This is a genomic window from Schaalia hyovaginalis (assembly GCF_014208035.1).
Lineage (GTDB): Bacteria > Actinomycetota > Actinomycetes > Actinomycetales > Actinomycetaceae > Pauljensenia > Pauljensenia hyovaginalis.
The window spans coordinates 2,347,261-2,403,376 of record NZ_JACHMK010000001.1 but is presented as its reverse complement, the minus strand read 5'-3'; the positions used below and the strand labels follow the sequence as shown (position 1 = coordinate 2,403,376).

Here is a 56,116-nt window from a genome sequence, read left to right as displayed (position 1 = left end):
CACTCGGTCGCGCGCCTCGTCGGCGCCCCTCCCGGGTACGTCGGATACGAGCAGGGCGGACAGCTCACCGAGGCCGTTCGTCGCCGCCCCTATTCGGTGATCCTCCTCGACGAGATCGAGAAGGCGGATCCCGAGGTCTTCGACATCCTCCTCCAGGTGCTCGATGACGGGCGGCTCACCGATGGGCAGGGGAGGACCGTGGACTTCCGCAACACGATCCTCATCCTCACCTCGAACCTCGGCTCGCAGTTCCTCGCCGACCAGAGCCTGTCCGAGCAGGAGCGCTCCGAGGCGGTGATGGAGGTGGTCCGCCGCAGCTTCAAGCCGGAGTTCCTCAACCGACTCGATGAGACGGTCATGTTCGAGCCCCTCGGCGCCGACGAACTCGCCGGGATCGTCGACCTCATGGTCGCCGAGTTCGGCCGCAGGCTCGCCGACCGCAGGATCACCCTTGAAGTGTCCGAGCCCGCCCGCGGCTGGCTCACCCGCGTGGGCTACGACCCGGCGTACGGCGCGCGTCCGCTGCGCCGCGTCATCCAGAAGGAGATCGGCGACAGGCTCGCGAAGATGCTCCTCGCGGGTGAGGTCGCCGAGGGCGCCCGGGTGAAGGTCGACATCGACGAGGCCCTCGACGGTCTCGTCATGACGAGCGGCGCCGGCTCCAGCGACGACTCCTGCGAGGAGGTCGAGGGGCTCCTCGGCTGAGCGGTCCCGAGGCCGCCACTCCGGCTCGGGCGGTGGCCGGGGAGCGCTCTAAGTGGCTGGTTTGGCGGTGATTGCCGGACGTGGTTGGTTTGGCGGTGATTGCCGGAGTTGGCTGGTTTGGCGGTGATTGCCGGAGTTGGCTGGTTTGGCGGTGATTGCCGGAGTTGGTTGGCTTGGCGGTGATTGCCGGAGGTGGTTGTTTCTGCGGTGATCGCTGTACGGCCGGGGCGGGCGGATCGGCGGACTCCGCCCGCCCCCGTCGAGAGCATCACCTTCGTCCGCCGAGAGCATCACCTTCGTCCGTCGAAAGCATCACGTTTGCTCGTCGAGAGCATCACCTTCGTCCGTCGAAAGCACTCCCGCACTCGCGATCCCCAGGGCCCTGAGCGGTCCGGACGGCTAGGGTGGGCGCCAGGCACCCCAACGGAAGGACCACCCGTGACGCCCATCTTCGACTCCCCGGTCGATATCCCCTTCGCGCACGCCTACGCCCTCGTCGCCCGCGGCGATCGCCTCGTCGAGGTCGGTCAGGCGCGCGAGGTCCGCCCTCTGGCCTCGGTGACGAAACTCTGCACAGCCTGGTCCGTCCTCATCGCAGTCGAGCGCGGCCTCCTCGCCCTCGACGATCCGGCCGGCCCCGAGGGCGCCACCGTCCGCCACCTCCTGGCCCACGCCTCCGGACTCCCCTTCGAATCGCGCGAAGCGCAGTTCTCACCCGGCAAGCGCCGCGTCTATTCGAACGCCGGGTACGAGGTCCTCGGCGACCTCGTCGAAGAGGCGACGGGCACTCCCATCGGGCGTTGGATCGAGGAGAGCCTCTTCGAACCCCTCGGCATGTCGAGTGCGGAGGTCCCCGGAAGCCCCGCCGCCTCCGGACTCGGATCCGTCGAGGACCTCCTCGCCCTCGGGGAGGAACTGCTCCATCCGAGTCTCATCTCCGTCGAGTTGGCGCACGAGGCCCGCACGGCCCAGTACCCCGAGCTCGCCGGCGTCGTGCCCGGGTACGGCCGGCACGCGCCGTGCCCGTGGGGGCTCGGCCCCGAGATCCGAGGGCTGAAGTCCCCCCATTGGACCGCGCCCGACGCCCCGCACTCGACCTTCGGGCACTTCGGCGTGTCCGGGTCCTTCCTCTGGGTCGACCCGGTGAACGAGGCGGTGGGAGTATTCCTGGGCGAGCAAGATTTCGGGCCCTGGCACAAGGAGAACTGGAGCGCCCTCAATGGCGCGCTCCTCGAGCTCGCGTCCCGCTGAGAGCGGTGCCGGCCTCGCCCCGATGGGCGGGCTCGGGGATCAATCGGCGAGCTCGACGATCAGCGGCACATGGTCCGAGGCGCCCTTCCCCTTGCGCTCATCGCGGTCGATCCCGACCCCGGAGACGGCCCCGGCGAGCGCGGGCGAGGCGTACACGAAGTCGATCCGCATCCCTTCATTCCTCGGGAAGCGCAGCTTCTGGTAGTCCCAATACGTGTAGTTCGTGACGCGCTCGCGGCTCACCTCCTCCCATCCGTCCTCGGCGAAGGCGAAGAAAGCGCGGCGCTCGGGCTCGGACACGTGCGTCTTCCCCTCGAAGGCCGCCATGTCCCACACATCCTCGTCGAAGGGGGCGACGTTCCAATCGCCGACCAGTGCGATGCGCGCACTCGGATCGGCCGCGAGCCACCGGGCGCCCTCTGCCCTCAGGGCCGAAAGCCAGGCGAGCTTGTAGGCGTAGTGCGGGTGATCGAGTTCGCGCCCGTTGGGCACGTAGAGGCTCCAGATCGTCGTCTCCGCGCCATCGGCCTGGCGGAAGGTGACGCCGAGTGCGCGGGCCTCGAGGGTCTCAGGATCTCCGAAAGTCGGCTGACCTGCGAAATGATCCTCGACGCGAAGGATCGGCAGGCGCGAGGCCACGGCGACGCCGTTCCACTGATCGAGCCCGTGGACCGCGAGATGGTACCCGGCCGCTTCGAAGGGCTCGGTCGGGAATTGCTCGGGCTTGCACTTGATCTCCTGCATGGCGAGCACGTCGACACCGGAGCGGTCGAGGAAGGCGATGACGCGGTCGACGCGGGTGCGGATCGAATTGACGTTCCAGGTCGCGAATCTCATGGGCTCAGCTTAGGGAAGGATCTCGGGGAGGGCCCGGCGGAGGAGCGGCAGGGCGCTCGGGTGCCGAGGGCGGAGCGCCGAGGCCCTGAGAGGGGGACTGGAGCTCCGGAGCAGGCAGGGGCTGCGGACTCGGCATGGGCTGCGGTGTCCGCCGGGGGCGGGCCCTCTCCTCGTCGAAGGCCGTGAAGAGCCGCGTGTATGCGAGGGAGAGGAGGAAGCAGATGAGGCCGGCCAGGAAGAGCGCTCCGATCCGCGTCAGGGAGTTCTGCGCCGCCAGGTCGACCAGGGCGATCTTCAGGACGCCGACGAGCACGGTGACCAGTCCGAGGAATCGGAGTCTTCTGGCACGCAGGGCGAGCCCGATGAGGATGCACAGCGCGGCGGCGAGGACGAGGGCGATGTTCGAGATCCACGAGCGCGCGCCCTCCGGGGCGAGCATCGTCAGGGTCGTGACCGTCGAGATGATGATGACCGCGCCGAGGGCTGATCCTCCGGCATCGAGGGCGGCGACGGGGTAGAGCATCCAGGCGGAGATCGAAGCGAGGATCACCGTGAGTGCGGCGAGGACCCCCGTGTGAACATCGAGGGAGCCGGATCGGGACGAGAAGGCGTCGATGACGGCGGAGACGACGATGAGGAGGCACACGGCCCCGGTGATGAGGATCGGGGCGACAGGCGCGCGCAGTCGCGCTGCGGGGCCGGGGTGAGCTGCGGGGAGTGCAAGGCCCGGCTGGGCTGCGATGCCCGCGGGAGCTCCGGGAGCCGGCTGCGTCATCGGCCTCGGAGCGCCCGGCCCGGCACCCGCTGCAACGGCCGGCGAGGGCACGACTGCGGGAAGCGCTCGGGGGGAGACGCGGGCGTCGAATCCCTCGCCGCTGAACAGTTCGGCGGGGCCGAGAGCGTTGCTCGGCAAGCCCGAGAGGATGAGGAGGCCCAAAGCGCTGAAGAGGCAGATCCACATCGCGGTCGTCCTCCACGCCCCGGCGATCTCGAGGAGGAAGAGCGCGCCCTGAACGGCTGCCGTCATGTGGACGAGGAGGATGATCCCCTGAGCCCAAGCCGCCGCGCGGGGCAGGGAGCCTGGGGGTGATGCGAGGGTCTGCGCAGCCCTGCGCGTTCTTCGCGCGAAGACGTCGACGAGAAGCGAGGCCGTCATGATGACGACGAGGAGGACGATTCCGACCCCTTCACTCACCCAATCCCTGCCGAAGAGGGGAAGGAGGAACGGAAGGGACATGAGGGGGAGCGTGAGCGCGTGCCCTCCCCGCCCTGCGATGACCGCCGGAATGGCGGTCGCTGCGAGAACGAGGACCATGGCGGCGATTTCGAGGAGGCTGCGTTCGCCGAGCGATGCGCGGGCGATGAGGATGAGGAGAACGGTTGCGCTGAGGCCGTGCGCGGCGGCGGCCCGGGGAAGGGGGTGCATCGGGAAGGCGGCGGACAGGAACGAGCAGAGGAGGATCCCGATGAGAAGGAGGAGCACCGCCGCGAAGGCGATCAGCGGCGCGGAGTCGATGGTCGCGGGGAAAGGCGCGGGTCTCACTTCCCAAGCGGAGATCCTGAGGGCAGTGCCTCCGAGGAGGAGGGGTATCGCGATCCAGATCAGCGACCATTCCCTTCGGTGCTGACCCTCCTCGGCGGCCCGGGTGAGGAGCAGGGTCTGCATGAGGAGGAGAACCCCGAACAGGGAGTAGACGGCAAGGGTGAGCGGCGCCTTCGACTGAGGGACCGTGTCGATCGGGAGGCGCAGGAGAGCCCAGAGCGCGAGTGCGAGAACCGGGAGGAAGGAGGCCGGCCTCGACGCAGCGGAAGTGCGGATCGGCGAGGAGCGGAAGGTGATCCCTGTCAGGATGAGGAGGTGGATGAGAAGGGCGATCGCCGCGAGATGCGCGGAGGCCGGCTCGCGGTCCGCGTAGAAGACGACGAGCTCGATCGTCGAGATCCCGCCGAGGGCGGCGATGATCCAGGTGAAGGGGTTCCGCGTCAGCGCGCCCAGGGCGTACATGATGATTCCCCAGGCGATGAGGAGGAGCAGTCCGCTCATCGCATTCACGAGAACACCGAGGATCGCAGCTCCGATGATCGCGACGAAGCCGAGCCCTCCGCCCATGCCCAGGAGCGTCGCGGCGGGAACCGAGCGCCGCCAATCGCCCGATTCCTCGCCGGGCATCCGCGAGAGCACGGTTCCTGTGACCGTGAGGACGAGGGCGAGGAGTCCGACGAATCCGACTTTCGCGGCATCGGGGATCGAGTTCCAGAACAGGGCGATGAGACTGGCGCCTGCGAAGAAGATGAGGAGTGCGGAGGCGATCGAGAGCGCGTAGGCGCCCAGGCGGGACTCGCTGGCTTTTCCCGTCGGCGGTGAGGAGGGGGGTGAAGCCCTTCGAGTGGAATCCGTCGGCGCGCTCGCAGGAAGGGGAGCGCGCGGGGAGGCCTGCGGCCCCGTTGCTCCGGGAAACACCGGCTCCGGGGGCTGCATCCACGGGTGCGCCTGCTGCTGCGGGGCCGGGTGCGCCTGCTGCGGCGACAGCTGCGCCTGCTGCGGGGCGGGGCCCGGTGGGGTTCGCGGAGCACGGGGCGCCGGGACTGATGACGCGGGGGCAAGGGGCGCAGGGGAGGGGCTTTGCGCTGCGCGGGAGTCGAGGAGGGCGGACAGGCGGGCGAGCTCGAGACCGAGTCGTTCAACCTCCCGTGCGAGTTCCTCCAGATCCGGGCGCTGCGCAGCCCCCTCATCGGCTCTCGATGATTCTCCGGGTGAGGCCTGGGGCGCGGAGCCGTCGAGCGGGTCGTGCACGTTTGTCCTCCTGCATCGCGAGTAGTGGCGATCATATCGTCCGCCCCCTTCATCAGGGGGGGAAAGAGGCGGAGTCTGTGAATATCCCCGGGCGGCGCTCACTCCGGGACCCGTAGGATTGAGGCCATGGGAACAGCATTGATCACGGGTGCGACCTCGGGGCTCGGCGAGGAATTCGCCTGGCAGCTGGCGGCGGCGGGGCACGATCTCGTTCTTGCGGCCAGACGCGAAGACGTGCTGCGCGCTCTTGCGGAGCGCCTGCAGTCCGTTGCGGGCGTTCGAGCCGAGGTGATCGTTGCGGATCTGTCGACACCGGAGGGCTGCGCCGCGGTCGCGCGTCGGATCGATGCGCCCTCCGATGCGCAGACGCCGCCGATCGGCCTCCTGGTGAACAATGCGGGCTTCGGACTCGGCAAGCCCTTCCCGGACAACGACCTCGAGGCGGAGATCAACGGCCTCGACGTGATGGTGCGAGCCGTCATGGTGCTCTCGCATCACGCGGTGCGGGCGATGCGCGCTCGCGGTCGGGGCGCGATCCTCAACGTCGCCTCGGTCGCCTCCAGGACCGGTGCGGGCACCTACTCCGCTCATAAGGCGTGGGTCGTCGCTTTCACGGAGGGATTGTCCGAGGAGCTGCGCGGCACCGGCGTCACGGCGACTGCCGTGTGCCCGGGGCCCGTGCGGACGGCGTTCTTCGAGAAGGCGGGGGTCGATATGACGCGGACCCCCGGAGCCTTCATGGCCGAACCCGAGGAGGTCGTGTCCGAAGCGCTGGACGCAGTTCGCGTCGGCCGGGTCCTCGTGACTCCGACGCCCGTCTACAAGGCGGCGATGGCGGCGATGAAGCTCATGCCGCGCTCCGCGGTCCGCGCGGCGATGCGCGGCGTCCCCCATATGTGACGGGATCGGCGCCCCTGCGCGCCTTGGGCGGTGTTATCGACGTCAGACCGACGGCGCCGACCGTGAGGCGCGCAGCGGGAGCCGAAGGCGATTCAGGCGAGGCCGAGGTCCTCAAGACCGAGGGCGTAGAAGTACGGGAAGCCCTCAGCCTCGATGCGCTCCTTCGCACCGGTCGCACGATCCACGATCACCGCGACGGCGACGACCTCGGCACCGGCTTCCTTGAGGGCGGCGGCGGCTTCAAGCGGAGACCCGCCCGTGGTCGAAGTGTCTTCGAGGACGACGACGCGCTTGCCCGTCACATCAGGCCCTTCGATGCGGCGCTTCATGCCGTGGTCCTTCGCCGCCTTGCGGACGACGAACGCATCGAGGTCGAGCCCGCGCGAAGCGGCGGCGTGAAGCATCGCGGCCGCAACAGGATCGGCGCCCATGGTGAGGCCCCCGACGGCGACGTACTCCTCCCCGGGGGTGAATCCGGCTTCTTCGAGGAGGTCGAGCATGACGTGGCCGATGAGGGGAGCGGCCTCGTGATGGAGCGTCGCGCGGCGCATATCGACGTAGAAATCGGATTCACGGCCCGAAGCGAGCGTGACCTTCTCGTGGATGACCGCCAGCTCCTTGACCAGTTCGGAGAGGCGGGCCTTGTGCGAGTCGTTCGTCATGGCTCCAGCGTACAAGAGCGCACAAGGGCGAAGGTCCGAGGAGACAAGGGGCGCGCACCGACAGGTGCGCGCCCCCTGCTGGTCGAAACCCTCACTCGCTCACGGCTTCGACGAGTTCGATGAGCTCTCCGATCCCCTCGTGGATGCCGAAGGGGCGGTACGGGTACTGCTCGACTTGCTCGAGCGAGGTCGATCCCGAGAGGACGAGGTGCGTGCGAAGCCCCGCTTCGACGCCCGCCTGGATGTCGGTGTCCATGCGGTCGCCGACCATGGCTGCGCGCTCGGAGTGCGCGCCGATCTTGTTGAGGCCCGCGCGGATCATGACGGGGTTCGGTTTGCCGACGAAGTAGGGGCGTTTGCCGGTGGCGGCGGTGATCATCGCGGCGATCGAGCCGGTGGCGGGCAGGGTCCCGTCATCGGAGGGGCCGGTCACGTCGGGGTTGGTCGCGATGAACTTGGCGCCGGACTCGATGAGCCTGATCGCACTGGTGATCGCGTTGAAGTCGTAGTTGCGGGTTTCGCCGAGGACGACGTACTCGGGGTCCTGGTCGGTCATGATGTAGCCCGCGCCGTGCAGGGCGGTCGTGAGCCCGGCTTCGCCGATGACGAAGGCCGTGGAGTCCGGGGACTGCTGCGAGAGGAATGCGGCGGTCGCGTTCGCCGAGGTCCAGATGTTGTCCTCGGGGACGTCGAGCCCCGAACGGGCGAGCCGTGCTGACAGGTCGCGGTTGGTGAAGATCGAGTTGTTCGTCAGGACGAGGAAGGGGTAGCCCTTGCGGCGCAGCGCGTCGAGGAATTGTTCGGCGCCGGGCAGGGCGCGGTTCTCCTTGACGAGGACGCCGTCCATGTCGGAGAGCCACGCGGAGACCGGCGGCATCTCGGTGAGGGGCTTCGGCGCAATAGTCGTTGTCGTCATGTCTTCATCGTAGGCGTCCGGGCCCGCGGGGTCTCGCGGGCGAAAACACGGGCGTCCCGTGCAGTTCTTAGGGGACGAGGGCGGGGCAGTGAAGCTCTTGGCTGTCAAGAGACGCGCTTCAGTCTCGTCGCTGCGAGCGACTATCCGGGGTTCTTGCAGAAGTCGAGGACGCGGATGAGTCCTGCTTCTGTAGCGAGTTCTGCGCGGTGGTCGGGGTGACTGGAGTAGTAGTCGAGGATGTCCCTCAGTTCCGTCGGCAGCAGTGGCATGAGAGTTCGGGGTACCAGTTCAGGGAGGGTGTTGGCCCTTCGAATGTGGAGATTCCTCACGTCGAGGTGGGTAAGTCGCGGCGTCTCGGTCCAAAGGAAGACGTGCTCGCGTCCGTCCACGGTTCGGAACTGCACCCGTTCCGGTGTCAGGATCAGCTCGAAGCCTGTGCATCGGGTGAGGATGCCGCGGTTCAGGTACAGCTCGTAGAAAGACGCGCCGGTGAGGAAGAGACCGCCGAGGGCGTAGCTGATTCGGTGACCGAAGTAGGCGATGTAGAAGAAATCAAGGGCGATGAGGAGTCCTAGGGGCACGATTCCGAGGAATGCGAGGACGTAGCCGAAGGACGTTCGTGTCCAGACCCGTCCGGGATCAAGCCGCCACAGGAGGCTGCGCCGGATGTTCCCAACTATCAGCACGAGAATGAGCGCCGGTACGGTGAGTATCTCGATGCCGATAAGGAGTGGCGGCACCCGCCGTCCAAAGATCGTGAAGAAGCTGACGATAAGTAGCAGAGCGTAGATGACGAATCGCAATGTTCGCTTCTGCGAGCTTTCCGCTTTTTCGGGAGTCCAGATGGGGTGCTTTCGGTGTCTCTTGCCCATTGATACTCAAGTCTTACGGATCATCCGGGATTCTTGCAGAAGTCGAGGACGCGGGCGAGTCCTGCTTCTGTAGCGAGTTCTGCGCGGTGGTCGGGATGACTGGAGTAGTAGTCGAGGATGTCGCGCAATTCGGTGGCGCGTAGAGGAATGAGAGTACGGCGGATGAAATGCAGGGCGGATCCGCTTGTGCGAATATGAAGGTTCTGAACATCGAGACCCGTGAGCTGGGGATGTTTTTCCCAGTCGAAGTCGTACAGGCGACCGTCGATTGAACGGAGTCGGACTTGCTTGGGTGTGAGCGTCACTTCGAATCGAGCGCCGTTGGCGTGCAGGCCGCGCATCTCGTATAGCTGAAGGAGTATGGCGCAGATGATGGCTACTCCTCCGACGGCATAGGAGTAGTGGCGGTAGGCGACTGCGACATGAAAGAAAACAATAGCGAGCCCGCACGAGACGGTGATGAGTCCGAGTTGGGAGGCGACGAACGGTAGCCCTGTGCGTGTTGAGATTCCGTCGGGTCCGAGCGACCACCGGAGGCCGTAGCGGGGAAGCTGAGTCACGAGGCCGAGTCCCATGCCGATGGTCACAAGGATGAGGCCGCTGAGTAGTGGGTTTCCCAGCCAGGTCCGGAATAGAGCCGCGCAAAATCCGAGAATACAGGTGAATATGAGGATGAAAGTGACCGAATTCACCGTCGTGCGGTCAGCCTCTTCAGGTGTCCACCGGCGTGGTGTTTGCTTTAGCCTCATAGTGTTCCTCCTGGATTGTGAAGGAATGAATGCGGGGCGTCGGGTGGCCGGTATTCGGTGTTAGGGATTTGCGCTCTTCGATTCTCTAGGCGCAGAAGATCAACGAGGTCATTGGTCGGCTCGTCAATCAACTTCCTCCTAGTACGTAGGGGAATCAGGGATTCATATCCTTCTCTCGCGGCTACTGCTCCGCCGACAGTCAATGCCACCGTAGCGACCAGCGGCAGTGCGGCTCCTGAACCGAACATGCCTGCAGATTCGAGTGTACCCGCGATGAAGCCTCCGGCTTCGGCGCCGAGAAGACCGGAACCCACCGACCCGGGCGATTCCCCGGAAGCAATCTCTGTTCCCGCCATGATGAAAGAGCTGACGGTTCCGACGCGACTCGCCCATTCGGCATAACTGATGAGTTTCTGAGACTGAGATGCCAGCGTGGTCGCCGTTCGTGAGTTTCTTCCGGCGGTGATGGCTGCAGGAGGAGTCAGGCCAAGTTGAACCCATTGGTCTGCATTCTGCACGGCGGCAGCGCTCGCGCGTGAAAGGGCGATCTGGGCCCGTGCCTCGAATGCCGAACGGACGACTTCCTCGGTAAAAGAGAAACCCAAATCGGTCAAAAGGCTCTCCACATCGGGAAGCTGGACTATCTCAGATAGGTCTTGAGTCAGAGTGTCGATGAAGTTCGAAAGCAATGACCGTGCTCGCTCAGCATCTTTTACAAGGTGCGACCATTCCTTCCACTGGTCTCTAAGAAGTGCGTTCCGTGAGACTGTTGTGGAATAGGCGTCCTTCTCCTCGGAAGAGAAAGACGTGGAGAAAGCGGGGAGCTCTTCGATTGGGTCGGGTGGGTAGATGGTGTAGTCGACGACGTGCAAACCGTGTTCTCGTGCACGGAAGCGAATGTCGCTCATGTCCCTTTGACGGTCGAAAAGCTCCTCAGCGTACGCCAAGACCCTGTCGCCGAGACCCTTCGTTGCTTGTGCCCAGTTGTAGGAATGTTCCTTCATGGGCCACGCGCTTGTCTCGTACGCCTGTGCGGCGCGGCCTTGCCAATCAGCTGCGAGTTCACGACAAGTGGCGATGTAGAGGGCCTCCTGTTCGAACACGCGCCCTGCGGCATTGAGCCAATCTGCGAGTACGAGCAGTGACGAGTGGCTCCCCTCAATGTAGGTGTCCAGCGCAGAAGTCTCAGACATTTTTGCCCACCTTCATGAGGCTCTCGACGATCTGCGCCTCATCCTCGATGGTCGCATCCCTTGCAGATTCAAGCGCTGTTGACATTGCCCGGGACCATGAGGAAATGGCTCCGACATTGCGTGAGATCTTTGCGAGAGAAGTCAGGACGAGGGCGGTGAGAGGGCCGCCATCAACGTCTTCGGGCATTGTGGACGCCTGTGCGTCGATGTTTTGTGCGGCCTCGTGATGGCGTTTCGCCATCATCGTCAGCACATCAGAATCTTGGAAGACGAGCTCGCCCACCTCACTGCACCTCCGCAGGCCGACGAGCCTCTTCAGGAATGCTGGTGTCCACGAGAATGATGTCGAAAGGCTCCTCTCGTCCGATCTCGTCGAGCCTCTCCGTTGGAATCAGCGCCCACGGCTGGTACGGTCCGCAGCAGTCGGCGAGTCTGTCGAGTGCCGTATACGCAAGCAGTGCTGTGCGTCCGTCAGCCAGTCTGCGCAGCTCGACTTCAGAACCGAAGTCGCTTCTTTGGCCGGTCGTTGGGACGTAAAGCACCGGTGGGATGGGACGCCTGGATTCGCCGTTCGCTTCGCTCATTCCAGTCGGCCTATTCCGGGTCGGCGTCCACGGCGCCCTGGACGTCGTGGAAGAGGAGGTTGGTGAGCTCCAGCTGGACCATGTCGACGCGCGGGACGTCGATGAGGACGAGGGGGTCGTCCGCGCTGGTCTGTAGGGTGAGCGTGCCCGCGCCGAAGAGGCGGTCCACGAAGTCGCGGTCCGAGGCGATGTCGGAGATGCGGCTGAGCGGCAGGTCGTGCCCCTTGCGGTTGAGGATCCCGTGGCGGGTGATCATGCGTTTGGAGGTGAGCGTGTAGGTCGTGGTCGATCAGCGCATGAAGGGGATGAGCAGCAGCGGGATGCTCGCGACCAGGACGATCGCCCAGACGAAGGCGTGCGAGAAGGGCGCCCATTCGGCGGGGAGGAAGTGCGAAGCCAGGGCGCCGAGGGCGATGAGGAGGACCTCTGCGAGGATGCGGGGGGAGGATCGCTTTGATGTGCGAGCGCATCTTCCGGACGATGACTTCGTCGGCGGCGAGCCGCAGGTTGCGTGTGGACATGCCTCTATCGTGCCAGGCGATCGCCCGTGCGGCTATCGTCGGGGGCGTGGATGCGGTGATGGACGAGGGCGGTGCGGTGAGAATGAGCGCGGCGGAGGGAGGGGCTCCCGGTGAGCCCGGGCCCCGCGTGCGGGGCGTCGGTCCATGGCGGGGCCCGCTTCCCGATGACCCCCGTTTCGATCCGGAGCTTCTCGCCCTCGGCGATCACCGGAACGTCGAGGACCGGTACCGGTATTGGACGATGGAGGCGATTCGGGGGGACCTGGCGGCCAGGAGTCTGCCCTTCGAGGTCGCGGTGGAGAATCTCGGGCACGATTTCAACATCGGGTCGATCGTGAGGACGGCGAACGCCCTGGGCGCGCGCCGCGTGCACATCGTCGGGCGCAGGCGTTGGAATCGGCGCGGGGCGATGGTGACGGATCGTTATCTGCCGGTCGATCATGTGAAGACGGCGTCGGAGCTCGCGGATTCGTGCCGCGTGCGGGGGCTGGTCCTCGTGGGCGTGGACAACGTCGAGGGGGCCGTGCCTCTGGAGTCGGTGAGGCTGCCCGAGCGCGCCTGCCTGGTCTTCGGCGAGGAGTCGGGGGGTTTGAGCGAGGAGATGATCGCGCAGTGCGGGCTCGTCGTCGCGATCACGCAGCGCGGTTCGACGCGCTCGATGAATGTCGGGCATGCGGCGGCGATCGTCATGTGGGCGCATTCGGCGGCTCTGGCTGCTGCTCGGCCGCCGCAGGGCGAGGGCGGGCCGGAGGGCGGCGGCGCTCCGGGGATTCGCGGTGTGGTCTAGGTAACGAGGGCGGGAATCCTGCCAATCGCGATTGACGAATGTGCAGCGATTCGGGACCTCCATCCTCATTGAGGTTCCTCCGGTGTGGGAGAATCGTCAGTGACAATTGTGTCGCTCGATTAGGAGGCTCCTGTGCCTATCGCAACCCCTGAGGTCTACGCCGAGATGCTGAATCGCGCGAAGGAAGGCAAGTTCGCCTACCCCGCGATCAACATCACCTCTTCCCAGACCGTCACCGCCGCAATCCAGGGCTTCGCCGAGGCTGAGTCCGACGGCATCATCCAGGTGTCCGTCGGCGGCGCCGAGTACGCCTCGGGTTCGACCATCAAGAACCGCGTGACCGGTTCGCTCGCCCTCGCCGCTTACGCGACCGAGGTTGCGAAGAACTACGGTGTGACGATCGCCCTGCACACCGACCACTGCGCGAAGCAGAACATCGACTCCTGGATCCGCCCGCTCATGGAGATCGAGGCCACCCAGGACCTCCCGACCTTCCAGTCGCACATGTGGGACGGCTCGGCCGTGCCGCTCGAGGAGAACCTCGAGATCGCCAAGGAACTCCTCGAGCTCTCCGTCAAGGCCAAGACCATCCTTGAGATCGAGATCGGCGTGGTCGGCGGCGAAGAGGACGGCGTGGTCGGCGAGATCAACGAGAAGCTCTACACCACCACCGAGGACGCCCTCAAGACCGTTGAGGCTCTCGGCCTGGGCGAGAACGGCCGTTACCTCACCGCTCTCACCTTCGGCAACGTGCACGGCGTCTACAAGCCCGGTCACGTTAAGCTCCGCCCGGAGATCCTCGGCACCATCCAGGAAGAGGTCGCCGCGAAGGTCGGATGGAAGAACAACCGCCCCTTCGACCTCGTCATGCACGGCGGCTCCGGCTCCTCGGCCGAGGAGATCGCCCTCGCGGTCGCCAACGGCGTCATCAAGATGAACGTCGACACCGACACCCAGTACGCCTTCACCCGCCCGGTCGTCGAGCACATGTTCCGCAACTACGACGGCGTGCTCAAGATCGACGGCGAGGTCGGCAACAAGAAGATGTACGACCCGCGTTCGTGGGGCAAGTCCGCTGAGGCGGGCATGGCCGCGCGCGTCGTCGAGGCCTGCCAGCGCCTCGGCTCGGTCGGCACGAAGATGGCCTGAGCCTCTTCGAGTCTCGCTTCGGGCGGGGTCCGCGGTTCGTTCCGCGGGCCCCGCTGTCGTTTTATGGTCTTTCCTTCCAAAACGTGCACAGTTTCGATCCCGCACGTCGTCCCTTGGACACGCGCATTCCTGTATGTACGGGTAAACGGGTTAGTGCTGAGTGGGAATGGCGGGGATCCGGGAAATTGCGTGCGTTTTGACGGGAGCGGAGAGCGTTCAACCCCTGTGCGAATCCGTGCCGATCGTCCGTGTGACTGCGGAGTTCATACGTATTGGTCGCCGCGCCTGCAGGTCGATGACTATTCGCTGGTGACTTTCGCCAGCGATCAGTACGCCGTGACCGCCCGCTATTCGTTCACGGATGCTGCGGGCACGCAGGTCGCGCCGGATGTGTTCGTGGTGTTTTCGAAGGCGGACGCGTCGACAGTGGTGGCGCCGCAGAGCTTCGGCATGCCTCCGGCGTCGTTCGAGTCAAGGAGCTGAATGTGTGCCAGCGCTGCTCGAGGAGCTGGCTGGAGTGTCCATGATGAGCGCCTTCATTCGCATGGTCGGGGATGAGGTCCAGGGTGTCACCTGCACCACGGACTCAGTCGTCTGGTCGCTGAGCGTCTGATTCGTTCAGGAAGCTGGCGTTGCGGGATCGGGGCCGGTTGCGGTGAGCTGGGTACTGCTGAAGATGCTCCGACTCTTGATCTGGTCGCGGGGAGCCTTTTCTCTGCGCGCGTCAAGCGCTGGAGAGCGAAAATCATGCCGCCTTTTCGCGGAGATCTGCGCAGGAAGAGTCGGCGCCAGGGGGAGGTGATCGACATGGCCGAACAAGAGCCGACGCTCCTTGCGGCAGCCTACAGGCCCGGAGTGACGGCATCTTCGATTTCGCAGCTCTACTCTCCTGGCTGGTCGTCGGGAGGAACGCGGCTGTCGCGGCATGCTGCGTCGGCTTTTGATGGAGATCGAACTGGTCAAGCAAGTCGAGGTCAACATCGACTACATCATCCGCATGGTCGAAGAACGCGCCGGGCAAAGCGGAGCGCAGGACGTCATGATCCTCGCTGGCGTGGAGTGGCTCATCGGTGCCAGCATCCTCTGTATTCCAGGCGTGACCTCATCGAGTAGTTGCTTGCGACTTACACCGTCGGCTCCAACGGCGGGGAATTGTCGGCCCGAATCCTTGAAGCGGCCAAGAGGTAGGAGAATGACCAGCTCATCGTCGCCGAGCGCCTCAAGCCGGAAGCTACTCGAGCACTCGCCTAAAAGGTACTCAAGGCTGGTCATGTGTCTGAGGAAGGCACCGAGATTCTGTCGATCCTGCCCGCCGTCCTGCTTTGCGAAGAATGCCGATGGGGTTAATGAAGCCTCGCGTCATTGACGCGCTCAAGGCATATGTCGAGGGTTCTTTGGGGCATAGGCAGGCGGGCGCTAAAGAACTGAGACAAGAAGGAGCTGGCTCGGCTGAGACGGGCGCCCGCACTCCGGAAGAACTCCGGTCCGGCATCGTCCTCGTTATGAGCGAGCCCGCATCTACGAAAGACGTCCTTTGTGAGATCGGCGGATCCTTCGGTGCTGGGAGGCCAGTCCGCGTCGTCCATTGGCGTCGTCTAGGAGGGGAATCTTCATGTTTACCAGGTGGTTCATGAGCTCCTTCTGTTCGGATCGCAGGGAGCTGGCGGCGTTCTGGGCAAAGTAATGGAAGTCAGATCGTGGCTTGAGGAAGCGCGGAAACAGGAGCATGCCGCTTCGAAGCAGGGCCAGTAGCGTTCCGGTCAGCGTGCCGACGATCCCGACCCCGATTGCCGACTCATCAGCCGCGCTCACCAGTAAGAGCATGATGAGTAGAAGTTCCATGCAGATAGCTATGAGCACCAGGAGGAATGCAAGGAAAGCTGAGGCTCGAGTTGGTTGATGGCAAAGCCGCGCATGCAAGTAGGTCTTTGAGTTGTAAATCAAGGCGACAAACAAGAGTGAAAGAACAACGAGCACTGGAATGGTGGATTTCACAGGCTCAAAGGAGCGCGACGTCTGTAGGACGGAGAGTACTCCGCTCGCAAACGTCACAATGATCGGAAGCGCGTACCAAGCGAACTGCGAGATTGGTGTTCGAGGTTTCCCCTCCTGCTCGTCCTGAGGGGCATCCGGCGTCTGAGCTCTGCGCGCTCGCTCCGTGCGAATCGCGGTGAGGATCTTGTCCCCGGCGTCGTCGCGATCACGCCCCCTCCTTGTCTGCCGGCGAAAGCTCGAAACGCCGACGTCTTCGTGGGAGTCCGAATGCCGTTCAGTGAGTCTGGAAAGGTCCTCGATTGCGAACTCAACATCGGCAAGTCGAACAATTCGATCTGGATTGGTGCGTTCCTCACGGTCCGCATCGAAAACGAAGACACTTGCATAGACGAAGACGTAGATTGCCCAGTGCAGGGACATGGCAAAGAATCCAGATTGTGCTCCAACGTAGTTTGTTTCGAGAACTCTCCGAATAAAGTTCAGGGTTGAGATAGAAGCAATTTCGCTGGAGATGAAGACTGCTATAATGGCAGCCATGCTGTCGCCGAAGAAAAATATGCTTCGAGTGCGCTGAGCTTCAAACCACTGGGATGCTGAATCCGTCGACATTGTGATCTCTTGTTGCTGCTTACGCAGTCTTTCCGCAAAGGATGCGCCGAGAAAGATTGCAAGAGCTCCAATGTTGGTGGAAAAGAGAGTCTCGTTGGAGATCGATAAGTCGTGGAGTCCACGCAGGCCGAGTTCGAGGGGATTGTCCTGAGGGGCCAGACTTCCGTTGAATACTTCAATCAGGAGTCTCACGAAGACTAGCGCGGCTGGGAAGAGAGCCGGTGGGATGAAAAAGAACAGGAGTACCTGCGTTCCCCGCGTGGTGCCCACAGCCCGTGAGCCAGCCTTCGTGGAGTCTATGATCTGAGACATTGGACCGTCCTGAAACGTCGGATCGTGTCGGATGGTGAGGAACTGCGACCAGTCTAAAAGGTGGGCCGCGCTGGCCGTCGATTGTCCGCGATCCTTGGCTCAGATGCCCGTACAAGTCTGTTCTCATCAGCACCTGCGGCCAGGGATTCCGTGACAGGCGTCCACGAACGTGGTGTGATTAGAACACCTCGACGTGGAAGGTTGAATCGACATGGCACAGGAGCAGATGCGAGTCGAAGGCATGATGATCGGGCGCGGCTTCGACCCTGCCGCAGTCGCCGCTGAATGGTGCGAATGTGGGAATTTTCCCCAGCTCGAATGGTTCCCCCCATCCTCGCAACTCCTCGGAGCTAACTTCGCCCTCGTCGATAGCGCGGTCGCACTCTACAGGGACGAAGCCGGAGTCGGTATCGGCCTGCTCGACTCGTGCGTGCGCGCTGCGAGCAAGTGACATGAGTCGTCGGAAACGTCTGATCATGATGAGCGTCGGAGCATTCTGCATCGCAGCGTTTGCAGCCTGCTCGGTCTTGCCGTGGTCGGGGGGTGGCAAGACCGCAGATCGCCGATTTGAGGAATTCACCGAATCCATTTCCCAGAAGCCGGAGATTCAGACATCGGTCGATCTGTTGGTCGATCGAATGCCGGGACTTGGTGCGGTCGAGGTCCATTACGCCGCCGCATATCGCGAATCCGGACGGGAGCTTCCGGACCCGGATCCTCAGTATTGGCTCGACGCGGTGATCAAAGTCGACGAAGTGACAGCACCGGCGTTTTCAAGACTCGCGACCGGTGAGCCGAAACTTCTTCCAGGCATCTATCCTCCTCTGCGTGAATTCGTGCCTGAGGACTGCTCGTGGACCCTCGTTGACGAGGAACTGGTGGATGGAGAATTGAAGACCGCGAAGGCAGCTGATCGCTTCGACATCACTGGGGCGGTCTACTCGGCGAACTGTCGGATCCTCATCATTCGGGGAACAGGGTGGTAACACCTGCTCGGAAGACGCGCTGACCGTTCTGAATTCTCTTTATATTGCCCGCTGTGTGATGTGGAATGCTATTCCGGATAGGTGTCCGAAGAATTGCGCAGGAGGATGAGCGATGGACCTTCATGTGGACGATGGGGCTCTTCGGAGCGCGGCCGGGAGGATCCGGGAGGGAAGCATTCGTCTCAGCTCCGAACTCTATATCCCGGCCCTCGAATCGTACGGGTCTTTGGCATTCCCATCCGCGCTATCCTCACAACTGCATGATCTGCAGACGCAGATGAACGCCCTCGTGCAGGATGTGGCATCGACTGCTGATGCGACGCTGGCGACCGCCGAGTCGATGGTCGGATTGGAGGAGTCGCTGGAAGAGGCCTTCAAGGGGGCGAGGAGCAGATGACGTTGTCGCGATCCGAGGCGCGAGTTTTCGACGCGTCCGCCTACTCGTTCCTCGCGGTAAGTACCCAGAAACGGGCACAGGAGATTGCCGATACGGCCATGGGACTCTCCACGTCGGCGAAGACCGCCTTGCTTGGCTGGAGCGGTCGTGCGGCGAGCGCATTTGCTTCGAAGCTCGGGAGCGAGATCTCTCGAGCGGAGTCCCTTGGCGACGAATATGTGACGGTGGCATCGGTTATCGACTGGTACGGTACAGCTCTCTCCACGGCGTGCGCCAACGCCGTCGCCGCTGCGATCGAAAGTGCCGGATTCGATGTCGATGACCAGTAGCAGGTCACTTTGTCCGCGCAGCAAAAGCAGAGTGCGGGCGTTGGGTTCCTCTTCGTCGAGAAGATCGCGTTGCAGACGATTCTGACGGCGAAGGTCAATACGATCGCGAATGTTGACGCGAACGCCGTCGCATTCGTCAGAGGCTCTCAGGCTCCTTCCACCGGTGCGGGACAAGGAACTCAGGGAGATGGATCCGATACGACATCCAATGGCTTCACCATCGGCGGGGAGCCGGATCGCACCGTTGAATTCGACGACCACTATCCTTTCGAATCGAAGAAGGGCGAGGAGACTGAAGCGGACAAAGAGTCGTGGGACGAGTGGGGGCGGAAGGCGTGGCTTGCTCAGCTGGCCCCGTGGCTCCAGAACGCTGCCGACATGTATTCGCATTACCGGGATGGAACCGGAACCCCGGTGGAGATCGACCTCGCAGAGGCGTCCAGGGAGGATCCCTCGATCCGTGCGAATACGGATGAGCAGATTTCCTCCGCTCTCAAGGCCGCGAACGATGCGGTTTCGCAGGGATACACCGACACAATCATCCACTCGCCGATGACCTCGGCGACGAACTATCCGGAAACCGAGAACTGGCAGAAAGCGATCGGCGGATACACGACCTACTCTGACTCCAGAGTAACCGTCGAGGGGGATACCGTCACCGTTGAGGTGACGGTGACGGCGCGGGATAGATATAACTTCGATGCCGCGAAGTCGGACATTGCCTCGGGAACACCTGATGCGGTGAATGGTCGATTCGAGGAGCTTGGGTGGGCACGGAGCTTTGAAACGACGGGAACCGTGACGGAAACGTACACGTGGAAGGTTGGGGATTCACCGCCGTCGGTGGGTACGGGCACGGGCGGACATCGTGAAAGAGGCTGAGAGGAGTTCAAACGTGGTGGACGGAGATCTTCGGGGAACGGTTGTGCGATCTGATGTTGAAGTGCTCGTTGAGCGTATCCCCGTACTCACGGGTGACGAGGAGGGGCGCTGGTGTTTTCATGAGTCGGCGGTGGATATTCTGGGCCCGGCAGTCCTGTGGATCGACGCGGCGATCCGCGTTGATCCACAGCTGTACGACGAACTCGAGAGTTACTGCGAGGAACCGGTAGAGCTTCCCCGTGACGTACCGCGGGCACTCGGCCTCGAGTCGCGGGCGCCCTGGTTCGGCGGAGGCCGATTGATTCCGGGTTTGGGCGTCGTCGACCGACGGTCGACGACGGCGGCGCTCGCCCGCGGGTGGCTCTATGTCAGGATTCACGTCTGAGCTCTTCTTCATGACGTGCCGCGGGCGCTCGGCCTCGCTCAGACCGTCGACGTCCGGGTGAAACGCCGCGCAGCCGAGTTCGGTAGTGCCCCCCTTGCCCCACGTCCGGACTGGGCTGATGTTCCCGGGCGAATAGGCGCGCCAAGGGGAGCTGGGTCCACGCTCGCACGGTGCCTGGAGGGGAGGACGGAAGGGGTGGGATTCGCTGTACTGGAACAACCACGATCAGCCCCGGATTGTGAGCAGATGTGGGGACGATTCGGGATGAAGAGGCTTCACGACCGCCGTTCCGTGGTTGCCGGTGGACCCGAACCATGTCCTCGTGAACATGGCTTTGATGAGGAACGACGAGAATCCGATCTTCTATCACTACAGCTCCACATCGATCTGCGGCACATCAATCCGGCTCTTCCCGATCAAGGGTGTAGTTGGGGTCTGAATCCGCTGGTTTCGTGGAGGCTTCGGGCGGTGTAGCGGGTGAGGTTCCGGAAGCTGAGTGCGCTGACGTGGAGATGTTCGAGTCGGTTGTTGATCGCTTTATTCGGCCCGTTCGATCTGCCGGGTCGATTGAAATAGGCCAGCACGTCAGGACTGCATCTTCAGGGTCCATCCCAGCGTCTTGACCTCGACCAGGTCGTCAGGGACCCCGGCGCTGACGTTTGCGATCAATTTTCCATCAGCGTCTTACAGACGGCGAGGCCGGCGACAAGATGTACGACCCGCGTTCGTGGGGCAAGTCCGCTGAGGCGGGCATGGCCGCGCGCGTCGTCGAGGCCTGCCAGCGCCTCGGCTTGGTCGGCACGAAGATGAAGTGAGCGCCCGCCTGTGGTTGAGCTGATTCACTGAATCGGACTCGGTGGCCCCGCCGCGATTCTTCGCGGCGGGGCCGCTGTCGTTGTGCTGGCAAAGGGGATTGCGCGGCGACTGGTGCGGAATTCCTGAAAGTCGAGTGATGCCGGGGTGCGGGTCTCTTGATCCCCCGTGGGGGGCGTTTTGACGGGCTGTCGAAGCCCCTATTCCTTCTTCGACAGGGTCTTCTCGATTTCTCGTCCCAGGGAGAGCAGGTTCTTGACTTCGAAGGGGGTGCTTGTTCCGAAGGGGTTGGGGGAGGAGAGGCTGATCGCGCTGCGGTATTCTCTGGGCCTGGCGATGAAGGAGATCCGCCCGTCGGCAGTCCGAAGGTCGAGGCGCACGCTTCCTGCTGCTCTGTCGCTTCCGTCCCTCAGCCTGCAATGGGTGACCTCGGTGTTCATGAGGGCGTCGCCGTCTTCTCGGATTTCGATGCGCGTCCCATCGATCCGGACGATGTAGTTCTTCGTCAGTTTCTTCCGGATCCGCTTGACGATGAGCCAGCTGATGGCGACCGCCGAGAATATCAGTGCGAGTGAGACGAGGGCGTGGGTGCGTGAAGCGAGGGCGGGGCGTGAGTAGAACGCTCCCGTGTGTGCGGCCAGCACGAGGGATCCGAACACTGCGGGATAGCTCAAGCCCATGATGGCGTCGGATTTCGCCGTGACCGCCTTGAATTCGTACTGTTTCACAGGTGCTCTCCGGGGATCGATGTGCGGCGCTGGGGGCATCGGAATGGGGCGGGTGCGAGCCGGTCGTGCGCATTCAGCGGGAGGCGCGGGGCTCATCCATGAGCACACACTAGCCGCTCGGTGCCGCTTCGGGCCGAGGATCGTCTGGCGCCCTGGGAATCGCGGGTGCTTGCGCTCGGGCCTCCTCCTTCGGCCTGAGATCCCCGTCCGCCGCGGCGCGTCGGCCGTCCGGGTGGGTGAGCTCCTTCGGGAGGGGCGGAGCTCCCCTTCGGAAGCGGCTCTGAATCCCCCGCGCCGCTTCCGCTCGAGGGAGGCGGGCAGGGTTCGCGGGGTCCATCCCGTGACTCGGGCACCGAAACGTGATGAGATAAGAGCACCTCAATGTGGAAGGGTGGATCGCCATGGATCAGGAGTGGATTCGGGTCGAGGGGATGATCATCGGGCGCGACCTCGATCCCGCCGACGTCGCCGCACAGCTTCGGGAACGGGCGGTGCTCGCTCAGCTCGAATGGTTCCCGTCCTCGCCCCAGCTTCTCGGAGTCAACGTCGCCGTATCCGAGGACCGGGTCGTGCTCGTCGTCGACGGCGAGGTGGCCGAGGGGCCGACGACCGGTGAACTCGCCGCGGAACTCGCCGAACTCTTCGAGGCGGAGGTGCGCATCGGCTCCTCCAGCGTCGATCGTCTCCCGGAGGGGGAGTCGCCATTGGCCGATTCCCTCGACGAGGAGGACCTGGACTTCGTCGAGGGCGCGAGCCGAGTCGTCGAGATCGGACGGACCTCCGCCTCCTCGGTGCCGCTCCTCGCCGCCTTGGAGGGCATCGATCTTGCGGACATCGAACTCGGCGACGGGCATCGCGCCCTGCTCGCGGAGCTGGAGGCGGATAAGGCCGGGTGGAATTTCGGTGAGCTCCCGCTCGTCACCCTCACCTGGTCGGACGGGGAACTCCAGGCCTTCCTCGTCACCGATGACCACCTCGAGCACGTCGTGACGCACAACTGGGGGATGGACGCCCTCATCGTCCCGGGGGCGCACGAGAGCGTCGATGAACTCCCGGGGGAGATCCTCGATCTCGTGGGCGATCGTCCGGAGCTCGAGGCGATCGCGGCCGGTGTGCCCGGCGCCGATGTCGAGGCGCTTGTCGCATCTGCGGAGTTGTCGGGCGAAGAGGCGGCTGCGGCGGTCGTGGCTGCGCTCGGGCTTCCCGCTCGGACCGTCGACTTCCTCCTCGGCAGGATCGGCGCGGGGGATGTCGAGGGCGCGAAGCTGCACCTGGCGAAGGGCATTTCGAATGCGATCGGGCGCAGCGTCGACATCATGCTCTCGGAGCCGGATTCTCCTGCTCAGCCGCTGTGGAGCACCTACCAGTCGGTCGCGGTCGAGAAGCCGTGGCTGGTGCGCACCCTCGCCTCCGTTGAGGCTGTGGCGGGGACGGCCCTGCTCACTCTCGCGGTGAGGGCGGATTCCCCGCGCTCCGGGTGGGTGAAGGCCGGCGGTGTGCTCGGCGCCTTCCTGCTGGTGGATTCCATCGCCGAGATCTCGCTTTCGAGTTATCTGCGCAAGCGTCATCTGCGTTCGGAAGGCGACTGAGGCTCTCAGGACGCGTTTCGAAGGGGGCGCCCGGACTCATCGGAGTCCGGGCGCCCCCTTTCGCCCTCGTTCAAGGGGCGCGGTGTTCGTCGGGGGCTCGCTTCAGTGCTCTGCGAGCGGGGGCGAGGGGAGGGGATGCGGAAGAAGGTTACGTCTTGGCGTAGTTTGAAGCGCTGAGTTATCGTATCTACTAAATATGGTGCTTCGAACACTGAGAGTCCACAAGATCTCGTGGTCGAAGGCTCCCGCCTCCCGTTGAAAGGACCTGCGTGCCAGCACGATTCTCCGAACTGCTCCCCTCGCTCCCCGTCCGCGAACTCTCCTTCGAGGAATCCCCCGACCTCGTCTACTTCTCCTCCGCCTCCGAGAACACCAGGCGCTTCGTCGAAAGGCTCAAGAGGCCCGCGGTCCGCATCCCCCTGCGGCCCCGTGTCGAGGGGCTCCTGCGGGTCGGCCGCCCCTACGTCCTCATCGTCCCGTCCTACGGGGGAGGGGACAAGACCCAAGCCGTGCCCAAGCAAGTCGGCCTCTTCCTCAACGACCCGCGCAACCGCTCCCTCCTGCGCGGCGTCATCACGGGGGGCAACACCAACTTCGGCGAGCACTACTGCATCTCCGGCCCGATCATCGCCGCCAAGTGCAAAGTCCCCGAGCTCTACCGATTCGAGCTCCTCGGCACCGATCGCGATGTCGCGCGGGTCGACGCGGGCCTCGACCGCTTCTGGGCCGAGATCGAAGGGCGATGACGCGAAGACCGCGCCAGCGCGGAGGCATGGACGAACCCCTCGGATGGACGAGGGCGAAGAACCGAAGGAACCGACGAAAGGCATCATGAACAGATCAAGCACCCCGACTCCCATCACCGAGCGATCCGTCACGCCCCCGCGCTTCCGACACGATCCCGAAGCCAGACTGCGCCCCATCAACTGGAACCGCGTGGATGATCCGAAGGACCATGAGGTCTGGAACCGCCTCACCTCCAACTTCTGGCTGCCCGAGAAGGTCCCCCTGTCCAACGACCTGCCCTCGTGGAACGCGATGACGCAGGAGGAGCGCACTCTCACGATGCGCGTCTTCACGGGCCTCACCATGCTCGACACGGTTCAGGCCACCGTCGGGGAGATCAGCCAGATCCAGGACGCGCGCACAGAGCACGAAGAGGCCGTGTACACGAACATCGCCTTCATGCAGGCCGTTCATGCGCGCTCCTACTCCTCGATCTTCTCCACGCTGTGCGGCACCGAGGAGATCGACGCGGCCTACGAATGGGCCGTCGGCAACGACCTGCTTCAACTGAGGGCGAAGACCGTCCTGCGCCACTACTACGGGGACGACCCCCTCAAGCGCAAGGTCTCGGCGACCCTCCTGTCCTCCCTGCTCCTCTATGCGGGCTTCTACCTCCCCCTCCACTTCTCCGTGCGGGCCAAGCTCATGAACACGGCCGACATGATCCGCCTCATCCTCAGGGACAAGGCCGTTCACGGCTACTACTCGGGGTACAAGTACCAGCGGGGACTCGAAGCGCACGATCCCGAGGAGCGCGAGAGGATGCGCGACTTCACCTACTCGCTCCTCGAGGATCTCTACGAGCTCGAAATGCGCTATTCGGGCGCCCTCTACGAGCCCCTGGGGCTCATGGACGACGTCGCCGTCTTCGTGCGCTACAACGCGAACAAGGCGCTGATGAACCTCGGATACCCCGCGCGCTTCTCCCCCGAGGAGACCGAGGTGAAGGCCGAGATCCTCGCCGCCCTCGCCCCCGGCGCCGATGAGAACCACGACTTCTTCTCCGGCTCGGGCTCCTCCTACGTCATCGGCACCGCCGAGGAGACGAGCGACGAGGACTGGGAGTTCTGAGGGCCCGACCCGTCCGAGGCGGGGAGCGCCGTGGGAAGGCGCCCGCGCCCCGGTCGGGGCAGGGGCCCTTGATAGCCTGTGAACATGGTCTTCTCTCAGGTGTCGGCGAGCAATCAGAACTACCTCAAGGCGGTGTGGACCCTGGGGGAGTGGTCGGACGAAGCGGTCACCGCGACGACCGTCGCGGCCAAAGTCGGGGTGCGCCTGTCCACGGCCTCCGACGCGATCCGCAGACTCGCCGAGCAGGGCTACCTCGCCCACGCCCCCTACGGGGCGGTTGCCCTGACGGACAAGGGGCTGGCGGTGGCCCTCGCGATGGTGCGCCGCCATCGCCTCATCGAGGCCTTCCTCGTCGAGACCCTGGGCTACCGCGCGGACCAGGTGCATGAGGAGGCCGAGGTCCTCGAGCACGCGGTCTCCGATTTCATGATCGAACGGATCGACGCTCAACTGGGCCGGCCCGAGCGGGATCCTCACGGCGATCCGATCCCGCGTGCCGACGGCTCCGTTCCCGCGTTCGGGGCGCTCCTGCTCGCCGAGGCGGCCCGTTCCGCTTCGAACAGGGGTGCGCTGCGCGTCGAGCGCATCGCCGATGACGATCCCGAGCTCGTCCGCTTCCTCGCCGAACGCGGGATCGTGTACGGGGCCGAGGTGGTCCTCCGCGAGCCCCCGCCCTATTCGGAGGCCGTGGCGCTGAGCCTGCGGGGAGCGCGGGAGGAGGTCTCCTTCGGGATGCAGGCCGCGCGGGCCGTCTGGGTCGCGGCGCTCGACGAGGGGGCCCCGAAGCGCTGAGGCCCGTCATCGGGTGATGAAGGGCGTCCGGCCGCCCTTCTGGCCGCCTCTCAGGCCGCTCTTGCCCGCCGCCCCTCCGGCCCCTCTCTCCTCGTCGCCTCTCCCGATGAAACCGGGCCGGCGGGGGCTCGTCCGTGTGCAGCCGCCCGCCGACCCGGGGGCCGCGCGCTCAGTTCGTCATCATCCGCGGATCGTCATCATCCGCAGTTCGTCATCGATGCGCGCGTGGACCTCGCGGATCGCCTCGGGGAGATTCTCGAATCCTCCGAGGTGCTCGGCGCGGAAGCCCATCTCCTGCTTCCAGCGCTCGACATCGATGCTGAGGAGCCGGGCGAGGTCCTCGTCCGCCACCCCGAGGCCCGTGCGATCGAGCTCCGCGGCCGTCGGGATCGTGCCCACCGGCGTGCGCGTCCCCGATGCGGTGCCGTCTTGGAAATCCATGAGCCACAGGAGGGCGCGCAGGTTCTCGCGGTATCCGGGCCAGAGGAAGCGCCCGTCGTCGGGATCGCGCTGGAACCAGTTGACGTGGGCGAAGACCGGGGGCTCGCTGAGCCCCCCGAGGATCTTGAGCCAGTGGGCGGCGTAGTCGCCCTCGGAATAGGACATGAAGGGGCGCATCGACATCGGGTCGTAGCGCAGCTGGCCCTCGACGCCCTCGGCCGCGAAGGTCGCCTCGGCGCCGAGGGTGAGCCCGTCGTAGACGCCCTCGGCGATGTCCCTCATGGCGCGGATGAGGGGCTCGCGGTCCCGTGTGCGTCCGCCGAAGATGACGGCGTCGATCGGCACGCCCGTCGGAAGGGAGGCGTCCGGGGCGACGGTCGTGACATTGCCGAGGGCGGTCGCGAAACGGCTGTTCGGGTGCGCCCAGGGCAGGTCTTTCTCCTCTTCGCCCCGTTCGCTGATCGGCGCTCCCGTCCAATCGAGCCATCCGTCGAGGTCGCTCGGCGGTTCGGGCGTGCGCCCCTCCCACCAGACCTCCTGGGTGCGCTCGTTGTAGGCGACATTCGTGAAGAGGACGCCGCTCCCCTCGCGGATCGCCGACAGGGCCGCGGGGTTCGTCTCCTCGTTCGTGTCCTTCGCGACGCCGAAGACGCCGTTCTCGGAGTTCATCCCGTAGAGCCGCCCGTCCTGGCCGGCCCACAGCCAGGTGATGTCGTCGCCGTAGAACTCGACGCGATAGCGTTCGCCGAGGGCGTCGGGCGGCAGGGTCATCGCGAGGTTCGTCTTCCCCGAGGCGGAGGGGAATCCGCCGCAGACGTGGTAGGTGCGCCCCGTCTGCGTGTCGACGATTCCGAGGAGCATGAACTGCTCGGCGAGGAACTTCCCGGACTTCCACCCGTCGTAGGCGGATTGGCGCAGGGAGTGGGCGATCTTCCCCAGGAGGGCGTTGCCGCCGTAGGAGGAGCCGTAGTGGATGATGAGGCGCTGATCGGCGATGGTGGCGAAGAGGCGGCGATCCTCTTGCGTGCCCTGGCCGAGGGCGTCGAGGTCGCCGGTCACGTGGACGGCGCGGACGAAGAAGGACGGGTCGTCGAGTTCGTCGAAGAGGCGGAGGCCGACTCGCGCCATGCGGATCATCTGGAGGACGACGACGCGGTTGTCGGTGATCTGGACGCCCGCGGCGTAGGGGGCCAGGGGCGAGCCGGGGACCGCCATGAGGTAGGGGATGACGTACATCGTCTTGCCCGCGAGGGCCCCTGCGACTCGTTCGCGCTGTGCGGCGAGGACCTCCGATGCGGGGCGCCAGTTGTTGTAGAGGCCCTTGTCCGCGGGGTCCGATGTGGCGACCACGGTGCGCCCTTCGGAGCGGGCCGTGTCCTTGGGGTGGGAGCGCGTGTAGTAGCGTCCGGGGCCCGCCGGGAGGATCTCCCGGGCGTCGAGGGCCTCGGCGAGGAGGCGGGCGTCGTCCTCGGCGCTGATGATCTCGATGCGCTCCGGCGCGGTGAGCAGGGCCCACTCCTCGACGAATGAGCGGATGGCGGGGTTGTCGACCCCGCCTTGGTCGAGGCTGTGTCGGATGGTCGTCAGGTCCATTGAGTCTCCTCCTGTCGGGCGGCACGTCGATCGTGCTCTCCTGGCCCCACAGCTTAACTACGTCATGCCGAAGAATAAAATGCGTCTTGACGAAGTTTTGGGGAGGTGCGGCTTCGATCCCCCTCTCGGAGGAAACGGGGAAGACGCGCAAGGACCGAAGGTCATGAAGGCGCGGCGAGAAACGCCGTGAGGGGCCGCCTCCTCAGGCGGCCCCTCACGGGCGGTGCGATGCGTTTCACCGAGCGGAGCGCGGCCCCCGAGCGGGAAGACCGCCTCAGAGCGGGCGCCTCAACGGGCGAGCGCCTCGGCGGGGAAGTCCTGCGGCCGATCGGTGAAGATGCCGGCGACCCCCCAATCGGCGAGCTCGCGCGCACGATCGAGATCGTTCACGGTCCAGACGTTGACCTCGAATCCCGCATCGCGCATCTTGGCCACCTCCTCGCGCGTGAGCCCCGTATCGTCGGGGTGGATCGCACGGCAGCCGAGAGCGGCGGCGCCCTCCTGCCAGGTGGGGCCGGGCTGATTCTCGCGCTCGAAGAGCCACCCCAGGGCGACCCGGGGGCGCGCCTCGTGGAAGTCCTTGAGGATCGCATGATCGAAGGACGACACGATGAGGCGCGAAGGATCGGCGACCGCGTCGACGGCGACCGACAGGTTCTCGACGAGGGTCCTGCGCAACTCGGGCCCGCCGTAACAGGGCTTGATCTCGAGGTTCATGCCCATGCACTGCCCATTGGCGAAGGAGATGACATCCGCGGCCTCGGGAATGCGCTCGAGGCGGTACGTGTCCGAGAACCACCGGCCCGCGTCGAGCCTGCGGATATCCGAATACGTGAGGCCGTAATACCCGCCCTCGCCGCTGGTCGTCCGATCGAGGGTGTCATCGTGGATGACGATGAGGGTCCCGTCGCTGATGACATCGACGTCGAACTCGAACCAGGTCGCCCCGACCTCCCAAGCCTTGGAGAAGGAGGCGATGGTGTTCTCGGGAGCGAGGGAGGAGGCTCCCCGATGGGCGTAAATGCGGGGGAATCCGGTCATGATCGTCCTTATCGTCCGGGGTGGGTGAAGATCGGCGCGAGGCCGGGCGGGCGGCGACGGGGAGTCACCACAGGTCCGGATGGCTCGCGGGAGTGGGGGCATCGCCCTCCTGGGCGATGAAGATCGCCTCGTCGCGCTTCGTCGGCAGAACCTTCTCGACGTAGGAGGCGATGACCTCGTCCAAGGGAAGATCATGCCCGGCCTGCTGAGCCAGGTACCAGCGGTGCTCGAGGAATTCGTGGAACACTTGGGCGGGCTCGAGCTTGCGACCGAGTTCGGGCGGGATCGCGGCGATGACGGGCTCGAAGACCGTGGCGAGCCATTCGTGCGCCGCGAGTTCGAGCGGCATGGCGGGGTTGGCGCTCGTGGCCCGGTAGGTTTCGATGTCGTTGAGCAGGCGCCGGGCCTGATTCTCCCCCACGTCCATGCCGGTCAAACGCATGAGCTTGCGGTGATGGTGCCCCGCGTCGACGACCTTCGGCTGGATGCGCAGCTGCGCAGTTCCGGCGACCGAGGACATCTTGAGCTCGGCGACGTCGAAACCGAGATCGTTGAGGCGCTCGATGCGCCGCGAGACCTTCCACTTCTGATCGGCCTCGATGGTCTCGGTGCCCGTGAGCTCGGTCCACAGGTCCTCATAGCGGGTGCGAATGCGATCGCCGATCTCGATGGGGTCGGCGTCCTCGGGGAAGAAAGTGCCGGCCTGGAGGTCCATGAGCTCGCCGATGATGTTCGTGCGGGCGAGGTCGACATCGTATTCGCGCTGGCCCCGGGTGAGCGCCGGGTGGAGCTCACCGGTCTCGGCGTCGACGAGGTAGGCGGAGAAAGCGCCGGCGTCCCTGCGGAAGAGGGTGTTCGACAAGGAGACGTCGCCCCAGTAGAAGCCGAGGAGATGGAGGCGCACGAGGAGCACCGCCAGCGCGTCGATGAGCCGCGTCGCAGTGTCCGGGGTCATGTGGCGGCTGAAGAGCGCGCGGTAGGGGAGCGAGAACTGGAGGTGCTCGGTGACGAGGACGGCGTTGAGCTCCTCGCCCGAGGGCGTGCGCCGTCCGGTGATGACGGCCGTGGGCAGGACCGAGGGCGCATCGAGCCTCGACAGGTCGCGGAGCATCTCGTACTCGTGATGGGCGACGCTCGGCCCGATCTCCTTGACGGCGATGACGCGGTCGGAGAGCTCGACGAAGCGGACGATGTGCCGTGAGATCCCTCGGGGTAGCGCGGCGAGCAGGGAATCGGGCCACTCTTCGAGGGCGACCTCCCAGGGGAGGTCGAGGAGGGCCGGATCGACCGTTGCGGCCATGATCTCCAGAGCTTCAGGCATGACGCCATTGTCTCATCTGCGGGCCCTGTGCGGTCATCGGGCATCGCGGGCCCGGATACGGGCCGGCCCCGCCCTCGTGAATCGAGGACGGGGCCGCAAGGGTGGAACCGCGCTCAGCCGCGCATCACTCCGGAAGGCGCATGCCCGTCGAAGCGGAGAAGTTGTGCTGCTGACCGGGCAGGATACGGGCGTGGACCACGCCGCCGCGGCCGGGCGCCGTGCGCGGGGCGACGCGGACGATGAGCTGCTTGACCGAGCCCTCCTCGCTCGAGCCGAGGCCGTGCGCGGCGCCCGCTCCGGCGAGGTGGCCGTAGATGTAGGCGTCCGAGCCGAGCTCCTCGACGAAGTCAACCTCGATCGGGATCGTGTTCTCGACCTCGGAGGAGACGAGCTCGAGGCCCTCGGGGCGGAAGCCGATCGTGATCTTCCCGCCGTCCTCGGGGGTGAGGGCGTCGAGGGTCGCCTGCGAGAGCGGCACGCGGGCCGGGCCGAGGATCGCGACGCCGCCCTCGACGTCGAACTTGCCGAGGTTCATGGCCGGGGAGCCGATGAAGCCGGCGACGAAGTCGTTGGCGGGGCGCTCGTACATCTCCTGCGGGGTGCCGACCTGCTGGAGGAGGCCGTTGTTGAGGACCGCGATGCGGTCGCCCATCGTGAGGGCCTCGGTCTGGTCGTGGGTGACGTACACGGTGGTGACGCCGAGCTCGCGCTGGAGCGAGGCGATCTGGGTGCGGGTCTGGACGCGGAGCTTGGCGTCGAGGTTCGACAGCGGCTCGTCCATGAGGAAGACCTGCGGCTTGCGGACGATCGCGCGGCCCATGGCGACGCGCTGGCGCTGGCCGCCCGAGAGGGCCTTCGGCTTGCGGTCGAGGTAGGGCTCCAGGTCGAGGATCTTGGCGGCCTCGTCAACGCGGCGGTTGATCTCCTCCTTGGGAGTGCCGGCGATCTTGAGGGCGAAGCCCATGTTCTCGCGGACCGTCATGTGCGGGTAGAGGGCGTAGTTCTGGAAGACCATCGCGATGTCGCGGTTCTTCGGGGGGACGTCCGTGACGTCCTTGTCGCCGATGAAGATGCGGCCGGCGTTGACGTCCTCGAGGCCGGCGAGCATGCGGAGCGAGGTCGACTTGCCGCAGCCGGAGGGGCCGACGAGGACGAGGAACTCGCCGTCCTCGATCTTGAGGTCGAGCTGGTCGACCGAGGGCTTGTCATTGCCCGGGTAGATGCGGGTGGCCTTGTCGAAGGTGACGGTTGCCATGTTCTCTATTCCTTCCCACCGGCAGGTACGTGCCGGACGATCCGAGTGGGTCCATTGTCAGTCGGCGGCGTCGCCGACGGCCGCCCATCGTCGTGCGACCGTGCTCAACTTATCACCCGCGGGGCGAGGGCGCATGTGAGTCCCGACACGCGGCCCCGAGCCCTCCCCGAGGGGAAGGCGCCTCCCGCTTGTAGGCTTGGGGCGTGAATGCGGGGGATGAGATCGGCGGCTACGCCCTGGTGCGCCGACTCGGATCGGGCGGTGCGGGCACCGTGTGGCTCGCCGAGGACGGCGGCGGCTCGAAGGTCGCCCTCAAACTCGTCCATCCCGCCCTCGCGGCCGACGAGGCGGCGCGCCGCAGGCTCGAACGCGAAGCCGCGACGGTGAACTCGGTGCGCTCGGACTGCGTCGCGCACGTGGTCGACATCGAAACGGAGGCGAGCCAGCCCTTCATCGCGACCGAGTTCGTCGAAGGGCCGACGCTGGCGTCCCTGCTCGCCCAGGGCCCGCTGTCGCCGCAGACGGTGGCCGCCCTGGCGATGGATCTGGCCCGGACGGTCGAAGCGGTTCACGAGGCGCGGATCGTCCACCGCGACATCAAGCCCTCGAACATCATCTGCTCGCTCGACGGCCCCGTCCTCATCGACTTCGGCATCGCGATGACCGATGGGGACGAGCACTTCACGCGCACCGGCCTGGTGTCGGGCACCGCGGGCTACACGGCTCCCGAGCTCCTGCGCGCCCAGGAGGCCAATGACGCCTCCGATTGGTGGGCGTGGGCGGCGACCCTCCTGGCCGCTTCGACGGGGCGCCCGCCCTACGGGACGGGGGACGTCCAGGGCGTCATCATGCGGGTGCTCACCGGGGAGGCGGATCTCGCCGGGGTCGACCCGCGGGTCGCGCCCGTTCTGCGCCTGGCGCTGTCGCCCGACGCGAGCGCCAGGCCCGGAGTCGACGAGATCGTCGAGGAGCTCGTGGCGGCCTTCGGCCTGCCCCAGGGCGCGCTCGACTCGGACGAGCTCGACTGGGCGGCCCTCTTCGCCGATGAAGCGGATCGTGCGCGCACGCAGGTGATCGCGCCGCCGCCTTCACCGGAGCCCCCCCTCGCGCGCACGAGGGCGATGCCGACCTCGGATGTCACGGTTCCGCTCGGAACCCGAAGCGCTCCGCTCGTCCCGCCCCCGGTGGTCCCTTCCGACAGCTATGCGGCGGCGGGCGCGCCCTGGCCGCAAGCGCAGTACCCGAGCGCGCCGGAGGGCGCCCCCTTCCAGCCGAATCCTCATCCGGGCGCTCCCCCCGTCGGGGGAGCGCCCTACGGCGGGCCCCTTTCCGCCGCCGTGTACGAGGACTCCGCGGCATTCCCGTACGCCCTCGACGCCGGGTACGTTCCCGACTTCCCCCGGGTCCCCTGGGTCCTCGGCCCGGCGCTCCTCATGCCCCTGGGGATGCTCCCGATCCTCATGGGGGCTTCGGGGACCCTCCTCGTCCTCGGGCTCCTGCTCCTCGTCGCCTTCGCGGGCGCCTGCCTGAGGCGCCGAGAGCGCCGGCGCTGCAGGGCGGGCGTGAAGCGGGCCTCGGACACCGCGGCGATGATCGCCGCTTCGCCCCTCATGCTGCTCAGGGCCGCCGCCGGTCTCGCGCTCTCCCTCGCCCTCGGCGTCCTCGTCCCCTACGGGGCGTGGGTCCTCAACTCCTACGCCTCGACCGGCGATCCGATGTGGCAGATGATCCCCTCCCTCGTGACATCCCCGAAGGCCACCATCGGCACCGGGATCGTCGCGGACCCGTTCGGCGCGGCAGGGGCCTGGCTGGTGAGCTGGGGCGGCTTGCTGCTCGCCTGGTGCATGCCCTCCGCCGTCGATCTGCGCGACGGCGCGGGCCGATTCACGAGGGCGGTGCTGCGGGGCTGGTGGATGCGGGCCCTCGTCGTCCTCGCGTGCGCGGGTGTCGTATTCGCGACGTGGATTCTTCTCACAGGGGGCATCGCCGGGGCGGCGGCCTGAAGCTTCTCCGGCTACTCTGACGATTGCAATGCAAAGGAAGGAGGGCCGATGGCCTCCAAGAGAACTCTCGACGATCCCGTGCGGTTGAAGGCGCAGCAGCTGCGTGAAGCCCAGGAGAAGGCGGACCGGCGGACGAGGGCGATCATCATCTCGATCGTGGTCGTGGTCGTCCTCGCGGTGGTGGCGACGGTGGCGATCGTCATCTCCCGGCAGATCGCGAAGAAGTCCGAGGCGCTGACGGCCGATCCGGTCGCCGTCCTGGGCGACTACGCCTCGGGCGAGCCGATCCTGTACTCGCACCTCGGGGTCGGCAAGATCGATGAGTCCCTGCCGACTCTCACCGAGTACTTCGACTACTCCTGCCATGCTTGCGCCGATATCGACGTGCTGATCGGCGCGCAGGTCTCCGCGGGTGCGGATAAGGGCGAGTACAACGTGAAGTACCAGCCCGTGCAGACCGTCGGCCTGGGCTACATGAGTCCTGCGACCTCGGCGTCGCTCATCGTCGCCCAGAAGGACCCCGAGCATTGGGCGGCCTTCCACCATGCCCTGCTCGCCTACTTCTCCACGCAGTTCAGGGCGGGTAAGGGCGAGGTCATCCAGGACATCGACAATTCCTGGAAGCAGGTGAAGGTGATCGCCTCGCAGGTGGGCGTGCCCGAATCCGTCTCCGACGGCTTCCCGGTCAACGTCGTCACCGACTATCTCGCCGCTTCGAGCCAGGCATGGCGGGACGCCCCCGTCCAGGGGCGCTCCAAGCTGGGAACCCCGGAGTTCGTGAACAACGACTCCGTGAAGATCGAACTGTCGGGGAAGGAAGCGGCGGCGATCCTGGCTTCCCTGAGGACGGGCATGAGCCTCCCCGTTGATGGGGCTCCGAGCTCGGAATCCGCTCAGTCCGAGTGATGGCGCCGGGCCCCGACGATTCGTCGGGGCCCGCGTCGTCATGGCACACTGTGTGCCGTCGCCGCCTTAGCTCAGTTGGTAGAGCAGCTGTCTTGTAAACAGCAGGTCATCGGTTCGAGCCCGATAGGCGGCTCCGCTGGAAAACGGCCCCGCACCCGAGGAAACAGGGTGCGGGGCCGCCTCGTGTCAGTGCCGGTATCTGCACCGCGCCAGCCATTGGGAATCGCGGCCTTCGCGCGCGTCGGGATCGAGGACGGATCGCGGCGGGCGGCCGAGGCGATGGCGCGGACGATCGAGCATCCGTGGAGCGCGCCCGTCCAGGCGGCCTCGTCCGATTCTCCGGATGCGCCTTGAACGCCCGCCCCGGACGGCGTAATCTCTGCATCAATCGGAAACCGAAGAAGGTCTCCAGCGTTTCCTCAGGGGCGTCCATGCCGAGAGTGAAATCCGAAGAACTGCGCACCCGCTGCCTCGACGGCGCGATCCTCCTCATGACCGAAATCGGCCCGAAGTTCACCATGAGCGAGCTCGCGTCCGCACTGAAGATCTCCAAGAAGACCCTGTACGTCTACTTCTCCGACAAGGAGGACCTCCTCCTCGGCGCGGTCGACCGCTGGTTCGACCAGGTCAAGGTCGCCGAACGGGCGATCCTGGAAGACGACGGGCTTTCGACCCTCGAGAAGATGCGGCGGATCATCGCGGTTCAACCCGCCCAGTACCCGCTCCTGTCCTGGAGCGAAGTCGCGCCGATGACCACGAAGTACCCGCGCGTCTACGACAGGGTGCTCCAACGCCTGGAGACCGAATGGGAACCGACGATCGGACTGATGGAGCACGGCATCGCGACCGGCGAATTCAGACGATTCGATGTGGACATGGCCCGGGCGCTCATCGAAGGCGCATTCGAATACCTCCTGACCCACCCCCTCAAGCGCGAGCACTGGCATCGCTACCTCGAAGAGATGGTGGACATCGTCATCTTTGGGGTCGCGGCCCGAGGCGACGACGAGGAGAAGGAATGACCCGCTACGCCCTGAATGAAGGATGGGGCTTCACTCCCGACTGGGATGACGCCCTCCTGGGAGCGCCGGCCTCCCCGGCCCCCGAAGACGACCCGCTCATGCGCCTCTTGAAGGTGCGCCTGCCGCACACGGTCAAGGAGATGCCGCTCGACTGCTTCGACGATGCGGACTTCCAACTCCTGTCCGGCTACGTCCGCCGGCTCGAAGCCCCCCGCGAATGGGAGGGCAAGATGATCCGACTCATCCTCGACGGAGCCGCCCACCGCTCGGAGGTCTTCTGCAACGGCGAATCCGTCGGCGTGCACGAGTGCGGATGGACGGCCGGAGAGTTCGACCTGACGCCCTTCCTGCGCGCGGGGGCGACGAACACGATCGCCGTTCGCCTCGACTCGCGCGAGAGCCTCGACCAGCCGCCCTTCGGCGGAGTCGTCGACTACCTCGCCTACGGCGGGCTCTACCGCGAAGCGCACCTGGAGGTGACGGGCAGAGCGCGCATCGCGGACGTGTTCGCGCGCCCGGATCATCTCGGATCCCTCGGACTCGACGCGCAGATCGAGGGCGAGCTTGACGGCCTGTCGCTCCGCATCGCCCTCGACAGCGCCCGGGGCGAGCGCCTCCTCGACGAGTCGCATCCCCTGTCCGAGCATCGCTTCACCGCCTCCTTCCAAACCGAGGGCATCACGCCCTGGAGCCCGGACCGCCCCGACTTGTACCGCCTGTCGATCGCCCTCGTCGACGACGAGGGGAGGGAAATCGACGCCGAGGAACTGCGGATCGGCTTCCGGACGATCGAATGGCGCGCCGAAGGCCTCTTCCTCAACGGACGCCCCTTCGCCCTGCGCGGCTTGAACCGGCACCAGTCCTACCCGCATCTTGGATACGCGGTCCCGGCCAGGGCCCAGCGGCTCGACGCCGACATCCTCAAAGGCGAATTGGGCTGCACGGTCGTGCGGACCAGCCACTACCCCCAGTCGCACCACTTCATCGAGCGCTGCGACGAGATCGGCCTGCTCGTCATCACCGAGATCCCCGGCTGGCAGCACATCGGCGGATCGGAATGGAAGACGCGGGCCGTCCGCAACACGATCGACATGGTCCGTCAATGGCGCAACCACCCCTCGATCATCGCCTGGGGCGTGCGCATCAACGAGTCCCAGGACGACGACGCCTTCTACGCGCGGACGAACGCCGCGGCGAGGGAACTCGATCCGACCCGCCCCACGACGGGAGTCAGGAACTTCCCCAAGTCGCACCTGCGCGAAGACGTCTACGCCTACAACGACTTCATCCACTCCGGATCGAACCGCGGGGTCGACCCGAAGAAGAAGGTCACCCCCGATCCGGGCAAAGGCTACTTCGTCTCCGAGCACAACGGGCACATGTTCCCCACGAAGGCCTACGACGACGAGGAGCACCGCCTGTCGCAGGCGCTGCGGCACGCGCGCGTTCAGGACGACGCCGCCGGGGCCGAGGGGATCGCCGGGGCGATCGGCTGGTGCCTGGCCGACTACCAGACCCACAAGGACTTCGGCTCCGGGGACCGCGTCTGCCACCACGGAGTCATGGACCAGTTCCGCAACCCGAAGCTCGCCGCGGCCCTGTACGCCTCGCAGAAGGATCCGGCCGAAGGGCCCGTGCTCGAGCCGAGCTCGACGATGGACATCGGCGAGCATCCGGGCGGGGCCCTGGGCGACATCGTCGTCTTCACGAACGCGCAGGCCGTGCGCCTGTACCGCAATGACGAGCTGGTCGGTGAATTCTCGCCGGACCGCAGGCGCTTCCCGCACCTGCCCCATCCCCCGGTCGTCATCACCGACACGATCGGCGACCTCATGGAGCGCCACGAGGGCTTCGACCATCGCACCGCCGAAAGGGTCAAACGCGTCCTGCGGGATGCCGCCGTCCACGGCCCGACGGGCCTTCCCCCGAGGACGATGCTGACGGCCGCCCGGCTCGTGGCCTCCAAGCGCTTCACCCTGGAAGAGGCCACGCGGCTGTACAACCGGTGGATGGCCCCCTGGGGCGGGGAATCCGTCGTCTGGCGATTCGAGGCCGTCTCAGACGGCGAAGTGATCGCCTCGTGCGAGCGCGCGCCGGGCAACCGCCTCATCCTGCGCGCCTCGGTCGACACGCATGTCCTGGTCGACGGGGATACCTGGGACATGGCCACGGTCCGCATCGAAGCCGTCGACGAATTCGGCGCGCGCAGGACCTACGCTCAACGGGCGCTTCGCTTCAGCGTCGAGGGCGATGCCGAGCTCGTCGGCCCCGACGCGCTCCCGCTTATCGGCGGCGCCTGCGGGGCCTACGTGCGCTCGATCGGCAAAGCCGGTTCGGCCCGCCTCACGGTGTCGTGCCAGGACGCGGAGCCGCTCGTCGTCGATTTCAACGTGGAGAAGCAGGAGACGGCAGGATGGCGATGAACGGGGCGAGCGCGAACGGGTCGAGCTCGAGACGATTCGGCTACGGCGTCGGCGCAATCGGCAAGGACATGGTGTACGCCCTCGTTTCGGGCTTCATCCTCTACTTCTACAACGACGTCCTCGGCGCCTCGGGCGCCTTCATCGGCATCATGATGATGGCCGCGCGCGTCTTCGACGCCTTCAACGATCCGATCATGGGCGTGATCGTCGAGAAGACCCGGACCCGCTGGGGCCGCTTCCGCCCCTGGATCTTCACGGGCACCCTCACGAACGCCCTCGTCCTCTACGCGATGTTCGCCGTCCCCGAAGGGGTGGAGGGCTCCGCGCTCCTCGTGTGGATGAGCGCCGTCTACTTCCTGTGGGGCATCACCTACACCCTGATGGACATCCCCTTCTGGTCGATGATCCCGGCGATCACGAGGCCCGGAAAGGATCGCGAGGCGATGGCCGTCATCGGGCGCACCTGCGCCGCAGTCGGCTACGCGGTGCCCACGGTCGCGACGATGCTCGTCGTCGTCAGGGTCGGCTCGGGCGAGCGGGACGGATTCGCCCTCCTCGCGGGCGTCGTCGCAGCGGTCTTCATCATCGCCGAGCTCATCATGGTCGCCCTGGTGAAGGAGGACGCGCCCCGGGCGGCCCTCCCCCCGACCGGGCCCTCCGAGGGGGCCGCCGAGCAGACGGCCCCGCCCTCGTCCCAGAGGATCTCGGAGATGTTCCGCGCCCTCCTCGCCAACGATCAGGCGATGGTCGTGGTCGTCGGAATCGTCGTCTTCAACGCCTCCCTGTACCTCACCTCGCAGCTCGCGGTGTACTTCTTCAAGTACGACATGGGCGACTCCGACCTCTTCGGCCTCTTCGGGGCGGTCGGCGGCGCCGGCCAGATCCTCGCGATGGCCTCCTTGCCGCTGCTGCGCAGGAGGTGGAGCGCGAGGACGATCCTCACCGGGGCGATCTCGACGACGGTCTTCGGCTACATCCTCCTTTTCGCCTTCTCACTCCTCGGCGTGCGGCAGGTGCCCGCGCTCGCCCTGTGCGCCTTCGTCATCTACATCGGCTTCGGCCTGGCGACCGTGCTCACGACCGTCTTCCTCGCCGACACGGTGGATTACGGGCAGCTCCGCACGGGTCGGCGCGACGAAGCCGTGATCTTCTCGATGCAGACCTTCGTCGTCAAGCTCGCCTCGGCCCTGTCGGTCCTGCTCGCGGGCGTCGGCATCGACGTCATCGGCCTGAACCCGGACGCAGCTGTGCAGAGCGCCTCGACGCTCATGGGGCTGCGCGTCCTCATGATGCTCGTCCCGGTCGCGGGGATCGTGTTCGCCCTCGTCTTCCTGCGCGCCAGGTACCGCCTCGACGAGGCCGAACTCGCGCGCATTTCAAAGGCCCTCGGCCGTGGAGGCCAACAGCACGCCGCATCGTCCCCGAGCATCGAGGGCGCCAGGGCGGCGACGGACTGAAGGGGAGTGCAGAGGCGATGATCCGCAAGGCCTGCGGCGTCTGGTGCATCGAGACGGCGCGCACGGGGTACTACCTCGCCGAGCGCGGCCCCCTCGTCGAGCACCTCCACTACGGGCGGCGCCTGGAGCCGGATCTGGAGGCGATGAGGGCCCCGGTATCGGTCGCGATGGGCACCGATGTCATCCACGATCCCCTCAACGACCCCGCCCTCTCCCTCCTGCACCTGGGGCTGGAGATCTCGCCGCTCGACAAGGGGGACTACCGCCCCGGCGCGCTCGCGATGCGGGACGCGCGCGGCTCAGCGGTCCTGGACCTGCGCTGCGAGGGGATCGAACTGCTCGGCGCGCCCGTACCCGCCGCGGGCCTGCCGCAGGTCCGCGGCGGCTCCGACACCCTCGTCGTCCGTGCCGCAGCGGCCCCGTCGGGGGCGCTCGTCGAGCGCTTCTACACGCCCCTCGAGGACTGCGACGTCATCGTCGTGCGCACGCGGGTGACGAATCGGGGCGAGGGGCCCCTGCGGCTGGAGCGCCTCTTCTCCTACCAGCTCGACCTTCCGGGGCGCGAATGGGAGCTCGTATCCTTCACGGGCGCGTGGGCGCGGGAGTTCGCGCCCACGCGGCGGCCCGTCGAAGCCGGGGCCGCCCTCGTCGCCTCGCGCTCCGGCGTCTCCTCCCACTACGCGAACCCCTTCGCGATGGTGTGCTCGCGCGGCGCCGACGAGACGAGCGGCGAGGTCTACGGGACGAATCTCCTCTGGTCGGGCTCCCACGAGACGATCCTCGAGGCCGGGCCCTATTCCACGACCCGCCTCCTCTCGGGCATCCAAGCTGAGGGCTTCACCTGGACCCTCGAGCCGGGCGAGTCCTTCGACTCCCCCGAGGCGGTCCTCGCCTACTCCGCCACCGGCTTCGAGACCCTCAGCCATTCGATGCACGCCCTCGTCCGTGAGCACATCGTGCCCGGGCGCTGGGCGGGGGCCGAGCGCCCCGTCCTCGTCAACACCTGGGAGGCGATGTACTTCGACCTGTCCGAGAAGCGCCTCGACGCCCTCGCCCGTTCGGCCTCGTCGGTCGGCGCGGAGCTCTTCGTCCTCGACGACGGCTGGTTCGGGAGGCGGACCTCCGACGAGCGGGGCCTGGGCGACTTCTCGGTGAATCGCAAGCGCCTCCCCTCCGGTTTGACGGGTCTTTCGAGCCGATTGAAGAAGCGCGGCCTCGACTTCGGGCTGTGGGTCGAGCCGGAAATGGTGAACCGCGACTCCGCCCTTTTCGAGGCCCATCCCGACTGGATCCTCGCCGACCCCGCGACGGTGCCCTCGCCGAGCCGGCACCAGTTCGTCCTCGACCTGTGCCGCGAAGAAGTCCAGGACCACCTCATCGGGCAGATCACCGCCCTGCTGGACTCCGCGCCGATCCGCTACGTCAAGTGGGACATGAACCGTCACCATTCCGACCGCTTCAGCCCGGCCCTGGCCGAGCCGGGGCGCCTCGACGTGGCCTGGACGCGCGGCCTGTACCGGGTGCTCCGCGAGATCACCGCCGCCCACCCGGGCGTCCTCTTCGAGTCTTGCGCTTCGGGCGGCAACCGCGTCGACCTGGGCATGGCGAGCTACATGCCGCAGGTCTGGCTCTCCGACGACACGGACGCGTGGGAGCGGGCGCGCATCCAGACCGGCGCCTCCTACGGATACCCGCAGTCCCTGTGGGGCTCGCACGTCGGGGCCTCGCCGAACCACCAGACCCTGCGAAGCTCCTCGATCGAGGCGCGCTTCGACGTCGCGGCCTTCGGGCTGCTCGGTTACGAGCTCGACCTCGACGGCCTTTCACCCGCCGAGCTGCGGGCCGTGCGCGCGCAGCTGCGCTTCTACAAGGAGCATCGCGGGCTCTTCCAGTTCGGGCGCTGGTACAGGCTCCGTTCGCCCTTCGAGTCCGATGAGTGCGCGTGGATGGCGGTGGCGCCCGATTCGACCGAGGCCGTCGTGCTGGAAATGGTCGGGCGCGCCGTTGCGAACGTCGATGCGCCGCCGCTGCGCCTGCGGGGCCTGGACCCCCGGGCCCGCTATCGCGTGTCGACCAGGCGGGAGATGCTCGATCCCCGGGTCTTCGGATCGCTCATCAACACGGTCCTGCCCGTTCGCGTCGATCATGAGGGCGCTCTGGTGCGCGCGGTGGCGCGGCATCGGCCGATGACGACGGAGGCCTTCGAGGCGGAGGCCTCGGGCTCCGTGCTCATGAACGCGGGCCTTCGTCTTCCACAGCGTTTCGCGGGCACGGGCTTCGTCGAGGGGATGCGGGTGATGCCGGACTGCTCCGCGCGCCTGCACCTCGTGACGAAGCTCGCCCGATGAGGCTGCACGGCGCAGGAGGGCCGGAACTGCGGCCGCCTCACTGGAGCGGCGGGAACTCCTCGAGCGAGAAGAGGGACTCGACCGGCACGCGGAAGTAGCGGGCGATCCGCAGGGCGAGCGAGAGCGAGGGCGAGTACTCGCCGCGTTCCAGGTACCCGATCGTCTGGTAGTGGACGCCGAGCGCATCGGCGAGCTCGCGCCGGGAGACCTTCCGGTCGGCGCGCAGGACGGCGATGCGGTTGTGGACGAGGTCGTCGTGTGCCATCAGATCCCTGACTGCCTCCTCAGTGCGAATCGGAGTTGTTCCAGGGTAGTCAGGGATTCCTTCCGGAAGGAGGAGCGGACGATCCGCGCGGCGAGGGCGAAGCCGAGGACGGTCCATGCCAGGAGGATCGCGATCGCGAGGAAGGGGTGGTACCCGCCGCCGATCTCGATGCCCGATCCGTCGCCGCCGACGAGCGCCCAGCGGGACAGGTGCCCGAACCAGTAGAAGGGGAGGGGCGCCTGGATCGCCTGGAGCCAGGTCGGCATGTCGTTGAGCGGGATGAAGGAGCCCGAGACCGTCCACATGCCGATGAGGGCGACGGTCGCGCCCATGAGCGAGTAGACGCCCTTCGCGAAGGCTCCGAGGACGAAGCCGATCGGGGCCGCCGCCGCAGAGCAGAGGAGGAGGATCGGGATCATGAGGAGGATCGAGCCGATGGGGATCTCGAGCTCGGGGAAGAGGATCAGGGTCGCGGCGAGGAGGAGGCCCTGGGTGAGGGCGGTGAGCGTGAGGCTCGACAGGGTCTTGCCGATCGTCCATGCGAGCGGCCCGTTCGGCAGCAGGCGGGCACGGATGAGAGTGCCGTTCACCCTTTCGGAGTAGTACTCGGATACGAGCTGGACGGGCAGCATCGCAGTGGTCGCGCCGACCATCCCGGGGAGGAAGGCGGATGCCCAGGGGCCGAGGGTGAGGTCCTTCGAGCGGAACCACACTCCGAGGGCGATGAAGACGACGACCGGGAAGAGGAGGCCGATGCCGGAGGCGGAGGCGTAGTAGGGGCGCAGGTCCGTCTTCGCCTGGAAGAGCGCGGACTGCATGAGGGTGGCGGGTCGGGTTCGGATCGTCATTTCGCGCCCTCCTTCATGGGCTGGTTCGCTGCGCTGCGCCCGGCCTCGTCGGCGGGCCCGTCTTCGTCCATGAGGGCGAGGTAGGCCTCCTCCAGGGTCGGGCGGGTCACCGTCAGGTGCTCGATGGGTCCGGAGAGGATCGTGCGGAGGAAGGCTTCGGGCTGATCGGTCGAGTGGACGTAGGTGGTGCCGTTTTCATCCCAGGTGACCTGCGCGTTGCGCGAGTAGGCGTCGAGGATGGAGTCGGCGCTGCCTTCGGCGACGATGCGGCCGTGGTTCATGATCGCGATCCGCGTGGCGATCTTCTGGGCTTCGGCGAGGTCGTGGGTCGTGTAGAGGACCGCGGCCCCTTCGTCGAGGGCCGTGCCGACGATGTCGTGGACCTGCGCCTTCGAGACGGGATCGAGTCCGGTCGTCGGTTCGTCGAGGATGAGGAGGCCGGGCCGGGCGAGGAGCGCGAGCGCGAAGTCGACGCGGCGCCGTTGTCCGCCCGAGAGGCGCGACAGGGGCGAATGCGCCTTGTCGGCCAGGCCCACCGCCTGGAGGAGCTCGTCGGTCGGGCGCGTCGGGGCGCCGACTGATTCGTGGAGGAGGCGCGTCCATTCGAGGAGGTCCTTCACGCGCCACTTCGGGTGGTCGGAGGAGTTCTGCTGGACGAGGCCGATCTTCGACCAGAAGGCGCCGGTCGCCGATCGGGGGTTCTCGCCCATGACGCGGACGGCCCCCGCCTGCGGGGAGACCGTGCCGAGGATGTTCTCGACGAGCGTGGTCTTCCCGGTGCCGTTGGGTCCGAGGAGGCAGCAGAGCTCCCCGGCGCCGAGGGTGAGGTCGACGCCGTGAAGGACGGGCGTCGTGCCCCAGGCGAAGTGGATGCCGTCGACGTCGACGAGGGGGTCCATCTCTCCTCCAGGTGCTCTCGTGAGAGGGGTGTCGAGATGAAATGTAGTAGGTCTACTACATATCGTCAAGCAATTGCAGTCGCGACTGCACTCATGGCAATGCCTGGAGGGATCCCGCTGCTTGCTTCACACGGGTTTCGGGGCGAATCGCGTCACGAAAGAGGCGTGAAGCAAGCGCTCGGAGCCGAATCCGCTACGGGAGCGTCCAATTCACGGGCGCCGCCCCCTGCTCCTCCAGCAGAGCGTTCGCCCGCGAGAAGGGGCGGGACCCGAAGAAGCCGTAGCGCGCGGACATCGGCGAGGGGTGGGGGGACTTCACGACGGGCACCCCCGTCAGCCGCGCTTCGAGAGTCTGCGCATCCTTGCCCCACAGGATCGCGACGAGGGGCTTGCGCGCGCCGGACTCGTCGACGCGTGCGACGAGCGCGTCGATCGCGCACTCGGTGACCTCCTCCCATCCGCGTCGGCGGTGGGAGCCGGGCTGTCCCGGGCGGACCGTGAGGACCCTGTTGAGCAGGCAGACGCCCTCGCGCGACCAGGCCGAAAGGTCGCCGGATGTCGGGCGGGGGACGCCGAGATCGGACTCGAGCTCGGTGAAGATGTTCTGAAGGGAGCGCGGGATCGCCACGCCCGGCGCGACCGAGAAGCTCAGACCCATCGCGTGCCCGGGCGTCGGATAGGGGTCCTGGCCGACGATCAGGATCTTCACCCCGTCGAAGGGGTAGGTGAAGGCGCGCAGGACGTCCGTGCCGGCGGGAAGGTAGGAGCGGCCCGCGGCGATCTCCTCGCGGAGCATCGAACCGAGCTCGTGGATGCGCGGCTCGACGGGGGCGAGGGCGCGCGCCCATCCCGGATCGACGAGTTCGGACAGGGGCTTCGGCTCGATGCGGCTCACGTCGACAGGGTAATGGAAACGGGGGTTTCAGTGCGCGGTCCGGATGGCGGAATCCCGCAGGGCCTTCCGTGCGCGCAAGGCGGGCGGTCGCCCTCGTCGCGCGTCCCGGTCGAGCTCTTCAGGGCCTTCCGTGCGCCAAGGCGGGGCGTGCGCGGCTCGCCCGGGTTCGTGGCGCGCCATGCGCGTGCGAGCCGCGCGGCGCGATCGGCCGCTAGTCTGACAGGGTGAGTTCTAAGTATCCGAGGGATGAGTTCGACATCGCAGGCGAGGACATGCCGGTCGGTATGCACCGGCCCCAGGCCTCGCGGTGGAAGAACGTCTGGCCTTTCCTCGTCATTCTCGTCATCGTCCCGCTTCTCGCGTGGGGCGCCTCGATCCTCCTGATGAACAGGCAGAGCGGAACCGTCGTGTCGACTCCGCAGTCGGCTCCGGCCGCCCGATCGGCGCAGTCGGCTCAATCGGCTCAATCGGCGAGCTCCGGTCAGTCCGAGGCGAGGGTTCCGGAGGAGACGCAGTCCTCCAAACCGACGGCCCCGGAAAAGACCGAGCCCCTCATTGACTACAACGTGAAGATCTCCGTCCTCAACGGTACGGGCACACAGGGCCTCGCGGCCGAGAAGGTGTCCGAACTTGCCGCCGCCGGGTTCCCGGGTGCAACTGCGGCGAATGCTGACGGCTGGGTCACCCAGGCTTCGACCGTGTACTACGAGGATCCTGCGCTCGAAGCGAGCGCCCAGGCGATCGGCGAAGCCCTTGGTATCGCCAACGTCCAGGTGACGACCGGCATCGGCGATCCTGACGTCGTCGTCATCCTTCGGTAGTCCTTCGGATGCGGCGTCACATGAGGTGTTGCGCCCTGGACGAACGGAGCTGGTGAAAAGCGGCCGATCGGTTCGCACCGATCGGCCGCTTCGGAGCAGGCCGCTGAATGCGCCTCCGCTCCGCTCGGCGCGGAGGCCGCGCCTTCGTCTTGCACTCGAAGGGGTCGAGTGCCAGACTTGGCGTTGGCACTCGCTCAGGCAGAGTGACAAGACCATCGGGTCGGTGAGAAGGTCCGGTGCGCGGCACAGGGTCGCGTTCCCGAGCTTCGTCCGTCGCGGGCACCGTCCCCGATCCGCATCGCGGAAGGAAAAGACAGCAATGACCAAGATCATCCACTTCGACGAGGACGCCCGCCGCGGCATGGAGCGCGGCCTCGATCTCCTCGCCGACACCGTGAAGGTCACCCTCGGCCCCAAGGGCCGCAACGTCGTCCTCGACAAGAAGTGGGGCGCCCCGACGATCACCAAGGACGGCGTGTCCGTCGCCAAGGAGATCGATCTCGAGGATCCCTTCGAGCGCATCGGCGCCGAGCTCGTCAAGGAGGTCGCGAAGAAGACCGACGACGTCGCGGGCGACGGCACCACCACCGCCACCGTCCTCGCCCAGGCCCTCGTCCACGAGGGTCTGCGCAACGTCGCCGCCGGCTCGAACCCGATCGCCCTCAAGCGCGGCATCGACCAGGCCGTCGCCGCGATCGTCGCGCAGCTGCACGCCGACGCCAAGCCGGTCGAGACGACCGAGCAGATCGCCGCGACCGCCTCGATCTCCGCGAACGACCCGGAGATCGGCAAGCTCATCGCCGAGGCCTTCGAGAAGGTCGGCGCCGAGGGCGTCGTCACCGTCGAGGAGACCAACTCCTTTGACACCACCCTCGAGACCACCGAGGGCATGCGCTTCGACAAGGGCTTCCTCTCCGCCTACTTCGTGACCGACGCCGAGCGTCAGGAAGCGGTCCTCGAGGACGCCTACGTCCTCCTCATGGACTCGAAGATCTCGAACGTCAAGGACTTCGTCCCGGTGCTCGAGCTCGTCATGCAGACCGGCAAGCCGCTCCTCATCGTCGCCGAGGATATCGAGGGCGAAGCCCTCGCGACCCTCGTCGTCAACAAGATCCGCGGCGCCTTCAAGTCCGTCGCCGTCAAGGCCCCGGGCTTCGGCGATCGTCGCAAGGCGATGCTGCAGGACATGGCCATCCTCACCGGCGGCCAGGTCATCTCCGAGACCGTCGGCCTCACCCTCGAGAACGCCGACCTCAGCCTCCTGGGCCGCGCCCGCAAGGTCGTCGTCTCCAAGGATGAGACCACCATCGTCGAGGGCGCCGGCGAGGCCGAGATGATCGAGGCGCGCGTCCGCCAGATCCGCCAGGAGATCGAGAACACCGACTCCGATTACGACCGCGAGAAGCTCCAGGAGCGCCTCGCGAAGCTCGCGGGCGGCGTCGCCGTCATCAAGTCCGGCGCGGCCACCGAGGTCGAGCTCAAGGAGCGCAAGCACCGCATCGAGGACGCCGTCCGCAATGCGCGCGCCGCCTCCGAGGAGGGCCTCGTCGCCGGTGGCGGCGTTGCGCTCATCCAGGCCGCCGATCGCGCCCTCGGCTCGCTCGACTCGCTCTCCGGCGACGAGGCGACCGGCGTGAACATCGTCCGCATCGCGGTCTCGGCCCCGCTCAAGCAGATCGCCGAGAACGCCGGCCTCGAGGGCGGCGTCGTCGCCGCCCGCGTCGCCGACATGGAATCCGGTCACGGCCTCAACGCCGCGACCGGCGAGTACGGCGACCTCATGGCCGCCGGCATCTCCGATCCGGTGAAGGTCACCCGTTCCGCCCTGCAGAACGCGGCCTCCATCGCGGGCATGTTCCTCACCACCGAGGCGGTCGTCGCCGACAAGCCCGAACCGCCGGCTCCCGCCGGCGGCGAGGACGGCGGCATGGGCGGAATGTACTGATCCAGCCCTTCGCGTCAGACCCGAGGGTCTCGCACAAGGCCTTGGGGGCCGGTCCTTTCGAGGACCGGCCCCCTCCCTTCTTGCGCCTTCGAGGCCGCGAGTCGGCTTCAACCGGCGAAGAGGGCCGCCGATCGGGCCTCGGCCTCGGCGTACACGGCGGCTGCGGCGTTCATCTGGGAGCCGATCGCGTCGAGCGCGGCCTCCACGCGGATCTGGGTCGCGCCCCACTGATCGACGCAGGCCCTGAAATTCGATGATGCGGCTCCGGTCCATGAGCCCTCGAGCGCGATGAGGTCGCTCATGAGCGCCTGGACCTGGGAGCGGATGTCAGCGCTGATCGCGTTGACGCGCGCGGCCGCGGCTGAGACTTCGTTGGAGTCGACGGCGTAGATCGCCATGGGGATGTCCTTCCTCGCAGGGACCGGGGGATCCGGCCCGCCCGGCAGAGTAGGCGGAAGACCCCGGGGGCGCGCCGGAAGGGGGCGGCGGCTGTGGACGACCCGGATGCGGGCGGCCCTGTGGAGATCCCGCGGGGAGCACCTGCGGCGCGCGCCGCGCGTGATCGCGCCGCGCGGACCGAAAGGCCCCGCTCCGGCCCTACTGCGCGGGCGTCGAGGGGAGGTCGAGCGCCTCGATGGCGTTCTCGAGGGAGGACGCCGAGTCTTCGAGGCCGTCGGCGTCGGGCGCCTGCTCGGGTTCCGGCGGGGCGATCACGGGCAGGACGCCGGTCGACGAGAACTCGTCGGGGCGGGCGTCCTGGCAGAGGTTCTTCTTGAGCTGGCGCCGTTTGATGATGATCGTGCCGGTGGAGGTGACCTCCTCCGCCGTTTCGCCCGCGTCGGCGGGGGCGTCGGCGTCATCGCCGACGGGGGCCCCGCATGCGCACAGCGCCGATTCGATCTTCGCCAGTTCGGCCTCGAGGTTCGAACGCGCCGCGGACTCCCAGGACTCGCCGAGCGGCGATTGATAGATGGGATCGAAGGCGAGCAGACGCTTGACGACGGCGCTGCGCGCCCGGAAGTACTCGACGTCGCTGAGCTCGGCGAGTTCGGCGCGGAGGTTCTCGCGGAGCTTCTTGTACTCCTGAGGGGGCACGGCGAGGCTGGCGAGGTCGGCATCGACGAGGACCTGAGCGTCGACATCGGCGCGGGGCGCGCGGTGGCGTGCGAGGAAGAGCAGGAGCTCCACGACCCGATCGATGACGTCAGTGGAGACGCCGAGCCGTCCGAGGTTGGAGCGGGCGACGTCGATGCATTCGGATTCGCCCGCGACGGGGTCCGCGTTGCGGGGGCGCACGGAGAGCCAGCGGTTGAGGATGGCGCCGTGGTACCAGGCCGCGACCCGCAGGACGTCCGGATCGTGCGCCGTGGCGGCGAGTTCATCGAGGTGGGCGAGTATGTTGATGAGGTGGCGGACGGTGTGGAGGCGCCGGTCCGAGGCGGACCAGCGCGCGATGAGATCACGGGCTTCGAGGTCGAGCTCGGCCCGGGACGCGGTCGCCCCGATTTCCTCCATCGCATCGGCGAAGGAGGTGTACAGCCACTGAGGCGCGTCAGCACCCATAACGACTCACTCCTGGATAGGGAATACGGCGTGAATCGTAGCCACTTGCGGGGGAAGTAGCACTTCCGGTGGTGCGTGTCACTCGTTCGGTGGCGCCTTCTCGCCATGGTCCTCGGGGGACGAGGGCGATGCGGCGCGGCTCGCCCCGGGCGAGGCGCTCGTCGTGGAGGCGGGCTCGGGGCCGCGGTGCGCGTCGAGGGGCAGCTCGATGCGCACGGTGAGCCCGCCGCCCTTGGTCTTGGTGAGCTTCGCCTCGCCCTTGTGGGCCGAGAGGATGGAGGAGACGATCGCGAGCCCGAGGCCGGAGCCGCCGTGGGACCGGGCGCGGGAGCTGTCGGATCGGTAGAAGCGCTCGAAGACCTTGGAGCGGTCGTCCTCGGCGATGCCGGGGCCGTGGTCCCGGAACTCGACGACCGCCGAAGAGGCCGTCCTCCCGAGTGCGATCTCGACGGGGGAGCCCTCGGGCGTGTATCTCACGATGTTGCCGATGATGTTGGTGTAGACCTGCTGGATCCGGTCGCGGTCCGCGGTGACGATGAGCGTCATGGGCGGTTTGTGGGCGCCGGGTCCGAGCCCGCGCAGGCCGACCGAGCGCGTGGGGTCGAGGGCCTGGAGGTCGAAGGCCGCGTTGTCGGCGAGTTTGACCAGGTCGAGTTCGGTGAAGTCGAGGGGGCGGCCCTCATCGAGGCGCGCGAGCGTGAGGAGGTCTTCGACGAGGGCGGCCATCCGGGTGGACTCGGATTGGATGCGCCCCATGACTTCGGGCACGCGGTCCTCGGGGACTCCGCCCATGGAGTAGAGCTCGCAGTAGCCGGAGATCGCGGCGAGCGGGGTGCGGAGTTCGTGGGAGGCGTCGGAGACGAATCGGCGGATCTTGCGCTCCGAGGTTTGACGGGCCTGGAAGGACTGCTCGACCTGGGTGAGCATCGCGTTGAGGGAGAGGGCGAGGGAGCCGACTTCAGTGGTGGGCGGTTGGGGGGCGACGCGTTGGGTGAGGTCCCCCGCCGCGATCTTGCCCGCCGTCGATTCGATGGAGCGCAGGGGGAGGAGCGAGCGCCTCACGAGGGTCGAGCCGAGGTAGGCGCCGAGGATGACGATGACCATGCCGGCGATGGTGAAGTAGACGGCGGTGGTGCGCAGGGTGCGCTGGACGTCGGTGAGGGGCAGGGCGATGGTGACGACTCCGAGGATCGCGCCGTCCTCGTTGGAGTAGACGGGGAAGGCGGCGGCCCGCCAGTTGGAGCCGTGCTTGCTCGAGGAGACGGTGATGGGGTGGGTCATGCCGTCCTCGGTGTCGGGTTCTTGCCCGATGGTGAGGAGCCGGGGGATCCGCGGCGTCCCGGACTGCTCGAGGGTGCCCCGGTAATAGTAGACGGTGTCGGGGCGCCCGGTGAAGGAGCCCCGGATGTAGTAGAGGGTGGGCAGGGCCGATTCGCCGTCGCGGAAGACGCCCTCGCCGCTGGACAGGACGGAGGAGGTCGCGGACCTGAGCTGCTCGTCGACCTGGGAGACGAGGTGGCGCTGGAGGAGGCCGAGCATGACCGTGCCGGACATGACCAGGCCGAGGGCGAGGAGGACCGTGATGAGTGCGACGAGCTGCCCGGACAGGGGGCGTCTCGCCCAGAAGCTCTTGAAGTATCCGAGCGGGCCCGGTGACACGGATCAGTCCTCTGCGCGGAGGATGTAGCCGACTCCGCGTTTGGTGTGGATGAGTTCTCCGCAGGCCCCTTCGACGGCGAGCTTGCGCCGCAGGTAGGAGATGTAGGACTCGACGATCGCGACCTCGCCGTCCCAGTCGTATTCCCAGACGTGGTCGAGGATCTGCATCTTGGAGACGACGCGGCCCTCGTTGATGACGAGGTAGCGCAGGAGTTTGAATTCGGTGGGGCTGAGGTCGATGCCGATGCCGGCGCGGGTGACTTCGTGCGCGTCCTCGTCGATGACGAGGTCGGCGACGCGGAGCTTGCCGTCGTCCTCGTCCGTTCCGATGGTGCGGCGCAGGATTGCGCGGATCCTGGCGACGACCTCTTCGAGGCCGAAGGGCTTGGTCACGTAGTCGTCCCCTCCGACGGTGAGGCCCTGGATCTTGTCGCGCATGTCGTCGCGGGCGGTGAGGAAGAGGACGGGGATCTGGATGCCGGCCTCGCGGAGGCGGCGGGTGACGGTGAAGCCGTCCATGTCGGGGAGCATGACGTCGAGGACGATGAGGTCGGGGGACTCGTCGGTCGCTTTGCGGTAGGCGGTTTGACCGTCCTCGGCGGTGAGGACGTCGAAGCCCGCGAAGCGGAGCGAGGAGGCGAGGAGGTCGCGGATGTTCGGTTCATCGTCGACGACGAGAAGACGGGCTTCCCCTTCGGTGTCATGGCGTGGCATGGGTCAATTCTCGAGGATGAATCTGGATGTTTCCTGGATGCCGAGTGGGAATATGAGGGCGGATCGGAGGAATCGGACTGTGGAACAATGAGGAGTCCCGGACATCGACCCAGGAAGGCTCTTCGATGACTGATGCACGATTCGTCTCCGAGCAGACGCCGCCCGCCGCTCCTTCGGATCCCATGGCGCCCTCGGATGTGGAATTCCTCCCGGTCTCGACGAGCCTCATCCGCGTCCGGGTCATCTCGGCGATCATCGCCTTCGCGCCCTTCCTCATCGGCGCGCTCGCCCTCGCCCTCAAGGCGTCCGAGTGGTTCTGGATCGCGGTCGGCGTCCTCGCCGTGCTCGCCCTGTGGACCCTGTGGCTCATCCCGCGCCAGGTGAAGGCGATGGGGTACGCCCTCGCCGAGGACGAGTTCCTCATCCGCAAGGGCATCATGTTCCGCAGCCTCACGCTCATCCCCTTCGGGCGGATCCAGTACGTCGAGGTCTCCGAGGGGCCGATCGCCCGGGCCTTCGGAATCGCCGAGATCAAGCTCCACACGGCGTCGGCCGAGACCAGCGGCACCCTCAACGGCGTGCCGAGCCTCGAGGCGGCCCGCCTGCGCGACATGCTCTCGGAGCGCGGCACGGCAGAGCTGGCGGGCCTGTGATGGCTCGGAACCAGGACCGGACGGCGGCGCCGAGGGTGCGCGCCGCCGAGGGCGGCGTGCCCGACGACCAGTGGCGGCGCCTGCACCCGATCTCGCCGGTGATCAACGCCTGGAAGGCGCTCGCGGTGCTCGCGGCGATCATCTTCTACCAGAACATCGACATCGTCGTGGACGTCGTGGACTCCGACTTCGCCCGCGATCTCGGGATCATCGTCGTCGTCCTCCTGGCCTTCGGGGCCCTCGTCCTCTTCCTCGTGGCGGCCGTCGTCTACTCCTGGCTCGCGTGGAGGGCGGCCCGATTCGCAGTCGTCGGATCCGGCGTCTACTACCGCTCGGGGATCCTCATGCGCACCCTCAAGCATGCGCGACTCGACCGGATCCAGGCGGTCGACGTGTCGCATCCCCTGCTCGGACGCATCTTCGGGTTGGGGCGCCTCAACATCGAGGTCGCAGGCGGGGCCGACTCGAACCTCTCCTTCGGATACCTGAGGACCGCCGAGCTCGAGGCGCTGCGCGCGGAGATCCTCGCGCGCGCGGCGGGGGTCGTGCCGGCCGATTCCGGCCCGACGGGCCATGAGGCCCGCTCGAACCCCGATTCCTTGGGCTCGGAGTCCTCGGAGTCCTCGGAGGGCGCGCTCGGCCCCTCCGATGAATCCTCCGCCCCCGCGCCGTCGGCCCTCTCGTCCGCCTCCGCTCCGGTCGCCCCCGAACGGGTCCTCTACACGGTTCCGATACCGAGGCTCATCGGCTCCCTCGTCCTCAACATGGGGATGGTCATCGGCGTCCTCTTCGCACTCGCCGGGGCGGTCGGGCTCGGCGTCGCGGTCTACATGCTGGGGCCGGCCGGGCTGACGGCCCTCGCGCCCGCGGCGGTCGGAGCCCTGGCCGGCGTTTCCCTCCTGTGGTCGCGCTTCGCGGGGGAGTTCAACTTCACGGCCGCGGTGTCGCCCGACGGGATCCGCACCCGCGCGGGCCTGCTCGAGACCCGATCGCAGACCGTGCCGCCGCGGCGCGTGCACGCGGTGCGCGTCGTGCAGCCCTGGCTGTGGCGCCGCATGGGCTGGTACCGGGTGACGGTCACCCAGGCGGGCTATGCGGGGACCTCGGACTCGTCGGGTTCGCGCTCGTCGAGCGCGGAGGTCCTCTTGCCGGTCGGGACGCGGCAGGACGCCGAGCTCGCGCTCTGGCTCGTCATCCGCGATCTCGGCGTCGAGGATCCGAGGGCCTTCATCGAGGCCGCTCTTCGCGGTGAAGGCGCGGATCAGGGCTTCACCCCGATCCCGGCCGGCGCCGCGATCTTCGACCCGCTGGCCCGTCGGCGCCGGGCCTTCGCCCTGACCGGCACGAGCCTGGTGATCCGCGACGGCTGGCTCACGCACTCGACCTCGGTGATTCCCGTCGAGCGCCTGCAATCGGCCTCGATCACTCAGGGCCCGTGGGAGCGCAGGCGGGGCCTCGTGGACGTCCACGCCGAGATCGTCCCAGGGTCCACTCCGGCGGTCGTGCGCCACGCCGGCGGCGATGCGGCGGCTGAGCTGGTCGGCGAACTGCGTGAACGCGCGCGGATCCGTCGTGCGAGCGAGCCGCCGGAGAAGTGGATGACAAGGGTCGTGGCGGCTCTCGACGCCCGTGAGGGGGCCCGGGAGTGAAGGACCCGGAAGGGCGCCTCGGCGTCGGCATCATCGGCATGGGGACGGCCGGTCCGATCATCGGCTCGGCTCTGCGTGCGGCCGGTCATCAGATCGTCGGCGTGGCGGCCAAGAGCGCCGAGACGATCGAACGCGCCGACATCCTCTTGCCGGGCGTCCCGGTCCTCTCGCTCGAAGAGGTGATCGGGCGCTCCGAACTCGTCGTCCTCGCCGTTCCCGACGCCGAGATCGCGGGCCTCGTGTCGGGTCTGGCCGATCTCGGCGCATGGCGGATGGGGCAGATCCTCGTCCATCTTGCCGGCCCCTACGGGACCGGCATCCTCGAGCCGGCCCGGGCCGCGGGGGTGATCCCCCTCGCGATCCATCCGGTTCTGCGCTTGACCGGGTGGAGCATCGATCTCCAGCGTTTCGCGGGCGCGCCCTTCCTCGTCACGGCGCCCGCGCCCTTCCTCCCGATCGCCCAGGCCCTCGTCGTCGAAATGGGCGGAGAACCGGTGGTCGTGGGCGAGGAGGCGCGAGCGGCCGTCCACGCCTCGCTCACCCTCGGCGTCGCGGGCGTCGTCTCCTCGGTCGTCGAATGCTTGGACGCCCTTGAATCCTCGGGGGTCCAGGGCGGGCCGGATCTCGTCTCGCGCATCCTCCCCGATGCGGCGACGTGGGCCGTCGACGAGGGCGAAGGCGCTCTGGGCGCTCCTTTCGCCCCGGCGGATTCGGCCTGCGTGCGCGAGCACGCCCTCGCCCTCGGCGATCGGGGCGCCAGGGCGCATGCCGCTTACGTGTCGCGCGCCCGCGAGGCGATCGAACTGCTGGTCGAGCGCGGGCGGATCGGCGAGCGCGAGGCCGACGCGATGCGCACGGCCCTGCTGGAAAGCGAGGACTGAGCCCCTCCGCCGCCCCTCCCCCTCTTTTCCCGCCGAGGTCATCACCTTTCGTCGGCGAGGTCATCACCTTTCGTCGGCGAGGGGATGCGGAAGTGGCCGAGGGAACTCTCTCCGGAGTGGGATTGCGCGGCGAAGGGCAGCACAATGGGGGTATGACGCAAAGACCCGTCCTCACCCGCACCAGAGACGAACTCGCCCGCGCCCTCGCCGCCCTGCGCGGCCGTCGTGCGCTCGTCATGACGATGGGCGCCCTTCACGCCGGGCACCTCGAGCTCGTCAAGCGCGCGAAGGAGGCGGGCGACCACGTCGTCGTCACGATCTTCGTCAATCCGACCCAGTTCGCCCCCGGCGAGGACTTCGACGCCTATCCGCGCACCCTCGAGGCGGATATGGACGCGCTGGCCACGGTCGGCGCCGACCTCGTCTGGGCGCCCGCGCCCGAGGACGCCTATCCGGAGCCGATCGACGTGTCGATCGATCCGGGTCCGATCGCCAAGGTCCTCGAAGGCGCTTCCCGTCCGACCCACTTCGCCGGCGTCGCGCTCATCTGCACGAAAGTCATGGGCCTGGTGCGCCCGGATGTGGCCTTCTTCGGCGAGAAGGACGCCCAGCAGCTCGCGGTGCTCCGTCACGTGTTCGCCCAGCTCGACGTGCCCGTCAAGGTCGAGGGCGTGCCGATCGTCCGCGATGAGGACGGTGTCGCGCTCTCGAGCCGCAATCGTTACCTCTCCGAGGAGGAGCGGATCCGGGCGCGCTCTCTTTCGGCCGGCCTGCGCGCCGGGGCCGAGGCTGGAGCGAAGGGGGCCTCGGCCGACGAGGCCGTGGCGGCGGTCGTCGAGGTGCTCGAGGACGCCGGCGGCATCGACATCGATTACGTGGCGCTGGTGGACGAGGGGACTTTCACGGTTCTCGCCGCGACTGCCGGCGTCGCCCTCGGCGCCGAGGAGGACCATGCCCGAGTGACGGGCGCGGCCGGTGGCGGGCGCCCGGCGAGGCTGCTCGTCGCCGCGCGGGTGGGGACGACGCGCCTCATCGACAACACGGCCCTGGTCCTGAAGGAGCGCGCCGGTGAGTGAGGTCATGCGCCCGATGATCCAGGGCAAGATCCACCGCGCGAAAGTGACCGGCGCCGACCTGCATTACGTCGGTTCGGTCACGATCGATGAGGACCTCCTCGACGCCGCTGACATCGTTCCCGGCCAGCAGGTCGATATCGCCGACATCGACAACGGCAATCGCCTGACGACGTACACGATCGCCGGGCGGAGGGGATCGGGGGTCGTGCAGTTGAACGGGGCCGCCGCGCACCTCGTGAGCGTCGGGGATCTCGTCATCATCATGGCCTACTGCCAGGTGCCCGAGTCGAGGGTCCGCGGCTGGAAGCCCGCGGTCGCCTTCGTCGATGAGGAGAACCGCCTGGTCGAGGCGGGCGACGATGCGGGGGCCGTGCCCGAGGAGTCGGCCCGCGCGAAGGAGCTCGGTCTGAAGTCCTCCGGCGTGAGGGGCTGAGACCAGGTTCCTCGCTGAGCGCGCCCTCGGACCGACGCCAGTATCCTCTTCCTTCATGAAGTCCCGCATGCAGCACACTCTCACGAGCTGAGAGCATCGCGACGCCGTCTTGCGGATCATCGTCCGTGCAGTACCTCTCACGCAGCCTTTATAATCGCTCATCGAGTCGTTCCAGGGGTGTACAGATGGATGTCAGTACGTCGTCTCGAGGCGTTCGCCCTCGTCATTCGCGAGTATGTGGACTCGGAGAACACGTGATACTCGTACCGTGGAACTCCGCACCGGTGCTGGCCGAAGCGCCGACCCTTGTCGCCAGGTCGTGCCGGGTATTGGGGACACCTCGCCAGCATTGACGGCCGGTGGCGCATATGCCCCTCACCTGTGCGGAACTCGTTCAGGCGTATCGGGTGA

General features: G+C 66.9%; 54 protein-coding genes, 1 tRNA gene and 3 pseudogenes (1 of these 58 cut by a window edge). 33 read left to right on the top strand and 25 right to left on the bottom strand.

Annotated features, from left to right (window positions below):
* Both clpB and HD592_RS10685 read left to right on the top strand, forming a co-directional pair.
* Positions 1–705, top strand: partial view of an ATP-dependent chaperone ClpB gene (clpB, locus tag HD592_RS10690; protein ID WP_184454009.1) — the 3' portion only. It extends 1,944 nt beyond the left edge of the window; 705 of the gene's 2,649 nt are visible here — the last part of the coding sequence; its start codon lies beyond the left edge, outside the window; the stop codon is at positions 703–705.
* A gap of 438 nt (positions 706–1,143) precedes the next feature.
* Positions 1,144–1,956, top strand: a complete 813-nt coding sequence (locus tag HD592_RS10685; protein ID WP_343058802.1) for a serine hydrolase domain-containing protein — start codon at positions 1,144–1,146, stop codon at positions 1,954–1,956.
* Positions 1,957–1,995: 39 nt separating this feature from the next.
* Here HD592_RS10685 and HD592_RS10680 read toward each other — a convergent pair whose 3' ends face one another.
* Together HD592_RS10680 and HD592_RS10675 are read right to left on the bottom strand one after the other, a co-directional pair.
* The gene (locus tag HD592_RS10680; RefSeq protein WP_184454007.1) at positions 1,996–2,793 is read right to left on the bottom strand and encodes an exodeoxyribonuclease III; all 798 of its coding nucleotides are present in this window, start codon (positions 2,791–2,793) and stop codon (positions 1,996–1,998) included.
* A 4-nt stretch (positions 2,794–2,797) separates the two neighbouring features.
* Positions 2,798–5,587: a DUF2339 domain-containing protein gene (locus tag HD592_RS10675; protein WP_184454005.1), complete on the bottom strand. Its 2,790-nt coding sequence runs from the start codon at positions 5,585–5,587 to the stop codon at positions 2,798–2,800.
* Between the two features lie 126 nt (positions 5,588–5,713).
* Here HD592_RS10675 and HD592_RS10670 point away from each other — a divergent pair, with 126 nt between their 5' ends.
* A complete protein-coding gene (locus HD592_RS10670) occupies positions 5,714–6,487 on the top strand; it encodes an SDR family NAD(P)-dependent oxidoreductase (protein ID WP_154476038.1) in 774 nt (257 codons plus the stop codon).
* A 92-nt stretch (positions 6,488–6,579) separates the two neighbouring features.
* On the opposite strand, the gene pyrE is transcribed toward HD592_RS10670, so the two are convergent.
* The 8 genes and pseudogenes from pyrE to HD592_RS10630 all read right to left on the bottom strand — a co-directional run bounded on the left by pyrE (position 6,580) and on the right by HD592_RS10630 (position 11,984).
* Positions 6,580–7,149: an orotate phosphoribosyltransferase gene (pyrE, locus tag HD592_RS10665; RefSeq protein ID WP_184454003.1), complete on the bottom strand. Its 570-nt coding sequence runs from the start codon at positions 7,147–7,149 to the stop codon at positions 6,580–6,582.
* Between the two features lie 91 nt (positions 7,150–7,240).
* Positions 7,241–8,065, bottom strand: coding sequence for an HAD-IIA family hydrolase (locus tag HD592_RS10660; protein WP_184454001.1), 825 nt, complete (start codon positions 8,063–8,065; stop codon positions 7,241–7,243).
* Positions 8,066–8,205: 140 nt separating this feature from the next.
* Positions 8,206–8,868: a hypothetical protein gene (locus HD592_RS10655; RefSeq protein ID WP_184453999.1), complete on the bottom strand. Its 663-nt coding sequence runs from the start codon at positions 8,866–8,868 to the stop codon at positions 8,206–8,208.
* An 89-nt stretch (positions 8,869–8,957) separates the two neighbouring features.
* Positions 8,958–9,686, bottom strand: a complete 729-nt coding sequence (locus tag HD592_RS10650; RefSeq protein WP_184453997.1) for a hypothetical protein — start codon at positions 9,684–9,686, stop codon at positions 8,958–8,960.
* On the bottom strand, positions 9,683–10,879 hold the full coding sequence (locus HD592_RS10645; RefSeq protein ID WP_184453995.1) for a hypothetical protein: 1,197 nt from the start codon (positions 10,877–10,879) through the stop codon (positions 9,683–9,685). Before HD592_RS10645 ends, HD592_RS10650 begins: the two co-directional genes overlap by 4 nt.
* Positions 10,872–11,162: a hypothetical protein gene (locus HD592_RS10640; RefSeq protein WP_184453993.1), complete on the bottom strand. Its 291-nt coding sequence runs from the start codon at positions 11,160–11,162 to the stop codon at positions 10,872–10,874. The genes HD592_RS10645 and HD592_RS10640 overlap by 8 nt, the downstream gene beginning before the upstream one ends.
* A gap of 1 nt (position 11,163) precedes the next feature.
* A complete protein-coding gene (locus HD592_RS10635; protein ID WP_184453991.1) occupies positions 11,164–11,463 on the bottom strand; it encodes an SAV_915 family protein in 300 nt (99 codons plus the stop codon).
* Positions 11,464–11,473: 10 nt separating this feature from the next.
* Positions 11,474–11,984, bottom strand: a pseudogene (locus HD592_RS10630) (PH domain-containing protein).
* An 82-nt stretch (positions 11,985–12,066) separates the two neighbouring features.
* Between HD592_RS10630 and HD592_RS10625 the strand changes: the two are divergent.
* From HD592_RS10625 to HD592_RS12415, 4 genes are all read left to right on the top strand, one after another.
* A complete protein-coding gene (locus tag HD592_RS10625; RefSeq protein WP_221438043.1) occupies positions 12,067–12,771 on the top strand; it encodes a TrmH family RNA methyltransferase in 705 nt (234 codons plus the stop codon).
* Between the two features lie 132 nt (positions 12,772–12,903).
* Entirely contained in the window at positions 12,904–13,920 is a 1,017-nt protein-coding gene (fbaA, locus tag HD592_RS10620) for a class II fructose-bisphosphate aldolase (RefSeq protein ID WP_184453988.1), read from the top strand.
* Between the two features lie 309 nt (positions 13,921–14,229).
* Entirely contained in the window at positions 14,230–14,403 is a 174-nt protein-coding gene (locus HD592_RS10615; protein ID WP_184453986.1) for a hypothetical protein, read from the top strand.
* A 4-nt stretch (positions 14,404–14,407) separates the two neighbouring features.
* A complete protein-coding gene (locus tag HD592_RS12415; protein WP_281399007.1) occupies positions 14,408–14,533 on the top strand; it encodes a hypothetical protein in 126 nt (41 codons plus the stop codon).
* A gap of 905 nt (positions 14,534–15,438) precedes the next feature.
* On the opposite strand, the gene HD592_RS10610 is transcribed toward HD592_RS12415, so the two are convergent.
* Positions 15,439–16,836, bottom strand: a complete 1,398-nt coding sequence (locus HD592_RS10610) for a hypothetical protein (RefSeq protein WP_184453984.1) — start codon at positions 16,834–16,836, stop codon at positions 15,439–15,441.
* Between the two features lie 211 nt (positions 16,837–17,047).
* On the opposite strand from HD592_RS10610, the gene HD592_RS10605 reads away from it, so the two are divergent.
* The 6 genes from HD592_RS10605 (at position 17,048) to HD592_RS10580 (ending at position 19,815) form a co-directional block, all read left to right on the top strand.
* Complete coding sequence (locus tag HD592_RS10605) at positions 17,048–17,287, top strand: hypothetical protein (protein WP_184453982.1); 240 nt, start codon at positions 17,048–17,050, stop codon at positions 17,285–17,287.
* Positions 17,288–17,312: 25 nt separating this feature from the next.
* Entirely contained in the window at positions 17,313–17,822 is a 510-nt protein-coding gene (locus tag HD592_RS10600) for a hypothetical protein (RefSeq protein WP_184453980.1), read from the top strand.
* 112 nt (positions 17,823–17,934) lie between these two features.
* The gene (locus tag HD592_RS10595; protein ID WP_184453978.1) at positions 17,935–18,219 is read left to right on the top strand and encodes a hypothetical protein; all 285 of its coding nucleotides are present in this window, start codon (positions 17,935–17,937) and stop codon (positions 18,217–18,219) included.
* Positions 18,216–18,548, top strand: coding sequence for a hypothetical protein (locus HD592_RS10590; protein WP_184453976.1), 333 nt, complete (start codon positions 18,216–18,218; stop codon positions 18,546–18,548). The genes HD592_RS10595 and HD592_RS10590 overlap by 4 nt, the downstream gene beginning before the upstream one ends.
* 9 nt (positions 18,549–18,557) lie before the next feature.
* Positions 18,558–19,430 carry a hypothetical protein gene (locus HD592_RS10585; protein WP_184453974.1) on the top strand — a complete coding sequence of 291 codons (873 nt, stop codon included), beginning with the start codon at positions 18,558–18,560 and terminating at the stop codon, positions 19,428–19,430.
* Positions 19,417–19,815, top strand: coding sequence for a hypothetical protein (locus HD592_RS10580; RefSeq protein ID WP_184453972.1), 399 nt, complete (start codon positions 19,417–19,419; stop codon positions 19,813–19,815). The genes HD592_RS10585 and HD592_RS10580 overlap by 14 nt, the downstream gene beginning before the upstream one ends.
* Before the next feature lie 416 nt (positions 19,816–20,231).
* On the opposite strand, the pseudogene HD592_RS10570 reads toward HD592_RS10580, so the two are convergent.
* A pseudogene (locus tag HD592_RS10570) lies at positions 20,232–20,487 on the bottom strand (transposase); the annotation flags it as partial.
* Positions 20,488–20,504: 17 nt separating this feature from the next.
* Here HD592_RS10570 and HD592_RS10565 point away from each other — a divergent pair.
* Positions 20,505–20,630: pseudogene (locus tag HD592_RS10565) on the top strand (class II fructose-bisphosphate aldolase); the annotation flags it as partial.
* 198 nt (positions 20,631–20,828) lie between these two features.
* Here HD592_RS10565 and HD592_RS10560 read toward each other — a convergent pair.
* Positions 20,829–21,356 (bottom strand): hypothetical protein, encoded by a 528-nt coding sequence (locus HD592_RS10560; RefSeq protein ID WP_184453970.1) that lies wholly within the window; start codon positions 21,354–21,356, stop codon positions 20,829–20,831.
* A 401-nt stretch (positions 21,357–21,757) separates the two neighbouring features.
* Here HD592_RS10560 and HD592_RS10555 point away from each other — a divergent pair, with 401 nt between their 5' ends.
* The 4 genes from HD592_RS10555 (at position 21,758) to HD592_RS10540 (ending at position 25,594) form a co-directional block, all read left to right on the top strand.
* Entirely contained in the window at positions 21,758–22,945 is a 1,188-nt protein-coding gene (locus HD592_RS10555) for a hypothetical protein (protein ID WP_184453968.1), read from the top strand.
* A 290-nt stretch (positions 22,946–23,235) separates the two neighbouring features.
* Positions 23,236–23,691: a class Ib ribonucleoside-diphosphate reductase assembly flavoprotein NrdI gene (gene nrdI, locus HD592_RS10550; RefSeq protein WP_221438041.1), complete on the top strand. Its 456-nt coding sequence runs from the start codon at positions 23,236–23,238 to the stop codon at positions 23,689–23,691.
* Positions 23,692–23,776: 85 nt separating this feature from the next.
* Entirely contained in the window at positions 23,777–24,802 is a 1,026-nt protein-coding gene (nrdF, locus tag HD592_RS10545) for a class 1b ribonucleoside-diphosphate reductase subunit beta (protein ID WP_184453964.1), read from the top strand.
* 84 nt (positions 24,803–24,886) lie between these two features.
* Positions 24,887–25,594, top strand: a complete 708-nt coding sequence (locus tag HD592_RS10540; RefSeq protein WP_184453962.1) for a metal-dependent transcriptional regulator — start codon at positions 24,887–24,889, stop codon at positions 25,592–25,594.
* 180 nt (positions 25,595–25,774) lie between these two features.
* Here the strand turns inward: HD592_RS10540 and HD592_RS10535 are convergent, their stop codons facing one another.
* From HD592_RS10535 to HD592_RS10520, 4 genes are all read right to left on the bottom strand, one after another.
* Positions 25,775–27,628: a phosphoenolpyruvate carboxykinase (GTP) gene (locus HD592_RS10535; RefSeq protein WP_184453960.1), complete on the bottom strand. Its 1,854-nt coding sequence runs from the start codon at positions 27,626–27,628 to the stop codon at positions 25,775–25,777.
* A gap of 288 nt (positions 27,629–27,916) precedes the next feature.
* Positions 27,917–28,669: a glycerophosphoryl diester phosphodiesterase gene (locus HD592_RS10530; protein WP_184453958.1), complete on the bottom strand. Its 753-nt coding sequence runs from the start codon at positions 28,667–28,669 to the stop codon at positions 27,917–27,919.
* Between the two features lie 64 nt (positions 28,670–28,733).
* Positions 28,734–29,990: a DUF4032 domain-containing protein gene (locus tag HD592_RS10525; RefSeq protein ID WP_154476074.1), complete on the bottom strand. Its 1,257-nt coding sequence runs from the start codon at positions 29,988–29,990 to the stop codon at positions 28,734–28,736.
* Positions 29,991–30,114: 124 nt separating this feature from the next.
* On the bottom strand, positions 30,115–31,245 hold the full coding sequence (locus tag HD592_RS10520; protein WP_184453956.1) for an ABC transporter ATP-binding protein: 1,131 nt from the start codon (positions 31,243–31,245) through the stop codon (positions 30,115–30,117).
* Between the two features lie 203 nt (positions 31,246–31,448).
* Here HD592_RS10520 and HD592_RS11970 point away from each other — a divergent pair, with 203 nt between their 5' ends.
* The 8 genes from HD592_RS11970 (at position 31,449) to HD592_RS10480 (ending at position 41,404) form a co-directional block, all read left to right on the top strand.
* A complete protein-coding gene (locus tag HD592_RS11970) occupies positions 31,449–33,248 on the top strand; it encodes a serine/threonine-protein kinase (RefSeq protein ID WP_320658123.1) in 1,800 nt (599 codons plus the stop codon).
* 48 nt (positions 33,249–33,296) lie between these two features.
* Positions 33,297–34,154 carry a DsbA family protein gene (locus HD592_RS10510; protein ID WP_184453954.1) on the top strand — a complete coding sequence of 286 codons (858 nt, stop codon included), beginning with the start codon at positions 33,297–33,299 and terminating at the stop codon, positions 34,152–34,154.
* 60 nt (positions 34,155–34,214) lie between these two features.
* Positions 34,215–34,287: transfer RNA gene (locus tag HD592_RS10505), tRNA-Thr, on the top strand.
* 35 nt (positions 34,288–34,322) lie between these two features.
* On the top strand, positions 34,323–34,508 hold the full coding sequence (locus HD592_RS10500; protein ID WP_184453952.1) for a hypothetical protein: 186 nt from the start codon (positions 34,323–34,325) through the stop codon (positions 34,506–34,508).
* Between the two features lie 77 nt (positions 34,509–34,585).
* On the top strand, positions 34,586–35,176 hold the full coding sequence (locus tag HD592_RS10495) for a TetR/AcrR family transcriptional regulator (protein ID WP_184453950.1): 591 nt from the start codon (positions 34,586–34,588) through the stop codon (positions 35,174–35,176).
* A complete protein-coding gene (locus tag HD592_RS10490) occupies positions 35,173–37,599 on the top strand; it encodes a glycoside hydrolase family 2 protein (RefSeq protein WP_184453948.1) in 2,427 nt (808 codons plus the stop codon). The genes HD592_RS10495 and HD592_RS10490 overlap by 4 nt, the downstream gene beginning before the upstream one ends.
* Positions 37,590–39,056 carry a glycoside-pentoside-hexuronide (GPH):cation symporter gene (locus HD592_RS10485; RefSeq protein WP_221437880.1) on the top strand — a complete coding sequence of 489 codons (1,467 nt, stop codon included), beginning with the start codon at positions 37,590–37,592 and terminating at the stop codon, positions 39,054–39,056. The genes HD592_RS10490 and HD592_RS10485 overlap by 10 nt, the downstream gene beginning before the upstream one ends.
* A gap of 17 nt (positions 39,057–39,073) precedes the next feature.
* Positions 39,074–41,404, top strand: coding sequence for an alpha-galactosidase (locus HD592_RS10480; RefSeq protein WP_184453945.1), 2,331 nt, complete (start codon positions 39,074–39,076; stop codon positions 41,402–41,404).
* Positions 41,405–41,441: 37 nt separating this feature from the next.
* Here HD592_RS10480 and HD592_RS10475 read toward each other — a convergent pair whose 3' ends face one another.
* The 4 genes from HD592_RS10475 to HD592_RS10460 form a co-directional block, all read right to left on the bottom strand.
* Entirely contained in the window at positions 41,442–41,669 is a 228-nt protein-coding gene (locus tag HD592_RS10475; RefSeq protein WP_154476086.1) for a helix-turn-helix transcriptional regulator, read from the bottom strand.
* Positions 41,669–42,517, bottom strand: a complete 849-nt coding sequence (locus HD592_RS10470) for an ABC transporter permease (RefSeq protein ID WP_184453943.1) — start codon at positions 42,515–42,517, stop codon at positions 41,669–41,671. The genes HD592_RS10475 and HD592_RS10470 overlap by 1 nt, the downstream gene beginning before the upstream one ends.
* The gene (locus tag HD592_RS10465) at positions 42,514–43,416 is read right to left on the bottom strand and encodes an ABC transporter ATP-binding protein (protein ID WP_184453941.1); all 903 of its coding nucleotides are present in this window, start codon (positions 43,414–43,416) and stop codon (positions 42,514–42,516) included. The genes HD592_RS10470 and HD592_RS10465 overlap by 4 nt, the downstream gene beginning before the upstream one ends.
* Positions 43,417–43,609: 193 nt before the next feature.
* Entirely contained in the window at positions 43,610–44,311 is a 702-nt protein-coding gene (locus HD592_RS10460) for a uracil-DNA glycosylase (RefSeq protein ID WP_184453939.1), read from the bottom strand.
* A 224-nt stretch (positions 44,312–44,535) separates the two neighbouring features.
* Here HD592_RS10460 and HD592_RS10455 point away from each other — a divergent pair, with 224 nt between their 5' ends.
* Positions 44,536–45,132 carry a LytR C-terminal domain-containing protein gene (locus HD592_RS10455; RefSeq protein WP_343058799.1) on the top strand — a complete coding sequence of 199 codons (597 nt, stop codon included), beginning with the start codon at positions 44,536–44,538 and terminating at the stop codon, positions 45,130–45,132.
* Positions 45,133–45,451: 319 nt separating this feature from the next.
* The gene (gene groL / locus HD592_RS10450; RefSeq protein ID WP_184453937.1) at positions 45,452–47,077 is read left to right on the top strand and encodes a chaperonin GroEL; all 1,626 of its coding nucleotides are present in this window, start codon (positions 45,452–45,454) and stop codon (positions 47,075–47,077) included.
* A 107-nt stretch (positions 47,078–47,184) separates the two neighbouring features.
* On the opposite strand, the gene HD592_RS10445 is transcribed toward groL, so the two are convergent.
* The 4 genes from HD592_RS10445 to HD592_RS10430 all read right to left on the bottom strand — a co-directional run bounded on the left by HD592_RS10445 (position 47,185) and on the right by HD592_RS10430 (position 51,013).
* Positions 47,185–47,475 carry a WXG100 family type VII secretion target gene (locus tag HD592_RS10445; RefSeq protein WP_184453934.1) on the bottom strand — a complete coding sequence of 97 codons (291 nt, stop codon included), beginning with the start codon at positions 47,473–47,475 and terminating at the stop codon, positions 47,185–47,187.
* A gap of 199 nt (positions 47,476–47,674) precedes the next feature.
* Positions 47,675–48,640, bottom strand: a complete 966-nt coding sequence (locus HD592_RS10440; RefSeq protein ID WP_184453932.1) for an HD domain-containing protein — start codon at positions 48,638–48,640, stop codon at positions 47,675–47,677.
* Between the two features lie 78 nt (positions 48,641–48,718).
* Positions 48,719–50,299 (bottom strand): sensor histidine kinase, encoded by a 1,581-nt coding sequence (locus HD592_RS10435; RefSeq protein ID WP_425503112.1) that lies wholly within the window; start codon positions 50,297–50,299, stop codon positions 48,719–48,721.
* A 3-nt stretch (positions 50,300–50,302) separates the two neighbouring features.
* On the bottom strand, positions 50,303–51,013 hold the full coding sequence (locus tag HD592_RS10430) for a response regulator transcription factor (RefSeq protein ID WP_184453930.1): 711 nt from the start codon (positions 51,011–51,013) through the stop codon (positions 50,303–50,305).
* A gap of 125 nt (positions 51,014–51,138) precedes the next feature.
* Between HD592_RS10430 and HD592_RS10425 the strand changes: the two genes are divergently transcribed.
* The 5 genes from HD592_RS10425 (at position 51,139) to panD (ending at position 55,705) form a co-directional block, all read left to right on the top strand.
* Complete coding sequence (locus tag HD592_RS10425) at positions 51,139–51,666, top strand: PH domain-containing protein (RefSeq protein ID WP_184453928.1); 528 nt, start codon at positions 51,139–51,141, stop codon at positions 51,664–51,666.
* The gene (locus HD592_RS10420) at positions 51,666–53,315 is read left to right on the top strand and encodes a PH domain-containing protein (protein ID WP_184453926.1); all 1,650 of its coding nucleotides are present in this window, start codon (positions 51,666–51,668) and stop codon (positions 53,313–53,315) included. The genes HD592_RS10425 and HD592_RS10420 overlap by 1 nt, the downstream gene beginning before the upstream one ends.
* Positions 53,312–54,196: a DUF2520 domain-containing protein gene (locus tag HD592_RS12515; RefSeq protein ID WP_184453923.1), complete on the top strand. Its 885-nt coding sequence runs from the start codon at positions 53,312–53,314 to the stop codon at positions 54,194–54,196. Before HD592_RS10420 ends, HD592_RS12515 begins: the two co-directional genes overlap by 4 nt.
* A 152-nt stretch (positions 54,197–54,348) precedes the next feature.
* Complete coding sequence (panC, locus tag HD592_RS10410) at positions 54,349–55,272, top strand: pantoate--beta-alanine ligase (protein ID WP_184453921.1); 924 nt, start codon at positions 54,349–54,351, stop codon at positions 55,270–55,272.
* A 4-nt stretch (positions 55,273–55,276) separates the two neighbouring features.
* Positions 55,277–55,705, top strand: coding sequence for an aspartate 1-decarboxylase (panD, locus tag HD592_RS10405; protein ID WP_184454647.1), 429 nt, complete (start codon positions 55,277–55,279; stop codon positions 55,703–55,705).
* The last annotated feature ends 411 nt before the right edge of the window (positions 55,706–56,116 follow it).

Coding starts and splice junctions, on each gene's coding strand:
- HD592_RS10680 (WP_184454007.1), bottom strand. CDS start 2,793: ATGAGATTCGCGACCTGGAACGTCAATTCGATCCGCACCCGCGTCGAC.
- HD592_RS10670 (WP_154476038.1), top strand. CDS start 5,714: ATGGGAACAGCATTGATCACGGGTGCGACCTCGGGGCTCGGCGAGGAA.
- pyrE (WP_184454003.1), bottom strand. CDS start 7,149: ATGACGAACGACTCGCACAAGGCCCGCCTCTCCGAACTGGTCAAGGAG.
- HD592_RS10660 (WP_184454001.1), bottom strand. CDS start 8,065: ATGACGACAACGACTATTGCGCCGAAGCCCCTCACCGAGATGCCGCCG.
- HD592_RS10650 (WP_184453997.1), bottom strand. CDS start 9,686: ATGAGGCTAAAGCAAACACCACGCCGGTGGACACCTGAAGAGGCTGAC.
- HD592_RS10645 (WP_184453995.1), bottom strand. CDS start 10,879: ATGTCTGAGACTTCTGCGCTGGACACCTACATTGAGGGGAGCCACTCG.
- HD592_RS10635 (WP_184453991.1), bottom strand. CDS start 11,463: ATGAGCGAAGCGAACGGCGAATCCAGGCGTCCCATCCCACCGGTGCTT.
- HD592_RS10625 (WP_221438043.1), top strand. CDS start 12,067: ATGAGCGCGGCGGAGGGAGGGGCTCCCGGTGAGCCCGGGCCCCGCGTG.
- HD592_RS10610 (WP_184453984.1), bottom strand. CDS start 16,836: ATGTCTCAGATCATAGACTCCACGAAGGCTGGCTCACGGGCTGTGGGC.
- HD592_RS10605 (WP_184453982.1), top strand. CDS start 17,048: ATGGCACAGGAGCAGATGCGAGTCGAAGGCATGATGATCGGGCGCGGC.
- HD592_RS10600 (WP_184453980.1), top strand. CDS start 17,313: ATGATGAGCGTCGGAGCATTCTGCATCGCAGCGTTTGCAGCCTGCTCG.
- HD592_RS10595 (WP_184453978.1), top strand. CDS start 17,935: ATGGACCTTCATGTGGACGATGGGGCTCTTCGGAGCGCGGCCGGGAGG.
- HD592_RS10590 (WP_184453976.1), top strand. CDS start 18,216: ATGACGTTGTCGCGATCCGAGGCGCGAGTTTTCGACGCGTCCGCCTAC.
- HD592_RS10555 (WP_184453968.1), top strand. CDS start 21,758: ATGGATCAGGAGTGGATTCGGGTCGAGGGGATGATCATCGGGCGCGAC.
- nrdF (WP_184453964.1), top strand. CDS start 23,777: ATGAACAGATCAAGCACCCCGACTCCCATCACCGAGCGATCCGTCACG.
- HD592_RS10540 (WP_184453962.1), top strand. CDS start 24,887: ATGGTCTTCTCTCAGGTGTCGGCGAGCAATCAGAACTACCTCAAGGCG.
- HD592_RS10535 (WP_184453960.1), bottom strand. CDS start 27,628: ATGGACCTGACGACCATCCGACACAGCCTCGACCAAGGCGGGGTCGAC.
- HD592_RS10530 (WP_184453958.1), bottom strand. CDS start 28,669: ATGACCGGATTCCCCCGCATTTACGCCCATCGGGGAGCCTCCTCCCTC.
- HD592_RS10525 (WP_154476074.1), bottom strand. CDS start 29,990: ATGCCTGAAGCTCTGGAGATCATGGCCGCAACGGTCGATCCGGCCCTC.
- HD592_RS10520 (WP_184453956.1), bottom strand. CDS start 31,245: ATGGCAACCGTCACCTTCGACAAGGCCACCCGCATCTACCCGGGCAAT.
- HD592_RS10510 (WP_184453954.1), top strand. CDS start 33,297: ATGGCCTCCAAGAGAACTCTCGACGATCCCGTGCGGTTGAAGGCGCAG.
- HD592_RS10495 (WP_184453950.1), top strand. CDS start 34,586: ATGCCGAGAGTGAAATCCGAAGAACTGCGCACCCGCTGCCTCGACGGC.
- HD592_RS10490 (WP_184453948.1), top strand. CDS start 35,173: ATGACCCGCTACGCCCTGAATGAAGGATGGGGCTTCACTCCCGACTGG.
- HD592_RS10485 (WP_221437880.1), top strand. CDS start 37,590: ATGGCGATGAACGGGGCGAGCGCGAACGGGTCGAGCTCGAGACGATTC.
- HD592_RS10480 (WP_184453945.1), top strand. CDS start 39,074: ATGATCCGCAAGGCCTGCGGCGTCTGGTGCATCGAGACGGCGCGCACG.
- HD592_RS10475 (WP_154476086.1), bottom strand. CDS start 41,669: ATGGCACACGACGACCTCGTCCACAACCGCATCGCCGTCCTGCGCGCC.
- HD592_RS10470 (WP_184453943.1), bottom strand. CDS start 42,517: ATGACGATCCGAACCCGACCCGCCACCCTCATGCAGTCCGCGCTCTTC.
- HD592_RS10465 (WP_184453941.1), bottom strand. CDS start 43,416: ATGGACCCCCTCGTCGACGTCGACGGCATCCACTTCGCCTGGGGCACG.
- groL (WP_184453937.1), top strand. CDS start 45,452: ATGACCAAGATCATCCACTTCGACGAGGACGCCCGCCGCGGCATGGAG.
- HD592_RS10445 (WP_184453934.1), bottom strand. CDS start 47,475: ATGGCGATCTACGCCGTCGACTCCAACGAAGTCTCAGCCGCGGCCGCG.
- HD592_RS10440 (WP_184453932.1), bottom strand. CDS start 48,640: ATGGGTGCTGACGCGCCTCAGTGGCTGTACACCTCCTTCGCCGATGCG.
- HD592_RS10430 (WP_184453930.1), bottom strand. CDS start 51,013: ATGCCACGCCATGACACCGAAGGGGAAGCCCGTCTTCTCGTCGTCGAC.
- HD592_RS10425 (WP_184453928.1), top strand. CDS start 51,139: ATGACTGATGCACGATTCGTCTCCGAGCAGACGCCGCCCGCCGCTCCT.
- HD592_RS10420 (WP_184453926.1), top strand. CDS start 51,666: ATGGCTCGGAACCAGGACCGGACGGCGGCGCCGAGGGTGCGCGCCGCC.
- panC (WP_184453921.1), top strand. CDS start 54,349: ATGACGCAAAGACCCGTCCTCACCCGCACCAGAGACGAACTCGCCCGC.
- panD (WP_184454647.1), top strand. CDS start 55,277: ATGCGCCCGATGATCCAGGGCAAGATCCACCGCGCGAAAGTGACCGGC.